The sequence below is a fragment of the Dysgonomonas gadei ATCC BAA-286 genome (assembly GCF_000213555.1).
Lineage (GTDB): Bacteria > Bacteroidota > Bacteroidia > Bacteroidales > Dysgonomonadaceae > Dysgonomonas > Dysgonomonas gadei.
This window is the reverse complement of record NZ_GL891982.1, coordinates 263253-320923: the sequence shown is the minus strand read 5'-3', so window position 1 is coordinate 320923 and position 57671 is coordinate 263253. Positions and strand designations below refer to the sequence as shown.

At 40.4% G+C, this 57671-nt stretch carries 41 protein-coding genes, 2 tRNA genes and 1 riboswitch (2 of these 44 cut by a window edge); of the genes, 26 read left to right on the top strand and 17 right to left on the bottom strand.

Features of this window, described 5'->3' with window-relative positions; genetic code table 11:
• On the bottom strand, positions 1-72 hold the beginning of the coding sequence (locus HMPREF9455_RS09710; RefSeq protein WP_006799503.1) for a lipopolysaccharide biosynthesis protein. 1449 nt of this gene lie to the left of the window's left edge; the window shows 72 of its 1521 coding nt (coding positions 1-72); it begins with the start codon at positions 70-72; its stop codon lies off the left edge, out of view.
• A 225-nt stretch (positions 73-297) separates the two neighbouring features.
• On the opposite strand from HMPREF9455_RS09710, the gene HMPREF9455_RS09705 reads away from it, so the two are divergent.
• Together HMPREF9455_RS09705 and hemW are read left to right on the top strand one after the other, a co-directional pair.
• A complete protein-coding gene (locus HMPREF9455_RS09705; RefSeq protein WP_006799502.1) occupies positions 298-2109 on the top strand; it encodes an AMP-dependent synthetase/ligase in 1812 nt (603 codons plus the stop codon).
• 55 nt (positions 2110-2164) lie between these two features.
• Positions 2165-3295, top strand: a complete 1131-nt coding sequence (gene hemW / locus HMPREF9455_RS09700; RefSeq protein WP_006799501.1) for a radical SAM family heme chaperone HemW — start codon at positions 2165-2167, stop codon at positions 3293-3295.
• An 80-nt stretch (positions 3296-3375) separates the two neighbouring features.
• On the opposite strand, the gene HMPREF9455_RS09695 is transcribed toward hemW, so the two are convergent.
• The 3 genes from HMPREF9455_RS09695 to HMPREF9455_RS09685 all read right to left on the bottom strand — a co-directional run bounded on the left by HMPREF9455_RS09695 (position 3376) and on the right by HMPREF9455_RS09685 (position 4501).
• Complete coding sequence (locus tag HMPREF9455_RS09695; RefSeq protein ID WP_006799500.1) at positions 3376-3951, bottom strand: 30S ribosomal protein S16; 576 nt, start codon at positions 3949-3951, stop codon at positions 3376-3378.
• Positions 3952-4134: 183 nt separating this feature from the next.
• Entirely contained in the window at positions 4135-4389 is a 255-nt protein-coding gene (gene rpsT / locus HMPREF9455_RS09690) for a 30S ribosomal protein S20 (RefSeq protein ID WP_006799499.1), read from the bottom strand.
• A 40-nt stretch (positions 4390-4429) separates the two neighbouring features.
• Positions 4430-4501, bottom strand: a tRNA-Glu gene (locus tag HMPREF9455_RS09685).
• A gap of 388 nt (positions 4502-4889) precedes the next feature.
• Here HMPREF9455_RS09685 and HMPREF9455_RS09680 point away from each other — a divergent pair.
• The gene (locus HMPREF9455_RS09680; protein WP_006799498.1) at positions 4890-6575 is read left to right on the top strand and encodes a M23 family metallopeptidase; all 1686 of its coding nucleotides are present in this window, start codon (positions 4890-4892) and stop codon (positions 6573-6575) included.
• Between the two features lie 37 nt (positions 6576-6612).
• On the opposite strand, the gene HMPREF9455_RS09675 is transcribed toward HMPREF9455_RS09680, so the two are convergent.
• Both HMPREF9455_RS09675 and HMPREF9455_RS09670 read right to left on the bottom strand, forming a co-directional pair.
• Positions 6613-8067 (bottom strand): bifunctional ADP-dependent NAD(P)H-hydrate dehydratase/NAD(P)H-hydrate epimerase, encoded by a 1455-nt coding sequence (locus HMPREF9455_RS09675; protein ID WP_006799497.1) that lies wholly within the window; start codon positions 8065-8067, stop codon positions 6613-6615.
• Positions 8068-8380: 313 nt separating this feature from the next.
• Positions 8381-9043 carry a B3/B4 domain-containing protein gene (locus tag HMPREF9455_RS09670; RefSeq protein ID WP_006799496.1) on the bottom strand — a complete coding sequence of 221 codons (663 nt, stop codon included), beginning with the start codon at positions 9041-9043 and terminating at the stop codon, positions 8381-8383.
• Between the two features lie 71 nt (positions 9044-9114).
• Positions 9115-9428, top strand: a riboswitch (cobalamin riboswitch).
• Positions 9429-9495: 67 nt separating this feature from the next.
• Between HMPREF9455_RS09670 and HMPREF9455_RS09665 the strand changes: the two genes are divergently transcribed.
• The 6 genes from HMPREF9455_RS09665 (at position 9496) to HMPREF9455_RS09640 (ending at position 15567) form a co-directional block, all read left to right on the top strand.
• Positions 9496-10974, top strand: coding sequence for a cobyric acid synthase (locus tag HMPREF9455_RS09665; protein ID WP_006799495.1), 1479 nt, complete (start codon positions 9496-9498; stop codon positions 10972-10974).
• Between the two features lie 100 nt (positions 10975-11074).
• Positions 11075-12082, top strand: coding sequence for an aminotransferase class I/II-fold pyridoxal phosphate-dependent enzyme (locus tag HMPREF9455_RS09660; protein ID WP_006799494.1), 1008 nt, complete (start codon positions 11075-11077; stop codon positions 12080-12082).
• A gap of 25 nt (positions 12083-12107) precedes the next feature.
• Positions 12108-13058 (top strand): adenosylcobinamide-phosphate synthase CbiB, encoded by a 951-nt coding sequence (gene cbiB, locus HMPREF9455_RS09655; RefSeq protein ID WP_006799493.1) that lies wholly within the window; start codon positions 12108-12110, stop codon positions 13056-13058.
• Between the two features lie 347 nt (positions 13059-13405).
• The gene (locus tag HMPREF9455_RS09650; protein ID WP_006799492.1) at positions 13406-13978 is read left to right on the top strand and encodes a cob(I)yrinic acid a,c-diamide adenosyltransferase; all 573 of its coding nucleotides are present in this window, start codon (positions 13406-13408) and stop codon (positions 13976-13978) included.
• Positions 13971-14483, top strand: coding sequence for a bifunctional adenosylcobinamide kinase/adenosylcobinamide-phosphate guanylyltransferase (locus HMPREF9455_RS09645; protein ID WP_006799491.1), 513 nt, complete (start codon positions 13971-13973; stop codon positions 14481-14483). Before HMPREF9455_RS09650 ends, HMPREF9455_RS09645 begins: the two co-directional genes overlap by 8 nt.
• A gap of 22 nt (positions 14484-14505) precedes the next feature.
• Positions 14506-15567, top strand: coding sequence for a winged helix DNA-binding domain-containing protein (locus HMPREF9455_RS09640; RefSeq protein ID WP_006799490.1), 1062 nt, complete (start codon positions 14506-14508; stop codon positions 15565-15567).
• Here HMPREF9455_RS09640 and HMPREF9455_RS09635 read toward each other — a convergent pair.
• From HMPREF9455_RS09635 to lepA, 7 genes are all read right to left on the bottom strand, one after another.
• Positions 15564-16523: a DUF3667 domain-containing protein gene (locus HMPREF9455_RS09635; protein WP_006799489.1), complete on the bottom strand. Its 960-nt coding sequence runs from the start codon at positions 16521-16523 to the stop codon at positions 15564-15566. The genes HMPREF9455_RS09640 and HMPREF9455_RS09635 overlap by 4 nt on opposite strands.
• Before the next feature lie 60 nt (positions 16524-16583).
• Positions 16584-17336 (bottom strand): hypothetical protein, encoded by a 753-nt coding sequence (locus tag HMPREF9455_RS09630; RefSeq protein WP_006799488.1) that lies wholly within the window; start codon positions 17334-17336, stop codon positions 16584-16586.
• A 63-nt stretch (positions 17337-17399) separates the two neighbouring features.
• Positions 17400-19292 carry a biosynthetic arginine decarboxylase gene (gene speA, locus HMPREF9455_RS09625; RefSeq protein ID WP_006799487.1) on the bottom strand — a complete coding sequence of 631 codons (1893 nt, stop codon included), beginning with the start codon at positions 19290-19292 and terminating at the stop codon, positions 17400-17402.
• A 21-nt stretch (positions 19293-19313) separates the two neighbouring features.
• Positions 19314-19778 (bottom strand): GyrI-like domain-containing protein, encoded by a 465-nt coding sequence (locus HMPREF9455_RS09620; protein ID WP_006799486.1) that lies wholly within the window; start codon positions 19776-19778, stop codon positions 19314-19316.
• The gene (locus HMPREF9455_RS09615) at positions 19775-20281 is read right to left on the bottom strand and encodes a flavin reductase (protein ID WP_006799485.1); all 507 of its coding nucleotides are present in this window, start codon (positions 20279-20281) and stop codon (positions 19775-19777) included. Before HMPREF9455_RS09615 ends, HMPREF9455_RS09620 begins: the two co-directional genes overlap by 4 nt.
• Entirely contained in the window at positions 20278-21051 is a 774-nt protein-coding gene (locus tag HMPREF9455_RS09610) for a carboxypeptidase-like regulatory domain-containing protein (RefSeq protein WP_006799484.1), read from the bottom strand. Before HMPREF9455_RS09610 ends, HMPREF9455_RS09615 begins: the two co-directional genes overlap by 4 nt.
• Positions 21052-21053: 2 nt before the next feature.
• Positions 21054-22841: a translation elongation factor 4 gene (gene lepA, locus HMPREF9455_RS09605; protein ID WP_006799483.1), complete on the bottom strand. Its 1788-nt coding sequence runs from the start codon at positions 22839-22841 to the stop codon at positions 21054-21056.
• 332 nt (positions 22842-23173) lie between these two features.
• On the opposite strand from lepA, the gene HMPREF9455_RS09600 reads away from it, so the two are divergent.
• Complete coding sequence (locus HMPREF9455_RS09600) at positions 23174-23716, top strand: AAA family ATPase (RefSeq protein WP_006799482.1); 543 nt, start codon at positions 23174-23176, stop codon at positions 23714-23716.
• 11 nt (positions 23717-23727) lie between these two features.
• Here HMPREF9455_RS09600 and HMPREF9455_RS09595 read toward each other — a convergent pair whose 3' ends face one another.
• On the bottom strand, positions 23728-24780 hold the full coding sequence (locus tag HMPREF9455_RS09595) for a tyrosine-protein phosphatase (protein ID WP_006799481.1): 1053 nt from the start codon (positions 24778-24780) through the stop codon (positions 23728-23730).
• 241 nt (positions 24781-25021) lie between these two features.
• Between HMPREF9455_RS09595 and HMPREF9455_RS09590 the strand changes: the two genes are divergently transcribed.
• Positions 25022-25852, top strand: a complete 831-nt coding sequence (locus HMPREF9455_RS09590) for a Spy/CpxP family protein refolding chaperone (protein ID WP_006799479.1) — start codon at positions 25022-25024, stop codon at positions 25850-25852.
• A 64-nt stretch (positions 25853-25916) separates the two neighbouring features.
• Here HMPREF9455_RS09590 and HMPREF9455_RS09585 read toward each other — a convergent pair whose 3' ends face one another.
• Positions 25917-29891, bottom strand: coding sequence for a hybrid sensor histidine kinase/response regulator transcription factor (locus tag HMPREF9455_RS09585; RefSeq protein WP_006799478.1), 3975 nt, complete (start codon positions 29889-29891; stop codon positions 25917-25919).
• Positions 29892-30370: 479 nt separating this feature from the next.
• Between HMPREF9455_RS09585 and HMPREF9455_RS09580 the strand changes: the two genes are divergently transcribed.
• From HMPREF9455_RS09580 to HMPREF9455_RS09515, 14 genes are all read left to right on the top strand, one after another.
• The gene (locus HMPREF9455_RS09580; RefSeq protein ID WP_006799476.1) at positions 30371-33520 is read left to right on the top strand and encodes a SusC/RagA family TonB-linked outer membrane protein; all 3150 of its coding nucleotides are present in this window, start codon (positions 30371-30373) and stop codon (positions 33518-33520) included.
• A 57-nt stretch (positions 33521-33577) separates the two neighbouring features.
• The gene (locus HMPREF9455_RS09575) at positions 33578-35179 is read left to right on the top strand and encodes a RagB/SusD family nutrient uptake outer membrane protein (RefSeq protein WP_006799475.1); all 1602 of its coding nucleotides are present in this window, start codon (positions 33578-33580) and stop codon (positions 35177-35179) included.
• A gap of 12 nt (positions 35180-35191) precedes the next feature.
• Positions 35192-37294, top strand: a complete 2103-nt coding sequence (locus HMPREF9455_RS09570) for an alpha-galactosidase (RefSeq protein WP_006799474.1) — start codon at positions 35192-35194, stop codon at positions 37292-37294.
• Positions 37295-37529: 235 nt separating this feature from the next.
• Positions 37530-39731 carry an alpha-galactosidase gene (locus tag HMPREF9455_RS09565; RefSeq protein ID WP_006799473.1) on the top strand — a complete coding sequence of 734 codons (2202 nt, stop codon included), beginning with the start codon at positions 37530-37532 and terminating at the stop codon, positions 39729-39731.
• A gap of 61 nt (positions 39732-39792) precedes the next feature.
• Positions 39793-42384 carry a beta-mannosidase gene (locus HMPREF9455_RS09560; protein WP_006799472.1) on the top strand — a complete coding sequence of 864 codons (2592 nt, stop codon included), beginning with the start codon at positions 39793-39795 and terminating at the stop codon, positions 42382-42384.
• A gap of 156 nt (positions 42385-42540) precedes the next feature.
• Positions 42541-44967 (top strand): glycoside hydrolase family 95 protein, encoded by a 2427-nt coding sequence (locus tag HMPREF9455_RS09555; protein WP_085930893.1) that lies wholly within the window; start codon positions 42541-42543, stop codon positions 44965-44967.
• Between the two features lie 340 nt (positions 44968-45307).
• On the top strand, positions 45308-48556 hold the full coding sequence (locus tag HMPREF9455_RS09550) for a S41 family peptidase (RefSeq protein ID WP_006799470.1): 3249 nt from the start codon (positions 45308-45310) through the stop codon (positions 48554-48556).
• Positions 48557-49276: 720 nt separating this feature from the next.
• Positions 49277-49990 (top strand): helix-turn-helix domain-containing protein, encoded by a 714-nt coding sequence (locus HMPREF9455_RS09545; protein ID WP_006799469.1) that lies wholly within the window; start codon positions 49277-49279, stop codon positions 49988-49990.
• A 330-nt stretch (positions 49991-50320) separates the two neighbouring features.
• Positions 50321-50776, top strand: a complete 456-nt coding sequence (locus tag HMPREF9455_RS09540) for a DUF4494 domain-containing protein (RefSeq protein WP_006799468.1) — start codon at positions 50321-50323, stop codon at positions 50774-50776.
• A gap of 10 nt (positions 50777-50786) precedes the next feature.
• The gene (locus tag HMPREF9455_RS09535) at positions 50787-51455 is read left to right on the top strand and encodes a YggS family pyridoxal phosphate-dependent enzyme (RefSeq protein WP_006799467.1); all 669 of its coding nucleotides are present in this window, start codon (positions 50787-50789) and stop codon (positions 51453-51455) included.
• A gap of 17 nt (positions 51456-51472) precedes the next feature.
• A complete protein-coding gene (locus HMPREF9455_RS09530; protein WP_006799466.1) occupies positions 51473-52414 on the top strand; it encodes a hydrogen peroxide-inducible genes activator in 942 nt (313 codons plus the stop codon).
• Between the two features lie 56 nt (positions 52415-52470).
• Positions 52471-52544: transfer RNA gene (locus HMPREF9455_RS09525), tRNA-Ala, on the top strand.
• Positions 52545-52669: 125 nt separating this feature from the next.
• Positions 52670-54118, top strand: coding sequence for a ligand-binding sensor domain-containing protein (locus HMPREF9455_RS09520; protein ID WP_006799465.1), 1449 nt, complete (start codon positions 52670-52672; stop codon positions 54116-54118).
• Between the two features lie 48 nt (positions 54119-54166).
• Positions 54167-54415 (top strand): hypothetical protein, encoded by a 249-nt coding sequence (locus tag HMPREF9455_RS09515; RefSeq protein ID WP_006799464.1) that lies wholly within the window; start codon positions 54167-54169, stop codon positions 54413-54415.
• A 45-nt stretch (positions 54416-54460) separates the two neighbouring features.
• Here the strand turns inward: HMPREF9455_RS09515 and HMPREF9455_RS09510 are convergent, their stop codons facing one another.
• Both HMPREF9455_RS09510 and rbr read right to left on the bottom strand, forming a co-directional pair.
• Positions 54461-55582 carry a lipid II:glycine glycyltransferase FemX gene (locus HMPREF9455_RS09510; RefSeq protein WP_006799463.1) on the bottom strand — a complete coding sequence of 374 codons (1122 nt, stop codon included), beginning with the start codon at positions 55580-55582 and terminating at the stop codon, positions 54461-54463.
• Positions 55583-55921: 339 nt separating this feature from the next.
• The gene (rbr, locus tag HMPREF9455_RS09505) at positions 55922-56500 is read right to left on the bottom strand and encodes a rubrerythrin (RefSeq protein WP_006799462.1); all 579 of its coding nucleotides are present in this window, start codon (positions 56498-56500) and stop codon (positions 55922-55924) included.
• A gap of 249 nt (positions 56501-56749) precedes the next feature.
• Between rbr and HMPREF9455_RS09500 the strand changes: the two genes are divergently transcribed.
• Positions 56750-57671 carry the 5' portion of a SulP family inorganic anion transporter gene (locus tag HMPREF9455_RS09500; protein WP_006799461.1) on the top strand. Its footprint extends 782 nt past the window's final position, so only the first 922 of its 1704 coding nucleotides appear in the window; it begins with the start codon at positions 56750-56752; its stop codon lies off the right edge, out of view.

Sequence of the window (57671 nt, the reverse complement as noted above, 5' to 3'; positions counted from 1 at the left end):
ACGGCCGAGAATACTACTCAATCCGTAGATTGCAGTATCTTTCGCCAAACTCTTCATTCCACTACCTGCCATAGAAAATTATTTGGCTACAAAAGTAGTAAAATAAGTTATGAGTTATAAGCTATAGGTTATAACTTTTTGCCATACTCCCGAAAACAAGAGGGCAAACCGTTTATACATCTTTGTTTGATTGGCTTGACAATGGGTGTTTGTGCAACTATAAAAATTGCAATTACATAATATATTTTCCATATTTAAGACTACCTTTGTAGCAATTACGAATCAAAAAGAATTTCCATGAACTATTATCATTTATCTATTTTGGTGCATCGCCAAGCCATCAGATATGGGAAAAGAACAGCCCTGAAGTATAGGAACCCTTACGAGAAAAAATGGAAGAGTATTTCATGGAAGAAGTTTTCGGATAACGTAATGAAGACGGCATGGGCTATGGCTGAAATAGGTGTAAATGAAGGTGATAAGGTCGCGGTTTATTCCCAGAATATGCCTCAGTATCTTTTTGCCGATTTTGCTTCGTATGCCAACAGGTGCGTATCAGTGCCTATATATGCGACCTCTTCTCCTACACAGGTAGAATATATAGTCAATGATGCGAATGTTGAATTATTGTTTGCCGGAGAGCAGTTTCAATATAATAATGCTTTTAAGGTACAGCAGAGCGGATCTTCGGTACTGAAAAGGATAATTGTATTCGATAACAAGGTAAAGTTCCATCCCGAAGATAAGACATCTATTTATTTCGATGACTTTATCGCTTCAGGAGAGAATTCCAATACGGAAGTTATTGTGCGTGTACGGATGAAATCGAGACAAGAAGACGATATCGCTTGCATAATATATACTTCTGGTACAACAGGCGAGCCTAAAGGTGTTGTGATACCTCACTCATGTTTCTTACAAGTATTCCGTATTCACGATATGCGGCTGACCATGACATCCAATAAAGATGTCTCAATGAATTTCCTCCCTTTGGCACATATCTTCGAGCGGGCATGGACGTGTTATGCACTTCATAAGGGTATGACTATTGCCATCAATCAGGATGCAAAAGAAATACAGAAATCTATACAGCAGGTTAAGCCAAGTATTATGTGTAGTGTTCCCCGCTTTTGGGAAAAGGTATACGCCGGGGTACATGAGAAGATTTCAGATTCGAAGGGAGTTATGAAGTGGTTGTATACTCATGCGATCAGAACAGGCAAGAGATATAACCTTGATTATAAGAATAATGGGATACGTTCGCCTTTTGGCTTGAGGATCAAATTCTTCTTATATAACAATACTGTATTCCGTATATTGAAGATGGTCGTTGGTATCCAGAATGGTAATATATTTCCATGTGCCGGAGCACCGCTGTCAGACTCTATAAATGAGTTCCTACAATCGGTAAATATACCTATAATAATAGGTTACGGATTAACAGAGACCAGCGCGACAGTCAGTTTCTATCCGGAAAAAGGATTTAGAATAGGTTCTATCGGTACCATTATGCCTGAGGTAGATGTAAGGATAGATCCTGCAAACAACGAGATACTGGTGAAAGGAAAAACCGTTATGCGCGAATACTATAAAAAACCGGAAGAAACGGCTAAAGTATTTACCGAAGATGGCTATTTCCGCACAGGTGATGCCGGACGACTGGAGGGCAATGTCCTGTTCCTGACCGAGCGTATAAAAGACCTTTTCAAAACGGCTAACGGAAAATATATTGCTCCTCAGGCGATAGAAACAAAAGTGTCTGAAGATAAGTTTATCGACATGATAGCTGTTATAGCGGATGAACGCAAGTTTGTGAGCGCCCTGATTGTACCGGACTATAAAGCATTGGAAGAATATGCAGAGGCTCATAATATTCAATATGATAAACTGGAAGAATTGCTCTCGAATGTAGATATCCTGCGTATGCTCGATGGCCGTATTGAATTACTACAGGCTAACTTTGCCCCTTACGAAAAGATTAAGAGATACTGGCTGTTGCCCGAACCATTCACAATGGAAGGCGGTGAACTCACCAATACATTGAAGGTTAAACGTAAGTTTGTGGCAGAAAAGTATAAAGATATCATCGACAAGATGTATAAAGAATGAATTCCGCTTTCTTATTGATGGCTGCTAACTGTTTACTGTTAACTGTTTACTGATTATGGCAGGCATTTATATACACGTTCCTTTCTGCAAGACAAGGTGCATTTATTGCGATTTTTACACCCGCACCGATATGTCTCCCAAGCATAACTATGTATCGGCTGTATGCAGGGAAATGGAATTGCGCAAACATTATATCTCAAATGAGATAGTGAAGACAATCTATTTCGGAGGAGGAACGCCTTCCCAATTATCATACGGGGACTTCCAAAGAATATTTGATACCATCCGGGCTAATTTTACGGTTGCCTCTGATGCTGAAATAACAATGGAGGCCAATCCGGACGACCTGGATACAAAATATTTGGAAACGCTCCGGAGATTACCTTTCAACCGCCTGAGTATTGGTATCCAGAGTTTCGATGACAATGAACTGAAATTCCTCAAGCGCAGGCATTCTGCCGAAAGGGCAATAGACGCGGTCAGCTTATGTAAGTCGTCAGGCTATAACAATATCAGCATCGATCTGATGTATGGCCTGCCAAATCAGACAATGGATATCTGGCAACGAAATCTGGAACAGGCTATAAATCTCAATGTGCAGCATATCTCATCTTATCACCTTATCTATGAACAGGGAACACGGCTGTACCGTTTGTTCAAATTGGGCGATGTAAAGCCTGTAGATGAAGATTTGAGCGTGCAGATGTTCTCTGCGATGATTGACAGCCTGAGCGCTGCCGGATTCCAACATTATGAGATATCGAACTTTGCCCGGAATGGTTTGTATTCGAAGCATAATAGTTCGTACTGGCTTGGCGAAAAGTATCTCGGATTAGGGCCTGCTGCACATTCTTTTGACGGGCACAACCGCGCATGGAACATTCCCTCTATCTCTAAGTATGTGGAAGCCATAGGGCAGGCGAATCCGGCTATTGAAACGGAATGTCTGGATAAGAATACAAGTTATAATGATTTTATACTGACGGGTATGCGCACCATGTGGGGAGTAGATCTAGTTGTAATGGAAAGCCGCTTTGGTACATCAATGAAAGATTATTGCATGAAGAATGTACAGAAGTATATCAATCAGGGATTTGTAACCAATAACGATAATGTATTGAAACTAACGCGTGAAGGCATCTTCATCTCGGATGGTATTATGAGCGACCTGATGTGGGTAGAATGATCTACTGTTATTACACCGAATAAAAAAGCTCCGGACTTCCGGAGCTTTTTTTGTATGCTGTGATATTATCTTTCAATATATTATTCAGCACTTTTTTCTTCAGCCGGAGCTTCTGTTTCTGCAACCGGAGTTTCAGTTTCTGCAACTTCTTCAGCCGGGGCAACTTCTGCTTCAGCTTGTGCCTGAGCAGCATTTTCTTCAGCTTTCTTTTGTGCTACAGCGTCTGCTTTAGCTTTGTTTGCAGCTTTTTCAGCATCTAAACGGGCTTTTGCATCGGCTTTAGCTTTTGTTTCGTTTTTGTTGATGATAGCCTGGGTGCCTTTTTCTTTATCTGCTTTCCATGCTTCGAATTTTTTCTCTGCATCAGCTTCAGTAAATGCACCTTTAGCAACACCACCAAGAAGGTGTTTCTTTAACAATACTCCTTCTTCAGAAAGGATGTTACGAGTAGTGTCGGTAGGTTGAGCACCAACTTGTAACCAGTACAAAGCCCTGTCGAAATTTATAGATATTGTAGCAGGATTTGTGTTCGGGTTATATGAACCAACCTTTTCAATAAATTTTCCATCACGTGGAGCTCTGCTATCTGCAATGACGATGTGATAAAAAGGATAACCTTTACGTCCTCGTCTTTGTAAACGGATCTTTGTAGCCATTTTTCTTTCTTTTGTTAATTTTTAATTAATACATAATTGTTATTAGCGGGTGCAAAGATAAGAATAAGTTTTTGGAATACAATGAAATATTCCCTGTTTATTCTGCCGGATATAAATTTAAAAAAGGCCAAACTCCGTAGAGCTTAGCCTCTGTTTTATATTGACAGTTCTTATATTAGTATCTTATGCTAATGATTTGACGTGAGCAGCTAATTTAGATTTCAGGTTACCCGCTTTGTTTTTGTGGATAACGTTCTTTTTAGCCAGTCTGTCAAGCATAGAACATACCGAAGGGTACAATTTTTGTGCTTCAGCCTTATCAGTCAGCGTACGGAACTTTCTAACTGCATTACGGGTTGTTCTTGCTGAATATCTGTTTCTCAAGCGTCTTACTTCGGCTTGTCTGATTCTCTTTTCTGCTGATTTATGATTTGCCATGTTGACTAATCCTTATTTTTTAATTTTTTATTTTATTTTGTAGCCCATAGGGGAGTCGAACCCCTCTTTCAAGAATGAAAATCTTGCGTCCTAACCGATAGACGAATGGGCCATCTTGCGGAGTTATTGTTCTGTTTTTACAGCTGCTTTCTCCTTCGATTGCGGATGCAAAGGTAATTCATTTTTGATTACTTGCAAATGTTTGATACTATTTTTTTGAAATTAATTTTAGTTATTTTATTATGATATTGATTTTCAATGCTGTTTATTTATCACGAAAATACAAATTCATTTGCACAAAAACGAAATTTATTTAAAATAAAATTGTCAAAGATCGATGAAAGGGTATAAAAGAGTAAAAAAACGAGAATAAGTTTAGAGATTTTACCTTTCCATATATAGATAAATGATAATTGGCTTTATGCAAAAAAAGGCTATTTTTGTATCTCATTCTTAGTAGCCGTTTAAAATCCGGCTCTATTTATTAATACAATTTACAAATGAAAAAGATTCTTTCGGTTTTACTCATTATATATACTTTTAACTTAAATGCTCAGAATACATACCGTTCACCCCTCGATATTCCGCTTGTCCTTAGCGCAAATTTCGGAGAGTTGCGTCCTAATCACTTTCATTCAGGTATTGACTTGAAAACTCAGGGTGTGATTAATAAGCCTGTATATTCTATTGCAGACGGATATGTATCGCGTGTATCTGTATCTCCTTCGGGCTACGGATTAGCAATTTATGTGGCTCATACCAACGGACAGACAAGCGTCTATGGTCATATAGAGAAATTTGCGCCGAAGATTGCCGGGTACGTAAAAGAGAAACAATATGAGCAGGAGTCTTACAGGGTAGATCTCTCATTGGATCAATCGGTATTTCCCGTTAAAAAAGGAGATCTGATTGCTTATAGCGGTAACACAGGTTCTTCCGGCGGACCTCATGTACATTTCGAAATAAGAGATACAGAAAGCCAGTTGGCTCTCGATGCACTTGAGTATTATAAGGGTCAGATAGAGGATAACGTTCCGCCTGTGGTAAAAGGCTATGCTGTGTATCCCATAGAGAATAAAGGTGTGGTTAATAATAGTTATGAACCCTTCCGTCGTATTGTTGGAGCAACACCAGGGAAGAAAGGCGCGAAAGTAATTCCCGATTCAATAAAGGTATGGGGCAAGATTGGTATAGGCGTTTATGCAAACGACCGTATGACAGGAACTAACAATATATACGGGGTAAAGATAGTACGCCTGTTCTGCGACGGTAAGGAGATATTCTCCTCGGATATATCATCTGTAGACTTCGGTAATACCCGAATGATAAACAGTATGATTGATTTCGACTATTGGTACCGTAAAAAGAGTTTCTATCAGAAGTCATTTATTGAACCGGGTAATAAACTGCCTATATATAAGACTGTCAATGACGGTTATATCGACATAAACGAGGAAAAGATGTATAAACTGAAATACGAACTCGAAGACCTCTATGGCAACAAGACGACTTATTCTTTTGATGTGTACGGCAAAAAGCAGGATATTCCCCGGCGGAAAGACTGTACACAACTAATGGCATGGGACAAGGATAACCATTATGAAGGTAATATGTTCTCTATTTCCATTGCCGGCGGGTCACTGTATAAAGATCTGTGCTTCAATCTGAAGAGAACCTTGTCGAAGAATTATATGTCTGCCATCTATGAGGTCAGCGATAGCTATGTCCCACTTGATAAATCCTGCGATATAACCATCAAGATGACCAAAGACAGTATGACCAACAAATCCCAATATGGTATCGTACGCATCACCGGCAGCCGTGAATACTGGATAGGTGGTAAGTACAACAATGGTGCTGTTACCGCCCGTATCAGGGAATTGGGTAATACCTATGCTGTCACTATCGATACCGAAGCTCCCACCATCACTCCTGTACTCCCTGCCAAATGGGTGGCTAAAGGAGAAATAAAGATAAGGCTTTCCGATAATAAAAGCGGTATAGTTTCTTATCGTGGAACTATCGACGGAGCGTTCGCACTGTTTGAGAATGATGTGAAATCTCCTGTATATACCTACAAATTCGATCCGAAACGTTTGACACGGGGGCAAACTCATAAATTGGTATTCACCGCTACCGATGCCTGCGGGAATGAAGGTAGTTATGAATACGAATTTAAATATTAAGGGTTAATTTCAAGATTTGGCTCCGCCGATTTTCAATTCATAAATACTTTATCAAATCACTGCTATTCATTCCCTCTATTCCATATTTCTTAGCCGCCTTATCTCCGGCCAGGCCATGCATATATACCCCCAGAATAGCTGCATGCATACTATTATAGCCCCGTGCCAGCAGGCCTGTAATATAACCGGTAAGGACATCGCCGCTACCGCCTTTTGCCATGCCGCTGTTACCTGTAGAGTTGAAATAACAGTTACCGTCCGGCAAACAGACCATGCTATGAGCCCCTTTTACAATGATGACGGATTTAAGATTGGCAGCAAGCCTTTTCACCTGTTCCATTTTTTCTTCTTCACTGTTCCATTCCCCGATCAGCCTTTTCAGTTCTCCGATATGCGGCGTAAGGATGGAGCCGGCTGGAATATTATGCCTCATCTTGTAGTGATCCGATATAATATTCAGTGCGTCGGCATCTATTACAACTGGTTTATAAACTGCAACCAATAGTTGCTTGAGTGCATCGGCTGTTTGTGGGGCTTGTCCCAATCCGCAACCAACCCCTATGGATGAATATTTGGAAGCATTCGTTGGCAAATCGGAAAAATAAGATTCATCATCCATACTTAGTATGGCGGATGGATATACCATATTTACTGCATACCGTTCTTCGGCAGGTATGTGTGTGGTTACCAATCCGCATCCTGAACGCAAAGCCCCGCCTGTCGCCAGTATTGCAGCTCCGGCCATCCCTTTCGACCCGCATATGAGCAAAGCATGTCCGTATGTTCCTTTGTGTGCGAATTTATCTCTTGTCAACTTTATTTCCCCGATGAAACCGGGTGTTATATAATGATAGGAAGTTTTCTCGTTAAATATGTATTGTGAACTGAGTCCAATCGGTAATATCTTGATTTCTCCGCAGTATTCTCCGGCTTCGGGTAATAACATCGCCAGTTTGGGAAATTCAAGAGTCAGGGTTATGTCAGCCTTTACGATCTTTTGATTCTTGTTCCCGTATTCACTTATCATGCCGGAGGGCAAGTCAATGGATATAACTCTGTTTGGCAAAGAATTTACTTTGTCGATGATGGATAATAAAGGTTCTTTTATTGCTCCTTTTACTCCCGTACCTAGCAGGGAGTCGATAATGACAGTATCCCCGCTTATATTCTCTAACCCACTGTTAGCGACGCCGGAGGGCAGACGATCCAGATTGTATCTGCACTCCTCGGTGAGTTGTTCTTTATCAAATGTCATAGACACAGAACAGTTATATCCTGCATGGTACAGGATACGCGCAACGGCCAGTCCGTCACCTCCGTTGTTACCTTTTCCAATAAGGAAGAGCAGGGGATAATCTTTCTCTACATTGTTGCATATCCATTGTGCGATGGAATTAGAAGCTCTTTCCATTAATTCTATCGAACTGATAGCTTCATTTTCGATAGTATACCGATCAGCTTCCTTTATTTGTGCGCCTGTTAGTATTTTCATATATCAAAGGTTTATATTATCGATTAACAATCAGCAGCTGATGATTTATTATTTAAAAATTACGACTTGTTAAAACTTGACAAACTTTACACTTTTTACAAAAATTCCTTATTCCTATCTTTTCCTTGTAGGGGCGAAAAATTTTTAACCCTTACCTGAACACAAAAGTTGACAAACTTGACACTTTTTTATACGTTTTCATCTGTAAGTTATATCCTTTATTATTAATTCCTCTTGTAAATGCCCATGGGGCACATTCAATTGTAACATTAATGTATAGATAAAGTTCTATGCGATCCCTTCAAAAAAAAGACTAAAAGAAAATAATTTCCCCGCCATCCGAATCTGCAAAATCTTTCAGCAAAGATTGCATATATTTCACGGTTTCGTCCAATCCCTCTTTTCCCCTATATCCGTTTATGATAGCCAGAAAATTAGTTGTACTTAGTTCTATCTTTGTCCGCTCATTGTCACTTGTCGGCGTTCCCACACCACCGGTAGCATCGCGATATACGGGGATTCCTTCAATATTCAGCATACCCCGCCCGATTCCTTCATAGGGCTCATCTGCCATCCCGACACCTAATGTCAGCGTGTTGCCTTTTATCTTATCGGCATCGAATCCTCCGATAGAATAACCTGTACGGATAGAGACCAGATTAATAAGGTCTACCAATGTATCTATCTGGTACAAGGGTAATTCCCTGACGATGCGGCGGCAAAGGGCTTCAGATGAGGGGCGATAACGGTTCGGGTCTTTTCCGAGCTTTTTATATGTCGCACGGGTAGCGGCGATAGCCGGATTCTTCTTTATATCTTCTATCTGGTGATTTGCCTTGTATTCAGCGACACACTTGTCTATCTGTTTCCATAAATCTTCATTATGAGGGGTATTCTTTACTTTGGCACAAATGGCTGCTCCGGCAAAAGCGGGGCAGGATTTCCTTATTTCCTCCGATACCTTTATTTCTATCATTCTAATAATATATCTCGATTAACAGAATTTCAAAGTTACAATTTTCGTATTGTATAACCTCAATAAAAAACTATCTTTGTAACTGTTTTGGTGATGTAAACAGACACTCGTCTTTTACATGAAAAGGGAATCCGGTCAGAATCCGGAACAGTACCCGCTACTGTGGTCTCTATTCAGTTAACAGTTAACGGTCATCAGTTAGCAATGTTGCTGAAAAGTCTTTGAGCAATACCAAATACCACTGTTTCACAGTAATCAGTGATACAGTAATCAGTAAACAGTCAAAAAAAACTGTTAACTGTTAACTGATAACTGTTTACTGAAAATGGGAAGGCCGTTCAAAGATAGAGCAAGTCAGGAAACCTGCCGGACAAAATATTCGGTTTTTATATCCCCGGGGTCAGGGATATATTAAAATACATAAGGATTAAAATATCAGAGGATCTAAAATAATGACGAAACGGCTCAATCCCATTATGTTTGCGGGAACAGGCAGCGATGTAGGTAAAAGTATTATTACATCGGCCTTTTGTCGCATATTTCTGCAAGACGGTTATCAGCCGGCTCCATTCAAGGCGCAGAATATGGCTCTCAATTCATATGCTACCCCCGAAGGGCTTGAGATAGGGCGTGCACAAGCCGTTCAGGCCGAGGCTGCGGGTGTTCCCTGCCATACCGATATGAACCCTTTGCTACTGAAGCCTACGACAGATAAGGTCTGTCAGGTTGTGTTAAATGGCAAACCGGTGGGAAATCAGCATGCTTATGAGTATTTCAGGGTGGAAGGGCGCGAAGAACTGCGGAAGGAAGTAAATGATGCATTCGACCGTCTGGCCCGGCGGTACAACCCTATTGTGATGGAAGGGGCAGGCAGTATCTCCGAAATCAATCTGCGGGCTGTGGACCTTGTGAATATGCCGATGGCGATACATGCCGGGGCTAATGTAATATTGGTAGCGGACATAGACAGGGGCGGAGTATTCGCTTCGGTGTATGGTTCTATAATGTTACTTACCGAGGAAGAGCGCAGGTATGTAAAAGGTATTCTTATCAATAAATTCCGGGGTGATATCAGGCTTTTCGAATCGGGAGTGAAAATGATCGAAGACCTGTGCGGCATCCCTGTTATCGGGGTAGTACCTTACTATAAAGATATATATATAGAGGAGGAAGATTCAGTGATGCTGCAAACCAAAAACTTGCAGGCAACACATGGCAAGGTGAATGTGGCTGTTGTCCTGCTACGTCATCTATCCAACTTTACCGATTTCAATGTGCTGGAACGTGATCCCCGCGTGCATCTGTATTATACCAATAATACGGATGAAATAGAAAAGGCGGATATTGTACTTATTCCCGGAAGCAAGAGCACGCTGCATGACCTGTACGAACTGCGTCGTAATGGTGTAGCGCAAAGTATTGTGAAAGCCCATAAGAACGGAGCTACAGTAGTAGGTATCTGCGGTGGTTATCAGATAATGGGGCAGGAGGTCTGTGACCCTCATCATGTGGAAAGCAATATTGAGCGTCTGCCCGGATTGGGCTTGCTACCTGTAACTACACAGATGGAAGGGGAAAAGGTGACCCGTCAGGTGAAGTTTTCTTTTCTCGGTTCCGACACCGTTTGCGAAGGATATGAGATACATATGGGGGCAACTATTCCCGTGGAAGATACCAGCCTTTCGCCATTAAATACATTGGAGGACAGCCGTACTGACGGCTATTTCCTGAATGAGAAATGTTTTGGCACATATATACATGGCATTCTTGATAACGGGGCTGTCATTGATTATCTGTTAGCTCCTTATATTGGAAAGCTGTCGGATACACCATTCGACTTCAAGGCGTTTAAAGAAGAACAATACAATAAGCTAGCCGACCATGTGCGCAGTCATGTGGATATGGAGTTGGTGTATAGGATAATTAGTTGATTAGCAAACTCGAAAATTAGCAAATTTGATGATGAAATTATTTTTTAACTCTATTTGCTAATCTGCTAATCTGCTAATTTACGAATTAACTAATTACGACATGATACTCGGACACGGCGATGATATATATACTCACGGAAAGAAGATTGTAAGCAATTTCAGTTCCAATATACGCAGCGGGCAGGATTTATCCGCCTTGCAGGAGCATCTGTGCGCTCATATCAGTGCTATACATTCTTATCCCGAACCTGACGCATCTTCTCTGGTTCATTTGTTGGCTGAGAAGTACAAGGTTAATACGGATAATATATGTGTGACCAATGGAGCCACGGAAGCCATTTATCTGATCGCTCAGGCGTTTAATAATGTCAAATCGGCAATAATATACCCTACTTTCAGTGAATATGGCGATGCCGCAACTATCAACAATCATACAATACACTGGTCTGCATCTTTCGGCAAAGTACCTCAGGATGCCCGTTTGGTATGGCTTTGCAATCCTAACAATCCGACGGGTACGGTAACGGATAAAAATATACTGAAAGCATATATTGAAAATCATCCGTCTCAATATATTGTCATCGACCAGTCATATGAGCATTTCACACTCAGGGACTTATTCAGTATTGAAGAGGCGGCGCAATATAAGAATGTGATATTATTGCATTCCATGACAAAGCATTTTGCCATACCCGGGTTGCGGTTAGGGTATATTACGGCACATGCTGAAACTTTGGCTCGGGTCGCAAAATACCGTATGCCGTGGTCTGTAAACGGATTAGCAATTGAAGCCGGGAAATTCTTGTTGAATCGCGGCTTGGAAACAATAAATATCAAAGAATATTTACGAGATACTATACAATTGCAAGAGTCTCTGAGAAAAATAGAAAAAATTGTCGTTCAATCTACTGATACACATTTCTTTTTGTGTAAATTTGAAGATGGGAAAGCATCTGAACTGAAAAAGTACCTTATAGACGGATATGGTATCCTAATTCGCGATGCTGCCAATTTTTATGGACTGGATGAGTCTTTCTTTCGTATTGCCACACAGTCATTTGAAGAGAACACGATACTAGTGAAGGGGGTATCAGAATTTCAGAGTTGAAAATAAACCTTGAAATTGGAGCTAAATGGATTTGAATTTACTATATATTCTACTACCCTTAGTTCTGGGATGGATTATCGATAAACTCATCGGTGATCCTGCTTGGTTGCCGCATACAGTGGTAGCAAAGGGTAAGATAATAGCATGGGGCGAAAAAATATTGAATAAAGGGAAGAGTAAGATGCTGAAAGGCGGTTTGTTTTCCATTGTCCTTATCCTTGCGTGTTATTTTCTTATCTATTTCATAACAGAAGGATTAAATGATATCCACCCTTGGGTTTCCATAGCATTTTCTACAATTATTGTATTTTATTGCCTTGCCGGAAAAACGCTGATAGATGAAGTTCAGAAAGTGTTTATTGCAGCAGATTCGTCAGTAGAAGAAGGCCGGATGCAAGTTGCACGTATTGTTGGACGTGACACATCTAGCTTATCGCCGCAGCAGATCCGTACGGCAGCATTGGAAACATTGGCCGAGAACCTGAGCGATGGTGTTATTGCTCCACTATTCTGGTATATGATACTCGGCGTTCCGGGTATGTTTGCCTATAAGATGATAAATACGCTGGATTCGATGATCGGTTATAAGAACGAGCGATATAAACAATTCGGTTGTTGGGCTGCGCGCATCGATGATGCCGCCAATTATATTCCCGCCCGTCTTACCTCTCTACTGATGATTATAGTTAGTGGTAGACTATCGTTGGTCCCCTTTATCGAAAAGTTTGGAGGACAGCATTCCAGCCCTAACTCGGGTTATCCCGAAGCTGCTCTGGCCGGGATTCTGGGTTGTCGTTTCGGTGGGCCAAACGTCTATTTTGGTGAACTGGTAGATAAGCCCTATATAGGATATAAAGAAAAAGAATTGACTACCGCCGATATGAAAAAAGCTGTACAGGTAAATATCTGGACTGAAATATTGATGGTGGCTTTGATTGTAGCGATTGAAACTATTTATTATATAAATTTTAAATAATTTAGTTGCAAGCTGCAAATTGACAGTGGACAATTGACAATGGAAAGTATAATCTTTTTAGGACTTTGCTTCACTAAGGCGTCAGCGGACGCGCATTAGTGACGCAGGCGGGCACCCAATCCGTTATAGACGGCGTAGAAAGGGATGGGGCGATAGCCCGTTTGTCCCTTTCAGCCGGCAAAATGGTTTTGGGTCGCCGAGGAATGAAGCGCTAGCTTTTTGCTTACTTTTGGGCAATGCCAAAAGTAAGGACAAGCCCGAGAGGGCGCGGCTGCAATTAACAAAAGAATTAGAGTTATTACAAAGAACAGTTATATAATAAGAAATAAAAATAAAATAATATACTTATGAAAATATATACCCGCGGGGGCGATAAAGGAAAAACCGGGATTTTTGGAGGACAGCGTGTCGATAAAGACGATGTACGCATCGAAGCCAACGGCACAATCGATGAACTCAACTCCGTAATAGGAGTTGTAAGAGCCAATCTTCCGGCAGACCATGAATGGCAGTCTCTTTTATTTAAAATTCAAACCGAAATGATGTCCGTCATGTCGCAAGTGGCAACCCCTTCAACTATCAGAGATACCAACACAAATACGTTGGATGAAGATTTGGATAAACTTTGCGAGGAATGGATGGACAGAATGACCGATGAGATGGGGCCCAGCGAAACTTTTATCCTGCCGGGCGGCACTATTGTTTCGGCACACTTGCAACTGGCAAGAGCTGTTGCCCGCCGGGCGGAACGCCGCTTATGGACATTGAACAAGCAGGATGAAGTTCCGGCATCGGTAATGCGATTTATCAACCGCCTGTCCGACCTTTTCTTTACTATGGCAAGATACGATATGTATAAGGCCGGAAATATAGAAGAACGCTGGAAAGACTTTTTGTACAAAAGAAAGAAAAATGGCTAAGCAGATAATACTTATTACAGGAGGGCAACGTTCGGGAAAAAGCAGTTATGCCCAGAAACTGGCATTGTCCCTTTCTACACACCCTGTCTATCTTGCTACTTCCCGTGTATGGGATGATGAACATCGTAAGCGTATAGAACGGCATAAGACCGAGCGGGGTTGTGAATGGACTAATATAGAAGAAGAAAAAGAATTGAGCCTGCATGATCTCTCAGGACGGGTTGTGCTGTTAGATTGTGTGACCTTATGGGCAACAAACTTTTTCTTCGATATGCAAGCAGATGTTCAATCTTCCTTACAGGCATTAAAAACAGAATTCGATAAACTGATAGGACAGGATGCCCGCTTCATCATTGTTACTAATGAGATAGGCATGGGTGAGATGTCGCAAAATGATGTGCAACGCAAATTTGCAGATTTGCAAGGATGGCTCAATCAGTATATTGCAGAAAGAGCCGACAAGGTTTATATGATGGTTTCAGGTATTCCATTGATGGTGAAATGAATAAAAAGATAATAGACAAACAATGAATATAGCGGACATCACAACTATGCGGCTTGCCAACCAGCAACTTGTTAAGACCAGATATAAAACACCACGCGAGATAGTATCATGGATGGGCGCCATGCAGGCTCAGGATTTCAATATGGCAAAATGGGGCATTGGAGTACGGCTGCCGGGAATAACCGATAAGCAGGTGGAAAAAGCTATAGACGCCGGTGAGCTGATCCGTACTCATATTTTGCGTCCGACATGGCATTTTGTGTCCCGTGACGATATACATTGGATGCTTCAATTGAGTTCTCCACGTGTAAAATTAGCCGTTCGCTCAAGTGATAGGGAATTGGAACTTTCCGACGATTTGCTGAAGAAGACAAGTGCTATTATCCGTAAAGCATTAGAAAAAGAAAGTAATCAGACCCGCCAGGAGCTTGGGGCAATATTGAAGAAGGCAGATATTGAATGTGATAGCCGCCGTTTAAGTCATATTATGTTTCATGCCGAATTAGACGGCTTGGTATGCAATGGTACGGTAAAAGATAAGAAGCAGACATATGCCCTGTTGGAGCAACGTGTGCCAAAGACATCGAACTATAACATGGACGAAACATTGTACCGTTTGGCATATAAGTATTTTCAGAGCCATGGTCCGGCTACAATACAGGATTTTATCTGGTGGTCGGGACTGACTGCTACCGAGGCAAGAAGCGCGGCAGCTTTGATAAAACCGGATTTTATATTCGAAACGGCAGGAGAACAAACATATATATATCATCAATCTTCATCAGGCTATAAGCAAAGAGATGATATCGTGCATTTTCTCCCTGCATTCGATGAATTACTGGTGAGCTATAAAGACCGGAAAGAGATTCTGTCTCTTGCTCACCACAAAAAAGTGATTACGAGCAATGGTATTTTCAAACCTGCTATTTCCTATAATGGAGAGATTATTGGCCTCTGGAAAAAAATCTTGGATAAGCAGAATATATCATCTGAATCTGAATTCTTTTCTCAGCCGGATAAAGCACTGGAGAGGCTGATAAAGAAGGCTTCAGGCGACTTTGATGCTTATTTGACAGGCTCTTAATGATGATAAACATAAACCATATAGATTCCCAGAATAGCATACAGGGTGGTTATCAATATAATCATAAAGCTGTTTATCAGAACCAGAATTCCTGATTTCAGATTGGAAATGATCCTGTTGTCATCATAGAAGCGGCGACATCCCCTGAAGAAATAAAAGGTGATATAGAAGACCATAAATGTCCATAGCAGACCCGTGGCCCATTCTGCCCCTATCCAGTCAAAAAGACAGGAGAAAATGTTACAAATAGTAATAGATAACAACACTACAGAAAAGAAGTGGAGGGTGAAGATGCCGCTATCGAAATAGATGCGTTTTCTTTTATTATGGAACAACCACAGCCAGAAGGCAAATATAGGCATATAGACAAATAAAACCTTTGGCATATTGTGGATTAAAAACTCGACAGCCTCTTTGTTTTTTTGTTTATCCTTGGAGCTCTCCACTATGGCAAGTCCCGTTTTATACATTATACCGTCAGGAGACAAAAACTGTTTTTCCTTAGGCAGAGCTTTGTATTTAGTATCTATTTTCTCTGCTGTAAGTTTACCTTGCGGATCGGTAGCGATAAGACTGTCCTTTAGATTCATTGCTTCAGCCACTTCGGCTTCCACCTCTATGTTTTTATTGCTTTTAGAAGCGTCCGGTAAAACAGAAGGAATAAAAAACGTGATGAAGCTGATGAATATATAAAGCGTAAACGGATTGACATAAGATTTTCGCTTGCCGTTCATATATTCTATCGAAAGTTTTCCCGGGGAGAGGAACAGATACTTAACTGTTCTCCAGAAGGAGCTGTCGTAATGAATAAAGTCGAATACAAAATGAGTAAACAGATGATGGAAAGATTGACGGCTCTCACTGTTTTCCTGCCCGCATTTAGGGCAATAATGAGTTTCTACAAACGCTCCGCAGTTTAAGCAGGTTTTCTTATGTCTGATTTTATGTTTACTCATATTCTATCAAAAAAATAACTAAGTAAATGAATGTCGGCAACAAAAGGTTGTAATCGTATCTTATTTCTCTGTCGTTATTTCTACCGAAAACTCAGTCGTAGGCTTAGTGAAAACAGAGCCGCTATATTCAATTATAGCAGTTTTTCCATCCTGGGAGAATACTGCATCCTGATTGCTTATCTTTTCTATTTTTTTAGGGAAATGATATTTTACCACCATTTTTCCTTTTTCTAAAAACATGCCGAACGGATTATTACCTTTCAACAGACTATCCACCCCATTTTCAGGCTCTATATCCTTATTTGGTTCTACGGTTCTAGTCATAACCGACCCGTCCCATGTAAGTGACGTTAGATTGTATAGTTTATCAATAGAAAGGTTCTGACTCAGGGATTGTGCTTCATCATCTTTCGATTTTATTTTGTCTTCCAGTTTCTTCATAGAAACAAAAGCCTTATTGAAAGCCTCTGCATCCTTGAAAGTTCCCGATAAGGAGATTCCAAGCTTCTTGTTTGCCACATCATTCTGCATTCTGATAGCCAAAGGAGCAATATTTATCATGTCTTCTTTCATATCGTCTGTGATATTCAATGTATCTTTGAGGATGTCGGACAGATAAATGACACTGTCTGTCGGTATTTTGTCAGCCATATTCATGTTCATATCCGATGTCATGGACAATATCTCGCTGGCGTCGATAGACATATCATATTTTACACTTCCGTCTTCCTGAAAATATATATTTTCGTATATAGCACAGCTATTAAAAAATACCGTGATGAGTAGTAAAAGAGTTGATAAATATCTTTTCATAGTTTCGGTTTAAAAAATAATCCCCCTCCATATACAGATGGAGAGGGAATATAATAAAATTGCTTATTCTAAATATGTGTATCCATAGAGGCCAGAGCGATAGTTGGAGAGGAATTCCTTCCCTTCTTCTACTGTTATGGAACCTTGCTTCACACAGCTGGTAACCCATGTTTCCACAGTGCGTACAAGTTTCTTGGCATTGTACTGAGCGTAGTCGAGTACTTCGGCTACCGTTTCACCGTCTATCATTTGTTCTATCTTATATCCTCCTTCATCTACTGATATATGTACGGCATTGGTATCGCCGAACAGATTATGAAGGTCACCCAGTATTTCCTGATATGCACCTACAAGGAACACTCCCAGATAGTACGGTTCATTTTTCTTCTTTGCATGTACAGGCAGATAAGAAGACTGGTTGCCATTAGAGATGAAATTATCGATCTTACCATCCGAGTCACAGGTTACATCCTGCAATGTGGCGGTACGGTCGGGTTTTTCATCCAGCCGGTGGATAGGTATAATAGGGAATACCTGGTCTATCGCCCATGAATCGGGTAGCGACTGGAACAAAGAGAAGTTACAAAAATACTTATCCGGTAACAGTTTCGATAATTGCTTCAACTCTTCCGGAGCATGCTTCGACCGGCCTGCGATATGGAATATTTCGCGGGCGATGGAGAAATATAAACGTTCTACCTGCGCCCTTGTTTTTAGCGTAAGTAATCCCAGACTGAACAAGTCCAGCGCTTCTTCTCGGATTTGCTGGGCATCGTGCCATGCTTCCAACATACGCGACTGGCTGAGGTCGTCCCATATTTGATAGAGTTCGCGAACCAGTTCGTGGTCATCGTCAGACAACTCTTCGTCTTCGTCCCATTCGGGTAAAGTAGCTGTTTCCAGCACTTCGAACACTAATATGGAATGATGTGCCGTAAGTGAACGCCCCGATTCGGTAATGATATTAGGGTGGGGGATATCATTCTTATTCGCAGCGTCTACCATTGTGGCGATAGAGTCATTCACATACTCCTGTATGGAATAGTTAACGCTGCTTTCGTTGTATGATGAGCGTGTGCCGTCATAGTCTACACCTAGTCCGCCACCGATATCCACAAATTCTACTTTGAAGCCCATCGTATGCAATTGCACATAGAATTGGGCGGCTTCTCGCAGAGCTGTCTTGATACGGCGGATTTTTGTAATCTGGCTACCAATGTGGAAATGGATCAGACGAAGGGATTCTTGCATATTATTCTTCTCAAGGTAGGCAAGGGCTTCAAGCAATTCACTCGAATTCAGTCCGAATTTGCTGCCGTCACCTCCCGATTCTTCCCATTTGCCGCTACCGGAACTGGCCAGCTTAATACGGATACCGATGTTTGGTCTTATTTTCAGTCGTTTGGCAACCTTGGCAATGAGTGGGAGTTCGTTCAGTTTCTCAACAACTATAAAGATACGCTTGCCCATCTTCTGCGCCAACAGAGCCAATTCGATATAGCTCTCGTCTTTATACCCGTTGCATATAATCAGCGAGTCAGAGTCGGTATTAATAGCGATAACGGCATGGAGTTCGGGCTTTGAGCCGGCTTCGAGACCGATATTGAATTTTTTACCATGGCTGATAAGTTCTTCGACCACAGGGCGCATTTGATTTACCTTGATAGGATATATGATATGGTTCTGCGCCTTGTATTCGTATTCTTCTGCCGCCAGTTTGAAACACGTCGATATCTTTTCAATCCTGTTATCCAGAATATCGGGAAAGCGAATCAGTACGGGAGCCGATACATCGCGAAGTTGCAGTTCGTCCATCAGTTCTTTTAAATCAACAGCCACTCCGTCTTTACGAGGAGTTACGACAACGTTACCTTTCTCGTTGACAGAAAAGTAATTAATTCCCCATCCCGGGATGTTATACAGCTCGGATGAGTCTTCGATGCGCCATTTTCTCATTCTTTCTTGTAAAGTGATAAATTATTTAATGGATAAAAATGTGGTGATTTTCGCATTGGCAGGATCTTTTGCTTCCTTACCATATACATCAAAATCAGCCAGGTATCGTCTGTTTATATCCGATTGCCAGATATGCGCCCAAGTTTTACCAACGGCATATGGCAATTCACCTTCGGATATATATTTATAATATTTGCTGGAAGGAATCTCTTTGATAGTCAGGCTCAGGTTGGTGGGGATACTTTCTGCATCCGCAACCTTATAGCCCAATACGGTGGTATATTCACCTGTATAGTCACTCTCGTAATCGGTGTAGATACAGTAAATATCATCCGATACCTTCGGCATCGACTCCAAATAGCCGTTTCTCAGGAATATTTCCCACAACTTGGCTATATCACCCTGTGACTTATAATCCTGATTGGTAGTCCTTACGGAGATGCCAACAACAGAGAATTTATCCAAGACTACTTCCTCTTGTTTCATTTTTCCAAAACTTTAGTTATTTCGGCAATATATAAATAATGGAAATCTTTTTCGGGATACCATCTGTCTATTATCTTTTCATCAAGGAAAGCCGCTTCTTCAATACGCTGTACGAAAAGCTTCTTTGCAAAGATTACCCTTTCTGCTTCTTCGAAGTAAGGTACATCATTGTCCATCGCAACGGATAATCCTGCTTTTGTTATCTTGTCCTCATCTCTTCCCGAAGCTTTTCCCAGATAAGCAAGAGCTTTCTTATAGCTGTCGTCGAAGAATGTCAGCGATAATGATTCTGAGCTTTCTACGAATTCCCTTGTAAAACGTTGAGGACGTATAACAATAAAAACCACTTCTTTGTTCCACATGATGCCGAAACTACCCCAGCTTGCGGTCATTGTATTTACCGTACCATCGGCTTTGGCAGCGGAGATTAGCATCCATTTGTCTTTTATTTCAAATGGGTTGGGGGAGAAGTTTTTTATATTTATTTCTTTGAATAGACTCATTGTTTATTTATTGGTTGCTTAAACTCAGGAAATTCATAAAAATACAGGCTTTCTCCTTTCTCTTTATATTCTTTATTTTCAGCCTCAATTCTAAATACTATATAAGGTTTAGCAGGCTTGTTTTTAGGCTTGTCAACTTGCACAATATAGCCTGTTATCGGCATGCCTCCTAGGAATTCCTCGATAGGCTGTATTGAATTTATCTTGAGCAATTCATTGTCAGCAAAAACTTTAATAGCCAAATTTTCCGGTTTTACAGAAATGTCAGCCACTTGTTCAGCTTTCTTTTTATCTAAATATATTTCTTGAGAATAAGATAAATATTTAGTTATGCTCATTGGGCGAAAATAAATGAAAAAACCGGGATAGCCGCCGAAGTTCTGAAATACTGTTGTACCATATACTTCCAGACGGTGGTAACGTGGGTTTATAACTAAATCCTTATTGGCTATAACGTTCCATGCCCAAAATTCTAAACGCATATCATCTTTAGGCACAGCATTCTCCCTTGGATATTCTTTTTTGCGCATAGCATACATTGCCATGTATTTACCTTTCTCTACATTCTCTAACTTATAATATCCATCCTCATCTGTATATGTTATATAAGCATTGCTAAAGTCAGGATATAAAAGTCTGACTACACTGCTGTCTTTTGGCATACCTTCAAAATCGGTCACTTGTCCCGATATTGTAATTGTTTCCTGTGCTTTGATATATACTTTAGTATACATCAGTAATATAATTGATATAAAGATGATTTTTTTCATTCTTAATCCAGTTTTAATACTGCAAGGAATGCCTTCTGAGGTACTTCCACATTACCCACTTGTTTCATGCGTTTCTTACCTTCTTTCTGTTTCTCCAGCAATTTACGTTTACGGGAAATATCACCACCATAGCATTTGGCAGTAACATCCTTACGAACCGCCTTTATTGTTTCACGGGCTATAATCTTAGCACCGATAGCCGCCTGTATGGCAATGTCGAATTGCTGGCGGGGGATCAGTTCTTTCAGCTTTTCGCACATGCGGCGTCCGAATGTTACGGCATTATCCACATGGGTAAGCGTAGATAAGGCATCCACCGATTCGCCGTTAAGCAGGATATCCAGCTTGGCAAGTTTCGCCTCGCGGTAGTCGTGCATATGATAGTCGAACGAGGCATAACCTTTCGATATGCTTTTCAGTTTATCATAGAAGTCGATTACAATTTCGCCCAGAGGTATATCGTAAGTGATTTCCACACGGTCGCCCGATATGTAATCCTGCTTCAGTAAGATACCACGCTTACCGAGACACAATGTCATGATAGGGCCTATATAGGTCGTGTTTGTAATCACGGACGCGCGTATATACGGCTCTTCTATATAGTCGATCAATGTCTGGTCGGGCAATCCGGCCGGATTATGCACTTCCTTCGTATTTCCTTTTTTATCGTGCACAATGTAGGATACATTCGGCACGGTGGTTATCACATCCATATTGAATTCCCTGTCGAGACGCTCCTGTATGATTTCCATATGCAGTAGCCCGAGGAATCCGCAACGGAAGCCAAAGCCAAGGGCAACCGATGATTCAGGCTGGAAAGTAAGGGAGGCATCATTCAACTGAAGTTTTTCGAGTGAGGCGCGCAAATCTTCAAAATCTTCACTTTCGATAGGATATACTCCGGCAAATACCATGGGCTTCACTTCTTCGAATCCGTCGATAGCCTCTTTACACGGGTTCTTTACATGGGTAATGGTGTCACCTACTTTTACCTCTTTCGATGTTTTAATACCGGATATGATATAGCCAACGTCTCCGCATGTCACTTCATTGCGGGGCGACATTTCGAGCTTTAGGACTCCGACTTCATCAGCGTCGTATTCCTTGCCGGTGGCGAAGAATTTAACCAGGTCTCCTTTACGGATTGTACCGTTTACCACTTTAAAATATGCGATGATACCACGGAAAGAGTTGAATACCGAGTCGAAGATCAGAGCCTGTAACGGCGCTTCCGGATCTCCTTTTGGTGCAGGAATACGCTCGATGATGGCATCGATTATATCATACACACCTTCTCCGGTTTTCCCACTGGCACGGATTATCTCTTCACGTTTTACTCCGAGCAATTCTATAATCTGGTCTTCCACCTCATCCGGCATTGCGCTGGGCAGGTCTATTTTATTCAGAATCGGTATAATCTCCAAATCATTTTCTATAGCCATGTAAAGGTTAGAAATAGTCTGAGCCTGTATACCCTGCGCGGCGTCTACAATAAGCAAAGCACCTTCGCAAGCCGCGATGGAGCGAGAAACTTCGTAGGAAAAGTCGACGTGTCCGGGAGTATCTATCAGGTTGAGGATATATTTTTCGCCTTTATATGTGTATTCCATCTGGATGGCATGGCTTTTGATCGTGATACCACGCTCACGCTCCAAATCCATATTGTCGAGTACCTGTGCCTGCATATCTTTACCTTCGACAGTGCGTGTGTATTCCAAAAGCCTGTCTGCAAGCGTACTCTTACCATGGTCGATATGTGCTATAATGCAAAAATTCCGTATTTTATTCATCTATATAATTTGATTCTTTTAATCTTCTTCAAACCGGGATAGAAACACTACCCCAAATTAGAGTGCAAATATACAAAAGAAATATCAACTTTTAATTATCGGACATTGCAAGCTTAGCGTAAACCGGTAATTTTTAAAAATTGTTTTATCGGTTTTGATTTTATTAAAGAAATATGTTCCTTTGTATGACTTACTTGTAAGATTCCCACCTGTTTTTATCCCTTCTTTTTTAAGGAAATTCAATTACCTGCCCGGATACGATCCTGTATGTTTAATCCTGATAACGAAGACTAGATTTATTCTTATGTTAATAAACTCAGATAGTATAAATTATGATAGTAAAAAATAACTTTTATATAATTACCGGAGGTCCCGGTGCTGGTAAGACAACTTTGTTGAACGAACTTCGGGAAAATGGTTATAACTGTGTTCCGGAAACCGCACGGAATATAATCAAAGAACAGGTCGAAGCCGGAGGTCGTGCTTTGCCTTGGGATGATACCAGAGCATATTCGGATTTGATGTTTTCCCGTTCGGTACAGGATTTTATCAATTTGAAAGATAGGAAGGATATTTATTTTTTTGACAGGGGTATCCCTGATACATACGGATACGAGGTATTGATGGGGTTTGATATTGGCGGTGTATTGAAAAATGCTGTTGAGCAATATCGTTACAATCCTCTTGTATTTATTCTGCCTCCGTGGAAAGGAATATATGAAACAGACAGCGAACGAAAGCAGGATTTCCAGACTGCTATTGATACATACAAAGTGATGGTTGATGTATATAAGAATTTAGGTTATATACCTGTTGAAGTACCTCTTCTGACTGTATCAGAAAGAGCAGCTTTTGTAATACGGGAATTAAAATAGATATTACTGTATCAGTATAAATACATTTCCCTCATTTTCTGTATGTCAACACCTAAAACCTTTGTCAGATAGTTTTCTACCGAACCATGGTCTTTTTTTATCTGATCCAGTCCTGCCTGAAGAAATTCAGGTTTTACCTCGAAAAGTGAAGATATAGCCGGATATTGTGATTTTAACCCGGCATATTTATTAGCCAGATATGTATTTGATAATAAATAATCTTTCAATATAATTTGTTCATCAACACCTAGTGCCGATAGAACTAATGCAGCACCCATTCCGGTACGGTCTTTTCCTGCCGAACAATGGAACATTAGCGGAATATCATCGCCGTTCTGCAATAATTTGAAGAATTCCTTGTATTGATGTATACAAGCCGAATCGGTAACTAAGAGAATATTCATGTCTTTCATCATCCGGTTGGCTTGTTCTGCATTAATTTTGCTTATATCTCGCTTTACTGCTGTCATCAGGTCTCCCGGACTGATGGAATAAGGATAATTGTTCTTTACCGAAGAAGGATTCTTATCGGGGGCCTGTTCCATTTCTTCACCCGAACGGAAATCCACAATGGAAATTAACGGTATGGCAGCAAGATAATCCAGATCGGAGTCGGTCAGCTTGTGTAAATCATCGGAACGGAATATTTTACCCCATTTTACAAATTTGCCATCAGTGGTTTTGTATCCGCCTAAATCTCGGAAGTTATAACCTCCCGTCATTGGCAAATGCCTGTCGGATACAATTGCACTTCCTTTTTCTGTAATTATTTCAAAATAAGAACGTGCCGAATCTGTAATATTTAACGGGAATGTGCCACTGTCTATGCCTTGTGCTACAGGCTGGGAAAAGTCGATTCCATCAACAGACCTGCCTGCGTAAAGCACCCATTTACCTTGTGTATATATCTGTATAGTTGCAGCTTTGGTTGTTTTGTCCCTGATGATGGATACATCTTTCGAAATGTCTTCCCCGGTATATCCGGCTTGGTTCTGCGTCGCTTTCTTGTCGCATGATGTGGCAATGAGTGAAGCTAAAATCATAGGTATAATAAGTTTTTTCATTTGTGCGTGTAATTTATCAGATAACAAAGGTACTCCGGTTTGTTGTAGTAAGCAAAACAAAGAATTCGTTTTCGGCCTTTATATGATTGAAAATACCTTTATTTAACATTTTGTATGATATTGATTATATGTGAATTGTATATAGGTTACAGAATGTGATGAAAAGTTAAATAATAAATATGGATTAAACCCCGGTCTCCAAATCATATCTAACCACTATAAAACATTTAAAATAAAGATTATGAAAAGATTATTTTTATCATTGGCTATAATAGCATCTATTTCCCTTACAGCATCAGTTAGTGCACAGGGAGGAAAAAGGGATGGAAAGCGTGGTACAGATTTTCAGAAAGAATTGAATCTGACTGCTGAACAGAAAGAAAAAGTAGAGTCTACCAATAAGGACTTTAAATCTAAAATGGCCGAACTAAGAGCTAAGTCTGATTTGTCGAAAGAGGATCGGCAGGCAAAAGTAAAGGAATTAAGAACGCAGCATCAAACAGCGGTAAATAATATACTGACTCCCGACCAACAAACTAAAATGAAAGAACTCATGGCTCAGAGGGGAAACAGAGACATGAAAAAAGGAGGTAAGGAGTTGAGCATGCGTGGAAAAAAAGATGGACGCAGTAAAGACATGAGAGCGGAAAGAAGAGGAGACCGTATGAAGGATTTAAATCTGACAGAGGATCAGAAACAAAAGATCAAATCATTGAATGAAGACTTTAGGACAAAATCACGAGAGTTGGCAAAAGCGCATCGTGAGGAACTGAATAAAGTATATACTCCTGAACAACAAAACAAACTGAAGGAATTCAGAAAAGATTTTAATAAAGACCGTCGTTTCGCGTTTAATGGAAGGAGAGAAATGGCTAAACTTGATGAAGCAAGCAAGACCAAATTGAAATCATTGCGTGAAAACTTTGAGAAGGAGAAGAAAGCTGTGGAATTGAGCCGTATTGCTCCTGATGCTCAAAAACAAAAAATTGCTGATTTACGTCAGAATTTCCGAAGAGAAAAACAAGAGATAATCAAAGAAGCGCGTAAAACTCAAAATAGCCAACCTACATAACACATTTATATATTTTCAAGAAGGCTGTCAAATATTTTGACAGCCTTCTTTTTTTTGGGGTATTCTACTGCCTGCTTTGTTTTTCAAACTCCTTGGGTGTCATACCATATTGAATCTGAAATAATTTGATAAAATAGGATGGAGAGTTTATTCCTACAAGATAACAAATTTCATTTATCCTGTATTTCCCTTCCTGTATCAGTTGAGCTGCTTTTTGCAGGCGGACCAACCGTATAAAATCGGTAGGAGTAGTATCTATGGTTGCTTTGATTTTCCGGTGGAGGCTGGAGCGGCTCATATGAATGCGGTCGGCCAGACCTTCAACATTGAAGTCTGCATCAGTTATATTGTCATTAATGACTTCTATCACTCTGTTCAGGAATTGTTCGTCGGCCTTGTTCATATTTGATTGTTGAATAGGTAAGAATGGTTTTTTCAGGAATAGCTCTATTTCCCGTTTCCTGTTGTTCATCAGCGAAGTCAGCAATGTTTGCAGGTATTGAAATGAAAAAGGTTTCTCTACATATGCGTCGGCGCCTATCTCAAGACCTTTGATTTTGCTTTGCAGGTCGTTTTTAGCCGTAAGCAGAATGACAATTATATGGCTGTATTCTATATCGGATTTTATAGATTCGCATAATTCGAATCCGTCCATTTCCGGCATCATTACATCGCTGATTACAATATCTATACTTTTTACCTTTAATATTTTTTGAGCTTCTATTCCATTTTTTGCCCGCTCCACAATGTATAGCTCGTCTAGTTTGTCAGCTATGAAATTGAGCATATCCGTATTGTCTTCAACTACTAAGACCGATTCTACATTCCTTTTCTTTGTCGAGGTTGTGTCGTGCTCTATAATATATTCTGATTGGGGTTCCGGTGGTAATTTATCTTCTATTCTGGACTCCTGATGCAAAGGGATTTTTAATATAAATGTATTCATTCCCGATTGCGAACTGTATAATAAATACCCGTCATGAAGTTCTGCTAAAGAGCGGGCAAGGGAGAGACCTATCCCAGAGCCGGAGGTTTCACGGAAAATAGTCTTTAATTGAAAGAACGGTTCAAATATTTTTTCTTTTAACTCTTCAGGTATTAAAGGCCCGTCATTTGATATCTGAAAAGTAAAGTATGTTTTGTCTCCGGAGAGAGAAATATCTATTGATGAATCTGAATACTTGAAGGCATTCGACAATAAATTGGTTAATATTTTAGTCAATCCTTCTCTGTCTACCGATGCAAAAATAGGATTATTGTCTGATGGCTGTATATTGATTGATTTTTTTGCAGAGGTAAATTGTTCGTCGAAGCGAGAAAGTATTTCGTTTAACAACAGGGTTATATCTGTATTTCTGAAACTTAGCAGGAACTTGTTGCTATCCACTTTTCTGAAATCCAGTAATTGATTGATGAGGTTAAGCAATTGCTTGGTGTTTTGTTCTATTATTGTAAGGTTCCGTTTGACAGAATCATTCGGAATGTCCATTTCTATTATAGATTCCAAAGGGCCATTGATGAGAGTAACAGGTGTGCGTATCTCATGGGCTATATCAGTGAAAAAATCGACTTTGGCTTCATAAAGTTCCCTTTCTTTTTCTATTTCAAACAGCTTCTGCTTTTCGTTATTCCTTTTCTGATATTTCTTCAGAGAAAATCTCATAGAAAAATATAAAGAGGTTATGAATAGTATGAAATATACGAGATAGGCAATATTCGATGCCCACCACGGTGGTAGTATCACAATCTCCAGTGAAGCACCTTTTTCATTCCATAAGCCATCATTGTTTGTACCTTTAACTTTGAATATATATTTACCCGGAGGAAGTTTGGCGTAAGATGCGCTGTGATTATTTTTTGTATATATCCATTCTGTATCTATATTCTCCATTTTGTAAGCGTACATATTGGCTTGGGGTGCGGTATAACTGAGAGATACAAAGTCGAGGATGATATTGGCCTGATTGTATGGTAATTCTATCTTATCGGTATATAGAATACTTTTTTTAAGGGGCGAGCCTTCCATATTAGAATCAACTTCCTTATTGAATACTGAGAGTTTGGTAATATATACAGGAGGAACAAAATTGTTTGCTTTAAATTCTTCAGGCTTGAAGGCAATCATACCTTCCATACACCCAAAGAAGAGTTTACCTGAATTACTTATCAGTCCCGACTTATAGTTGAACTGGTTGGATAATAATCCCTCGTTCTGTGTAAAGATTTTTATATCCTTTGTTTCAGGATTAAAGCATACCAGCCCCGAATTAGTCCCAAACCAGAGATTATAATGTTTGTCTTCCAGTATCTTATATGCGACATCGTCGGGTAATCCTTCCTTTATTGAGTATGACGTAAATTTTTTGTCTTTCTTGTTGTAAACACAGATGCCACCCCGGTCGGTAGAAAACCAGATTTGGCCTAAATGGTCTTCGGTTATGCTGCTTACAGAATTGGAACTTAATTTGTTTTCTCCCTCAGCTTTGTGATGTATGACAGTATCTTGTTTAGGGTCATATTGGAAAACCCCATTACCCATTGTAGCTATCCATATATAGCCATCCGAATCCTCCATAATGTCGTATGTATAGCTTAGACCGAACTCCGTCATATGCCTGAATTTCATACTGCCTTTGTCGGCAATAAATATGCCCCAGGCATTACCCAGCCATATTCTTCCATTCCGGTCTTCACATAGTGCGTATATACTTTCTTCATTCAGCCCCATGTCTAGGTGCGAGTAATGTTGCATATTATCTGATGGACGATGGATTATATCGAGTCCGTTTTTAAAGAAACCAACCCAGATTTTTGATTCCTGAACCAATATAGCCAGGGTCTTATTGTAAGAAAGATTATTTACCGGCCTGAATTTTTGTGTCTCCGGATTAAATACGGAGACGCCAGCATCTTCAGTGCCAATCCATATAGTTCCGTTCTTATCTTCTTTTATTTCCCGTATCCGTTTCGAGTTGAGAGAGCCGTATTCGCTGGTAGGGAAATATTTTTCGAATTTATTATTCCTGTTCGGAAGATAATTCACACCGCCAAAGTTAGTTCCTACCCATATTCCTCCCTCCTTGTCCTTATATATCTTTTCTACTATATTGTCGGAAAGAGAATGGCTGTTGAGAGGGTCTTCTTTCACATGGTCTACAGTATGCAGTTTTTCGTTTATAATGTATAGACCGGCTTGTGTGCCTACCCATATTTCCCCATCGTTGATAATGGTCACATGCCTGATTATTTTGTAGTTCAGGTCGGGCACATTCATATCTCTCAGTATATTCCGGCGTTTATCTAGCTTTAACAATCTCTCTTCGTGTATACCAATAATAATATCATCATTATCATGGCAAATCGTATATATATTTTTTCCTGCAAGGGTTATATTATTCACTACATTGCCCAGATATTGGGTAAAAGTATCATCAGAATCATTATATAGAAATACCCCGGACCCGTTCGAGCCGATCCATACTCTTCCGTTTTTTTCTATGGCAATACATTGTGGGTTGCTTATGCTGGGCTTAAGGTCCTTAACGACTGTATACAAATATAATTTTCCGGAGGTAAGTTCATATCTGAATACACCCTGATTGGGTACTACGATCCAGATATTATTATTCTGGTCCTGTTGTATATCGGCGACCCATTCATCAATGCCTGTACCCTGTGATGTGTTTAAGTCAAAAGAGCTGAACCTTTCTGTTACAGGATCGAATATGAAGATTCCCTTGTCTGTTCCCAGCCATAACTTTCTGTCCTGGCTTTCAAATATTGCACTGACGTTGTTGTTCCCTTTTTTTGTCACATTATCATAACAGTTGTATACTTTAAGAGAAACTCCATCGTAACGGTTGAGCCGGTTGCGTGTACCAAACCACATAAATCCGTGACTATCCTGATAAATGGATTTGACATTGTTTTGGGACAGGCCCATATTACCGTCGATTATAGAAAAATAATAATCGCTGGCGGATATATCTATAGTGAAGGACAGAAATATAAATATTGTGGTTAAGTATAAATTTTTCATGGAACAATATTATGTGAAAGAAAGTATTTAATGTAACACCACTTAACCATAATCGGCTATTGTTGCAGATGCAAAAATGAAAGATAGGTCTGCGACCTGAATAACGGATATCGTATTTGTAGCAAATATACGTATTCTAAAAATTACAACCGTCGCAATAAATATAACAAATGTCCGATTCTGGACAAAAAATACTTTTTACGACATATCTTTTATTTTTTGACATGACAGGAATTCCTGCAATAGAAGGTTAAATTTACATTTGCATCGGAGTGGATATTAAGGATACCGGTAAAACATATTAAATAATCCATGAGCTACCATTTGTGTTATTTTATTATAAACATTTAAATAAAAAATGCTATGAAAGAAAAGAATCCATAATGAAGATGGATAGTTTTTTGAAAAACCTGATCACGACGTCTATTATATTTCAAACAATTAAAACCATAAATCTTTTTATCTAAAATAAATAACTTATGAACAAGCGTATAAATCTCAAATCCGAGCTGAAAACAGTACTTACACTTCTGCTGTTTTTTATGTCGGGAGCCATTGCTTTTGCTCAGAGTATAAATGTTACAGGAGTTGTAACAGACGGGCTGACAAAAGAACCTCTAACAGGTGTTTCGGTTGTTGTTAAAGGCACTACTACAGGAACATTTACGGATATTGAAGGCAGATATTCTATATCAGCCGCAAAAAATGCAGTATTAGTATTTTCTTTCTTAGGTTTTGAATCTAAAGAAGTCCCTGTAACAGGGGAAATAATAAACATCTCATTGGAATCTCAGGATTTCCAGATAGATGAAGTAGTGGTAGTCGGCGCCGTTATGAAAAAAAGTGACTTGACCGGGGCTGTTTCGGGGGTGAGCGGTAAAGTATTACAGGAAAGACCGGTGACTAATATCAATCAGGCACTTCAAGGCCGTGTAGCCGGTGTTCTTATTAACTCTGCGGCGAAACCGGGAGATGATTCTTCCATAAAAATCAGAGGTATCAACACTATTGATGGAAAAACGGATCCTATTTATGTCGTTGACGGTTTAGTTATGGATAATTATGGTGGCGGATTTAACTCGGTCAACCTGAACGACGTAGCTTCTATTGAAGTATTGAAAGATGCTTCGGCGACAGCTTTATATGGCTCCCGTGCCGCTAATGGTGTTATTTTGGTTACAACAAAAAAGGGGAGTAAAGGAGAAGGCAGAGTGAATTATGACGGATGGGTTGGGGTTCGTTCATATGCGAAAAGACCTGCGACAATGAACTCAAAACAGCTATTCGAGCTTCGCAGAGATGCGGCTAGTAATAGTTTTATGGCAAGACATCCGAATGCGACACAGGCCGAAATTGATGCCAACATGCAGAATCGTATTATGACTGCCTATAATCCAAGAGGCGGGGGAGGATATGTATTCGGGCAGTATGAACTGGATGCCTATAACAATCCCAATTTTAAGGATTATGACTGGTTGGACGAGGTCACCCGTGATGCGGTGGAACACAATCATGTTTTGAGTTTTACAGGCGGAAGCGATAAAGGAACTTATTATTTAAGCTTTGGTTTTTCTGATCAGCAAGGTATGGTAAAGAAGATGGGAAGTAAAAACTATACGGGACGTGTCAATATTGATTTTAACGTTAAACCTTGGTTGAAAGTAGGGACAAATACTTCGTATATCCGTACAGAGTCGCAAATACACGCCAACGACGATGTTTTTGATAAAGCAAGAGGCGCTAATCCGATGTTGCCGGTTGATTACGATCTGCTTACACTAAACTATGGAGGATATGATGATGAGAATTACTTCAATCCACTGGGAACATTGCGTATAGACAACGACAGGGTAAGAAACCGTATCATCAGCTCCAATTTCTTGAATATCAATCCGGTTAAAGGACTGAATATAAGGACGACTTTCGCAATTAATAATTTTGAAGAATCCACTTTCAGATATCAACCGAACGATATCCAACAAGCTATTCGTTACTCTAATAAGGGAGAAGCAGAACACAAAAGAGATAATGTTACAACCTGGCAATGGGACAATACTATTTCGTACGACAATACTTTCGGAGTTCACCGGATTAATGCGTTAATAGGGACCAGTACATCTAAAAATTCACGTAACTATACCAATGTTACAGGACGTGGATTCGATTCCAACCTTTTCGGATATCATAACATAGGAGCCTCGGAACGCCTTAACGACAGACTTATCAGTTCTGATTTTTATACCTCATCCTTGATGTCATATTTTGTGCGAGGCAATTATACATACGCCGATAAATATTACCTGACTGTTACTGCCCGTTATGATGGTTCTTCTAAATTTTCACAAGGTAACAGATGGGGTTTATTTCCATCTTTCTCAGGGGCATGGAACGTTACTCAGGAAGACTTTATGAAAAATATGACGTTTTTCGACCAATTGAAAGTACGTGTCGGGTATGGTATTGTAGGTAACCAGGAAATTGACAATTATTCCTATATGACCCTGTATAAGCCCAATATAGTAAACGATCCTAAAAACGGTTACTCTACAGTTTACGTTCCTGATTCTAAACAAGGGACACTGGATATCAACTGGGAATCGCAACATCAATTCAATGTCGGATTGGATATGGCATTCCTCAACAATAGAATCAAGATTTCGGCAGACTATTTCGATATTACCAATAGTGATCTGTTGATGACCAGAAATCTGGCTGAAACTTCAGGTTTTAAAACGGCTGTTGTGAATATCGGCGAAATCAGGAACCGGGGCATTGAGTTTACGGTAGACGTTAATGCGTTGAGAACAAAAGATCTGGAATGGAATATATCGGCAAACTTCTCTAGAGACAAAAACAAAGTTACCAAGCTGTATGGAGATGTTGATCACGTCTTTAAATATGATGATTGGCAGAGTCTGAAAAAAGACGGTAACCTGTTTTTGGGAGAATCGCGTAACACTATTTACACATGGAAAACCGGAGGAATTGCTCAAGCCGGCGATATGGATCGCCTAAACCAAATAGACTGGCAGGGTAAAAATGTAGGACCCGGCGATTTGTATCCGCTGGATGTTTCTGGTCCGAACGGTACACCCGACGGAAAAATAGACGATAATGACCGGGTGATAGTCGGTTCCTCCGACCCTAAGTTTTATGGAGGATTCTCTACAGATTTCACTTATAAGGGTATTTCTTTGAACGCGGTATTTAATTATTCCTACGGGGCTAAAAAGTTGAGTTCTTTGTACGAAACACTTATTGGTAGCAATGGCAGGAGTCTGGCTTCCGTCGATCTGCAGGATCGTTGGGCACCTGAAAACACAGATGCCAAATTCCCACGTCCTATGTATCAGGATGGAAACGATGGAGCGTCGGCGTTTAATCCGTTTTCTGCCAGCCAAATGGATTTCTCTGTACAAAACGCTTCTTATCTGCGTTTATCAACACTGACTTTGTCGTATACTTTTCCGAGAAATATAGTCAATAGTCTGAAACTGGACAATCTGAGAGTGTACAGCACTGCTTCTAATGTATTCTGTCTGACTCAATACAAAGGTTATGATCCTGAAATGGGAGACTGGTATCCGCCGACAAGAATGTTTGTCTTTGGATTGAATGTATCATTCTAACTATTTATTAATGAGGGAAACCGATTGTAAAATGAATTAGAAATAAACCAAATTATTATGAAAAAAATAAATATAGTGTTGCTTGCTGTTGCCAGTTTGTTCGGTAGCTATTCATGCAGCGATTTTTTAGACGAAAGACCTCAGGGTGCGCTGACGCCTGATCAGGTTTATAAGGATTTAGGAATCTTGGAGCGTACGGTTGACGGTTTATACAAATCGTTTCGTGATTCGAAGGTACAACGACAGGGCTTTACCTTTTACCTGATAGGTACAGACGAAGCCCAACAAGGTATTAAAGAAGTGTTGACATATGCGAGTCAGCCTGGGCTCGATTACTATAATGGTCAGTTAAACAGCGAGTCTGATAGAATTTCAAATATGTGGCAGAGTAAATGGCCTATCATAAATACGGCATCGTTGAGCGTTTGCGGACTTAGTGTTTTGGAACAATCGGAGACGGATGAGGCAAAACTGAAAAGGATCAAGATACTGAAAGCCAATGCCAGTTTCATGCGTGCCATGTCTATGTTTGAACTGGCGATGTATTGGGGAGAGGTTCCGGTTATTGAAATTACAGATTTGAACCAGACGGAAATCGATAGATCGAGAAGACCATTGACTGAAGTGTGGAAACAAATTTTTGAGGACTTTAAATACGCATCCGAAAATCTGGACGAAGGCAAACAGACCGGGGATCGTGCCACCAGAGGGGCGGCTGTAGCCATGTTGGGCAAAGTATGTATGTATGCGCCTCAGGAGAGCGGTTATCGTGATTTTCAGGAAGCCATCGGTTATTTTGAGCAAATAAATGACGGACGCTATTCTTTAGAGCCTAGTTATGCGACATTATTTGACGAATGGGGTACGTTGGAGTTTAATTCTGCCGAGTCGGTATTTGAGATCAACTACGAACCTAATGACAACGGAAGAAGCGGATGGCAGTGGGACTTTGGTTCTAAAACCCTGGGACAAGCCGGTTATAGCGAAGAATGCTACCTTGGAGGATGGGATGTGATTATGCCGACAGTATATGCATACAGTATGAAAGACGATGGTGGAGTTTGGGAAGACGGAGACTTGCGCAAAAACGTCAATCTGCGTTATGAATGGATTTACGATGGTAAGACCTACACCGTTCCCACAGATGCAGCCGATGAATTGGATCCCCACGTTAAAAAATGGGAAGATAGACGCATTGATAAATTTGCGCCTGCTTATCCGAATGTCTCTAACAGAAGTTATTACAGGGTGGGTAAGAATTATCCGATGATTCGTTTTGCGGACGTTCTTCTTTGTTATGCCGAATGCCTGAATGAAACAGGAAAAACTGCCGACGCAATCAACGTTGTGAATAATCAGGTGCGTAAACGTGCCTGGGGAGGAACACTTCCGGCTGATAAAGAGTGGAAAGGCCTTTCTCAGGAACAATTCAAAGAAGAGATGATGAACGAACGTATGAGAGAACTTTGTTTTGAAGGGTGGAGACGAATGGACCTTATCAGAACCGGCAGTTTTGTGAAGCTGATCAAAGAACGCAATCGATGGGCTAAAGAATCCAATACGATTCAGGAATATCACATGCGCTATCCCATTCCGAATACCGAAATCAATAACAGTACGGATATTACGGAAGAAGATCAGAACCCGGGATATAATTAAAATAAAAACGAAATGGCTAAAACAACAGGTTTTATAGCTTTTATTTGTATAAGTTGCATATGCCTTCTGGCATGTGCATCTTGTACAAGTGAAAACAAAATAGGAAATAAAGAGTGGTCTGTCATTTATAATGAAGGTACCAAAACATTAGATTACAATCACAATGGAAAAAATATATTGTCCGGTGTATTTGTAAAAGCAAAAGTAGGAGATGACTTTATAGAAAGCACTGCTTATCCGGAAGTAAGTATTGCTAAAGAATCTGTTTCCGATATATTCGGCAATGGACAAAAATTTACTGTCAGTTATACTGGCTTATCCGGTAAACCTGATATCAAACAGGTATATTATTTCTATTCTGATAAGGAATACTTTCTTACAGAAGTATATCTGGAATCTTCAACAGATATTTCCAGTAATTATATAGCTCCGGTGTACACTATGGCACGAAATACTTTTTTACCACATGATGACAGTAACCGAGCATTGCGTGTCCCATTCGATAATGATGCTTTTGTACACTACCTTTCATCTCCCCTGACAGGAGAGGATATATCTTTCGAAGTAACGTCCATATTCAATGGAAAGGATCGGAACGGATTGGTTATCGGCTCGGTGGAACACGATACATGGAAGACTGGCATTCGTTACAAAGGGGAAGACAATCAATATATTACCGAACTGGAATGTTATGGCGGCGTAGCTCATGAATTAACAAGGGATATCAGTGACAAACCGGACAGGCCATCAAAAGAACACGGTAGTATAAAAGGAAAAAGCCTGAAATCGCCTAAAATATTCTTTGGCTTTTTCTCCGATTGGCGCCGAGGATTGGAGACGTTTGGTGAAGCGAATGCTTTGGTGGCTCCTCCCCGTAAATGGAATGGCGGAACACCTTTTGGCTGGAACAGCTGGGCTGCAATGGCAGAAAAAGTAAACTATGAGGGGGCAATAGATGTTTCCGATTTCTTCAAAAATGAATTACAGCCAAATAGTTTCGAAAACGACAATACTGTTTATATCGGACTGGATTCTTTCTGGGATAACTTTTCAGAAGATCAACTTCGTACTTTTGTAGAGCATTGTAAAGCTAACGGGCAGAAAGCCGGGATCTATTGGTGCCCGTTTTCTGACTGGCACGGAAATGCAGAAGCTACAGTTGAGGGCACTGACGGCAAATGGAAATACAAGGATATTTACTTATATGCTAACGGCAAACCCCGTAAAGTGGAGTCATTGGCCGTAGACCCGACTCATCCGGCAACAAAGCAAAGAATGGATTATTACATCAACAAATTTAAGAAACTGGGATATACTTATGTGAAACTCGACTTTATCAATAACGGCACGCTCGAAGCCGATTCTTTCTACAATCCTGCTGTAACAACAGGTGTACAGGCATATAACGAAGGTATGAAATACCTGTCGGACCTGTGTGGTGAAGATATGTTTATGGCCTTGTCCATCGCCCCTACATTTCCATCTCAGTATGGGACATCGAAGCGTATCAGTTGTGATGCATGGGGAGCGATGACAGAAGGTGAATGGGGCACTACAGGTTATATGCTCAATAGCCTTTCATTCGGATGGTGGCTCGACCGCGTTTATCCGTTCAACGATTCGGACCATATCCTGTTATATAAACCTCAGGAGGCGGCAGATTATAAAGAAGGAGCCAACAGAGGACGTATTACTTCGGCTGTTATTACCGGTATCTATATGCTGGGTGATAATTTCAGTCTGAAAGGAAGTTTCCCCGGAGATAAGGAAGCCCGCGATAAAGCCATGAAAGTGGCTACAAACAAAGATATCAACGATATAGCCCGTATAGGCAAGTCTTTTTATCCGGTAGAGGGCTATACCGCCGCTGAGCCGGATAAAGCGGAATTGATGTATATGCTAGACACAAAAGAATATATTTATGTGGCTATCTTCAATTTTGACAAAAATACGGTTAAAGAAGGAAATCTGGATCTGACCCGTGTGGGACTGAAGAATGCCGATAAATCAGAAGTGAAAGAACTGTGGACATCCACTCAGCTTTCTATTAACAATAATAATCTGCAATACTCTGTTCCGTCACAGGATGTAAGAGTATATAGAATAGATAAATAATCCGCATAAATAGAGAATGATGAGAGTTTGGTTATCATGATCTAGTGTGGCAGATATACATATATACCTCGTATACAAATGAATGAGTGAGCGGCAAATAATTCTCGTTTGTTTAGAGGTGTATATGTATTCTCCACAAAATCGAAGGCAAAAGGAATAAAGATTAATAATAAAAAGAATATCTACTTTGTATAAAAATACAAAGTAGATACGTCTTCTAAAACATCTAATTTAAATGAGAACATCTGTATTAAGTATTTTTCTGCTATTTCTGACGACATTAAACGTATTCAGTCAGGAAAAGAAAGTTATACAAGTGGAAACGGACAATCTGGCGATGATATTCACCGCTTCTCCCAACGAAAAAGTAATCTTTCAGTATTGGGGTAACAAATTGAATGGGGTTTCCTCATTCACAGACAAAAAAATAAAGGGACAGCCCGACACAAACGATGATTTTGCCTCACAAATGTATCCTGCATACGGGGGGCGTTATTATCTCAATCCTGCATTAAAACTAACACACGATGATGGAGTCCTTACTACCGAACTGATTTATGTGGGTACTCAGACAAAAACTCTGGATAGTAACAGGACAGAAACAGTTATAAGTCTGAAAGACAAATTGTATCCTGTCTATGTAGATGTCCGTTTTATTGCTTATAAGAAAGAGAATATTATTGCACAGTCGGTTACGATATCCCATAAAGAAAAAAGCGGGATAAAAGTAGAAAATCTGGCATCATCATATATCCCGATTCATGCCGAATCATATTATCTCACCCATTTTAACGGGACATGGGCTGCCGAAATGCAGATGGAAGAGGAAGAACTTACTCATGGGTTAAAAGTGATAGAAACAAAGAAAGGGGTAAGAGCTACCCAGTCGGAGAATCCATCGTTTCTTCTTTCATTAAACGGGCCTGCGAATGAGGACTCGGGTGAAGTATACGGCGGCTCGTTAGCATGGTCGGGCAATTATAAATTATCGTTTGAACTCGATGAAACAGGCAAGCTGGGTATTGTAGCGGGGATGAACCCTTTCGCTTCTACTTTCTATCTGAAACCGGAACAAAAACTAGAAACACCCGAAATGATTCTGACCTATAGCGCCAGCGGTGTGGGACAGCTATCGAGAAATTATCATGACTGGGCACGTAGATACGCTCTTGTTCATGGAGATAAATTGCGTCCTGTTATTCTCAATAGCTGGGAAGGCGCTTATTTTACATTCGATGAAAAGACTATAACAGATATGATAGACGATGCCGCTAAGTTCGGAGTGGAAATGTTTGTACTTGACGATGGATGGTTTGGTAATAAATATCCGCGTAATGGTGACAATGCAGGTCTCGGCGACTGGCAGGTGAACAAGAAAAAACTACCTAGAGGTATTAACTATCTGGCAGACTATGCAGTAAGTAAGGGTGTGAAATTTGGTATCTGGATTGAACCGGAGATGGTTAACCCAGACAGTGAACTGGCAAAAAATCATCCGGAGTGGATTGTCAAAAGCGGTAAACGCGATATTCTTCCCATGCGTAACCAATGGCTATTGGATTTAAGTAACCCTGAGGTGCAGGATTTTGTTTTTAAAACATTTGACGATGTGGTCTCCATGTCTAAAAACATAAGTTATATCAAATGGGATGCGAACAGACATGTAGATAATGTTGGGTCCGACTATCTGCCGAAAGACGAACAAACTCATTTCTGGTATGAATATGTGAAGGGATTGTATAAAGTATATGATAGAATCAGGGCAAAATATCCCGATATAGAAATACAGTTATGCTCTTCCGGTGGCGGACGTGTGGAATTCGGTGCATTGAAGTATCATACCGAGTTTTGGGCGAGCGATAACACAAATGCTTTGGATCGTATTTTTATCCAATATGGGACAAATCTGTTCTTCCCGGCTATCGCTACAGGATCGCATGTGTCTACCAGCCCTAATCATCAGACTGGTATGATAACTCCGCTAAAGTTCCGCTTCGATGTGGCTATGTCGGGCCGTTTGGGAATGGAACTGCAGCCCAAAGACATTGGGGACGAATACGAATTTGCCGTCAATGCAATAAAAGACTATAAAACAATCAGGCCGATTGTACAATTCGGCGACCTGTGCAGGCTGGTATCTCCGTATGGAAAGCATGGATGGGCATCGCATATGTATGTGTCGAAAGATAAGAAGCAATCTGTCTTTTTTGCTTACAGCCTTAAGTATCATGGGCGTACGACATATCTTGAAACCAAGCTGAAAGGTCTCGATCCGGGTAAGAATTATAGAATAACAGAATTGAATGTTAAACCGGGTAATAGCTCTTTCTCTGGAAACGGGCAGGTATTTTCCGGTGATTATCTGATGAAAGCAGGTATCAATCTGAATATAGGAAATCCGTTCGATAGTACTGTCTTGCTTATTTCTCAGGAATAAGGATCTGCATAAGTTAATCCTGTTATCCTGACTCAACATAATTTATAGAAAATTAATTCAAATGAAATTATTAAGAAATTATTCTCTCAAATTGACCTTATTGGCATTGATCATATTATTTTGTGACCCGGTATCGGCTATACCCATAAAGAAAGAACTCAACTCGGGTTGGAAATTCAGACAGTGGCGGTTAAACAACTGGTATCCGGCAACAGTGCCAGGTGTAATCCATACCGACCTGATTGCGAACGGGATAATTGAAGATCCGTTTTACAGATTGAACGAAAGAAGTGTACAATGGGTAGACAAGGAAGACTGGATGTATGAAACTCACTTCGACCTGGATGATGACACATTCAGTAGAGAAAATATCCGCCTGCACTTTATGGGGCTGGATACGTATGTACATGTTTATCTGAATGGAGAAAGTATTCTTGAGGGTGATAATATGTTCCGTGAATGGAAAGTAGACATTAAAGACAAGGTGAAGCGGAAGGATAATAAGCTGGAAGTCCTTTTCCGCTCACCGATCAAAGAAGATATTCCCAAATGGGACGCTTTGCCTTTTCAGTATCCGACCGGACCCGATCAGTCCCAACAGGGTGGAATCTTCAATAAAACAGTCAGTACATTTGCACGCAAGGCAGGATACCATTATGGCTGGGACTGGGGACCTCGTTTGGTAACGTCGGGTATCTGGCGTCCTGTGTATCTCGAGGCTTGGAATGATGTGAAGATAGAAGATGTATTTATAGAACAGAAAGAAGTCAGTTCGAAAACAGCCCGCATTACGGCCCACGCTGAACTTCTTTCCGATAAGGACTTAGCAGATGTCAAAGTAATAATAAAGGATAAAAATAACAATACGGTTTATGGGACAAAGGATTTGGAACTGAAAAAAGGAATAAATACCGTTTCTGTCGATTTTACAATCGATAATCCCCGCTTGTGGTGGAGTAACGGACTGGGAGAACCCAATTTATACGAGTTTACGACAATAATAGACCTGAAGTCGGCAACCGTTGATACCAAAAATATACGGACAGGGATACGTTCTATTAAAGTCGTGAATGAAACGGATAAAGACGGAGCTTCATTTTATTTTGTATTGAATGGTGTTCCTGTGTTTGCCAAAGGTGCGAATTATATTCCCTCCGATAACTTCCTTCCCCGTGTTACCCGCGAAAAGTACAGGAAAACAATACAGGATGCCGTAGATGTAAATATGAATATGCTCCGGGTATGGGGTGGGGGTACTTACGAAGAAGACTATTTCTATGACCTGTGCGACGAAAACGGCATAATGGTATGGCAGGATTTTATGTTCGCGTGCAGTATGTATCCTTCGGAAGGCGCGTATCTCGAAAATGTGAAATATGAAGCGATAGATAACATTAAGCGTTTACGGAATCATCCTTCCATTTCTGTTTGGTGCGGTAATAATGAGGCTTATGACGGTTGGTTCGGATGGGGACGCCGCGAAGATTATACAAAACAAAATCCCGAATATGCCCGTATTATGTGGAAACAATATGCCGATCTGTTTCACAAATTACTACCCGATATGGTAGCGCAATATGCTCCTGAGTCTTTTTACTGGCCTTCTTCTCCCTACGGCTTGCCGGGACAAGGCTGTGACGATAAGCACGGCGACAGGCATTACTGGGGTGTATGGCATGGGAAACATCCTATTGCCCAGTATAACACAGAGAAAAGCCGGTTCTTCAGCGAATATGGATTTCAGTCATTTCCCGAATTTGAGTCGGTAAAGATATACGCACCTAAAAAAGAAGATTGGGCAATTACATCAGAGGTGATGATGGAGCATCAGCGGGCAGGTACTTATGCCAATAATCTGATAGAAGAATACCTGTTGAACGAATATCAGAAGCCAAAAGATTTTGAATCATTTCTTTATATGAATCAGGTGTTGCAAGGCGATGCTATAAAGATAGCGATGGAAGCGCACCGTAGAAATATGCCTTATTGTATGGGTACTCTTTTTTGGCAACACAACGATTGCTGGCCTGTGGCTTCATGGTCGAGCCGGGATTACTATGGGCGTTGGAAGGCGCAGCATTACTTTGCCCGTGAAGCGTATAAAGATGTGCTGGTTTCCCCCATTGCTAAAGATAATAAACTGGATATCTATATTGTATCGGACAGGCTTACCGAATCGAAGGGAACCCTAAATTTAAAGATCATAAAACTGGATGGCCATATTATTGACAGCAGAAAATTAAATATAACAATACCCAAAAATACAAGTAAAAATGTATTTACCGCTTCTGTAAATGATTTATTGAAAGGAACGGCAAAAAATGATGTGGTAATTCATGCGGAACTGACGGATAATAAGGGAAATATTTATAAAAATAACTACTTCCTGCTGCAACAGAAGAACATAAATTTTCCTCAGGCAAACATATCTAAAACGGTAAAACCTGTTAATGAAGGCTATGAGGTATCCTTGTCGTCCGATAATTTTGCCCGTGCGGTATTTATGTCTGTTGAAGGAATAGATAATTTCTTTGAGAATAACTATTTTGATATCCTTCCGGGGCAAGTAACAGTAGTAAAAGTAAAAACATCTTTGTCCCGGCCCGAATTTGAAAAACAGTTGAAGGTTGTATCGTTAAGAGATGGTTTCTAGGTACTGTTAGGAACTTTTACGCAATTTACTTTATCTATATGGATAAAACCTGTACCTTCAGCTTTGATGTATTGGATAAGCAGTAAGCAATAAGTGAAAATTATATAAAGAACAAGTTGTTTGCTGCTTACCGATTTGCTAATTGAATTTAAAATCATGAAAAAGACTTATACTATATTATTAATATCAATACTAATCGTTCTAGTAGCGAACGGTCAATCAGTATTTTCGCAAAATGCCCGGTCATACATACTTTGGTATGAGAATCCGGCCGATGAATGGATGAAATCTCTGCCTCTGGGTAACGGGCGTATAGGAGCAATGGTATTTGGAGGTATAGAAAAAGAAGTTATCGCTCTTAATGAGGTGACGATGTGGTCGGGGCAACCTGATAAATTTCAGGAGCGCCCATTGGGTAAAACAATGCTGAATGACATCAGGCAATTATTCTTTGAAGGGAAATATGCCAAGGGTAACCGTGTTGTTTCCGAGTTTATGTCGGGTACGCCTCATTCTTTTGGGTCACATGTCCCGGCAGGGGATCTTAAGCTGGATTTTAAATATCCCGCTGGCGCAGTATCAGGCTATAAGCGCGAGTTGAATCTGGAAAACGCCATTAATACAGTTTCATTCAAGGTTGGTAATATACTATATACAAGGGAATATTTTTGCAGCAATCCCGACAATGCGTTCATCGTTCGCCTGACAGCCAATAAGGCTAAATCGTTGACTCTGGATGTATCGTTAGATATGCTGCGTGAATCAGTTATCAAAGCTGTGGATAACAGCCTTGAGTTTTCAGGGAAAGTCTCTTTTCCGAAGCAGGGCCCCGGTGGTGTTGACTTTATGGGGAAAGTAGGAGTGACAGCCAAAGATGGAAACGTTTCCGCATCGAATAATAAAATTAGTATAGCGGACGCCACATCTGTTACTATTATCCTCGATCTACGGACCGATTATAATAATAAACATTATAAGGAAGATTGTTTTGCAACAGTGAATAAAGCATTATCACAGGATTATAATCGTTTAAAAAATAAACATGTAAGTGATTATTCAAATCTTTTTAAAAGAGTAGACTTATTTTTAGGCAAAAGCGAAGCCGATAAACTGCCTACCGACAAGCGATGGGAGCGGGTGAAAGCCGGAAAAGAAGATGTAGGTCTCGATGCATTGTTCTTCCAGTATGCAAGATATCTGCTGATTGCCGCATCACGGGAAGATTCTCCGCTACCTGCCAACCTGCAAGGGATATGGAACGACAATCTGGCTTGTAATATGGGTTGGACCAATGATTATCATCTGGATATCAATACACAGCAAAATTACTGGCTGTCTAATATCGGTAACTTGCATGAATGCAATACACCCCTGTTCGATTATATCAAAGACCTTTCCGTTTATGGGCAAAAAACAGCAAAAAATGTATACGGAGCAAGAGGATGGGTTGCAAATACTGTAGCTAATGTATGGGGATATACTGCTTCGGGACAGGGAGTCAATTGGGGGCTGTTTCCTCTTGCCGGTACATGGATAGCATCTCATTTGTGGACGCATTATATCTATACAATGGATGAGAACTATTTAAGAAACAAGGCTTATCCCATATTGAAAAGCAATGCGGAATTCTTACTCGACTATATGGTACAAGACCCCAAAAACGGTTATCTGATGACCGGACCGAGTACCTCACCCGAAAACTCATTCAGATACAAAGGCAATGAACTATCGGTTTCTTTAATGCCTGCCTGCGACCGGCAGCTTGCTTATGAGGCTTTTGCATCTTGTATCCAAGCATCGAAAATATTGAATGTAGATGACAAGTTCAGGGATAGCCTGAGCATCGCATTAAAGAAACTACCACCTATTATAATAGGTAAAAATGGTGCTATACAGGAATGGTTCGAAGATTTTGAAGAAGCGCAACCTAATCACCGTCATACAACACATCTGCTGGCTCTGTATCCTTTTGCCCAGATCAGCCCGGTAAAGACTCCCGGTCTGGCCAATGCCGCCCGTAAAACAATCGAATATCGCCTTGCTGCGCCAAACTGGGAAGATGTGGAGTGGAGCCGTGCCAATATGATTTGCCTCTATGCCCGTTTATTCGATGCGAAGAAAGCTTATGAGAGTGTTGTACAACTTCAGCGTGAATTTACCCGGGAGAATCTCTTGACTATTTCACCGGAAGGCATTGCCGGGGCGCCATACGACATTTTTATTTTCGATGGCAATGAAGCCGGAGGGGCGGGAATAGCCGAGATGCTTATTCAAAGCCATGAAGGATATATTGAATTGCTTCCGGCTTTACCTCAGCAATGGAATACGGGTTATTTCAAAGGTCTATGCATAAGAGGCGGTGGCGAAGTAGATTTGAAATGGAAAGATGGGCAGGTTCAGGATATAGTGATTAAGGCTGCCACGGATAATAAATTTACGTTCAAACTGGTAAATACTAAGGGTAATATCTCTTTTCCGAAAGGAGCAAAAGATGTAGGCTTGCAAATGAGTACCGAAAACGACTATACTTATGTAACCATTTCCTTAAAGAAAGGGCAGCGTTTTGAAATGAATTACAGATAAGATACATTTTTTTTAATAGCGTTAATTATATAAGTGTAAAAAAGTAGAGTGTAGATTTCGTATAGAGAAATATAATCCGCCTGGGTATATCATTGTACCCATAAAAAGTGTCTTTCATTAAGGCACTTTTTATTTTTTTATTCTATCCTGAATAAATTTTTGTAACATTTTCACTTTTCTTTCGTCATATAGCTAGTATCTAGCTATATTTGATACGTTAAAATATAGAATATTCAGGTTTATTGTTCTTATTATTTTGTTTCAATACTATGATCTCTATTGGGTTTAATTAGTTGATACAGAATTAAATGATTATTATTGCTTATTTAATTAAAATATTATGAGAAAACTTTTATTCACTGCTTTTTTCCTCTTTTTCATAGTCGGATTGAAAGCGCAGGAGCCCCCTTTGTGGCTGCGATATTGCACTATATCGCCCGATGGTAATCAGATTGCGTTTTGTTATAAGGGAGATATTTATAAAGTATCCGCTTCCGGAGGTCGTGCCATGCAGATCACGACTCATCCTGGATACGATACCCGTCCTGTATGGTCGCCCGATAGTAAAAGTATTGCCTTTTCCTCCGACAGGGAGGGTAGCCTTGATGTATATCTTGTGTCGGCCGAAGGAGGTGCACCTCAACGCCTGACTACACACTCTGCGGGTGAATATCCGGTCGCTTTCCGCGATAATGAACGATTGCTTTATTCGGCCAGTATCATACAGGATGTGAAAGACGGAGAGTTTCCTTCGGGGCTATTTGCTCAGATTTATGAGATTAACACATCGGGAGGGCGTCCGTCTCTATTCTCATCGCTGACAATGGAAGACCTGTCTATCGATCCCAGCGGGACGAAGATTCTTTACCATGACAGGAAAGGGTATGAAGACCCGTGGCGTAAGCACCACCAATCGTCTATAACACGCGATTTATGGTTGTGTGATTTGAGTGGTGAAAGAACATATAAAAAACTGACGACTTTCAGAGGGGAAGACCGTAATCCGGTTTGGGCTGCGGACGGACAAAACTTTTATTACCTGAGTGAGCAAAGTGGCTCGTTTAATATTTATAAAAGTGGTTTGAACGTATCTACACCTGTAAAACTTACGAATCTGGAAAAACATCCGGTACGCTTTCTTTCATCAAGTAAACAGGGAAAGCTTTGTTTCTCGTATGACGGTGAAATATATACGATGAATGAGGGGCAGCAGCCTCAAAAGGTGAACATTCAGATTGCTACGGACAATCAGGAAAATAAATTGAAATATATCAACTTCTCTACGGGAGCAAGAGAAATGGCCGTTTCTCCGAGTGGAAAGGAAGTTGCCTTTGTGATACGCGGCGACGTGTTTGTTGCTTCAGTGGAATACGGTACTACAAGACGGATAACTAATACGCCGGAACAGGAACGCAATGTATCTTTCAGTCCGGACGGACGTTCAGTATTGTATGCTGCCGAGCGGAACGGATTGTGGAATGTATATCAGTCTACACTTACACACAAAGAAGACGAATCTTTCGTTTATGCGAAGGATTTTAAAGAAGAACAACTGACAAATTCCACGCTTGCTTCTTTTCAGCCATTATATTCGCCTGATGGAAAAGAAATAGCATATCTCGAAAATCGTACGACTTTGCGTGTGCTAAATCTGGCAAGTAAAGAGATACGGACGATACTGGATGGTAAATTCAATTATTCGTATGCCGATGGAGACCAGTGGTTCAGGTGGGCACCGGATAGTAAATGGCTTTTGACCCAATATATAGGTATTGGAGGCTGGAATAGTACGGATGCCGCTTTGGTAAAAGCGGACGGCAGTGGGGAACTCACCAACCTGACAGAGAGCGGATATAGTGATGCTAACCCACGCTTTGTGCAGGACGGAAAAGCAATGATTTGGTTCTCGGACAGGGCCGGGTACCGCAGTCATGGCAGTTGGGGTGCATACATGGATGCATATATCATGTTCTTCGACGGGGAAGCATACGACAAGTTCAGGATGAGCAAAGAAGAACTTGCTTTGCAAGAAGAGCTGGAAAAGAAAGATAAGAAAAAAGAAGAGGGTAAAGATAAGGATAAGAAAGACGGCAAGGGGAAGAAGGATAAAAAAGACGACAAGAAAGATAAAGAAGTGAAACCTCTGAAATTCAATCTGGATAACAGACGGGACTGGATTATCCGCCTCACTCCTAATTCTTCGTCATTGGCAGATGCCATGCTCAATAAAAAGGGTGATAAACTTTATTACCTGACCAGTTTCGAGAAAGGTTATGATTTGTGGGTGTATGACTTGAAAGATAAGTCGTCTAAGATATTGGTAAAAGAAGCAGGAGCGGGCGAACTGAATACAGACAGCATCGGGAAGAATATCCTGTTGCTGGGAGGCGGCCAACTGAAGAAAATAGATATGGAAAACGGAACCGTGACTCCTATCAAGATCAACGCGCAGTTTGAATATCAGCCCGAAGAGGAACGCAGCTATATCTTCAACCATGCCTGGAAGCAGGTCAAAGACAAGTTTTATGTAACAGACCTTCATGGTGTGGATTGGGATGGATATAAAACTGCTTATGAACGTTTCCTTCCTCATATCAATAACAATAATGATTTTGCCGAAATGTTGTCGGAAATGCTGGGTGAACTGAACGGCTCGCATACCGGGGCACGAAGTTACGGGCAGGGTTCTCCGATGCCTACAGCTTCTCTGGGAGCGTTCTTCGATGAAGCCTATCTTGGAGATGGTATCAAGATTAAGGAAATCATTAATCAGGGACCGTTAACCAATGCGAATACGAAAATAGGAGAGGGGACTGTTATATTGAAGATAGACGGCAAGCCGATAGTGAAGGGACAGGATTATTATCCTTTGCTGGTAGGAAAAGCCGGGAAAAAAGTGCTACTCACATTTAAAACATCCGAATCGGGTAGTGAGATAGAAGAATGGGTAAAACCCGTTTCTTACGGTGAACAAAATAACCTGCTTTATAAGCGTTGGGTAGAGCAACGTCGCCAGATGGTAGATAAACTATCGAACGGAAGAATAGGTTATGTACATGTGCGTGGCATGAATAGCGACAGTTTCAGGGAAGTATATTCCGAATTACTGGGCCGTTGCCGCAACAAAGATGCTGTAGTGATAGATACGCGCCACAATGGTGGAGGCTGGTTGCACGACGATCTGGTTACCCTCCTCAGTGGGAAAGAATATCAGCGTTTCGAGCCTCGCGGGCAATATATAGGCAGTGACCCGTATAATAAATGGACCAAACCGTCGGCCGTATTGATGTGTGAAGATAATTATTCGAATGCGCATGGATTCCCGTGGCTATATAAAGAACTGAAAGTAGGTAAGTTGATAGGAACGCCTGTTCCGGGAACGATGACCGCAGTATGGTGGGAATCACAGATCGATCCGGGTATTGTTTTCGGTATTCCGCAGGTAGCAGTGAAAGATATGCGCGGGCAGTATCTGGAAAATCAGGAATTGCAGCCGGATATTGAAATATATAATGATCCTGCTTCGACATTACAAGGCAAGGACAGCCAATTGGAAAAAGCAGTGGAAGTCCTGTTGCAAGGAAAATAAAGAATAATTACTATACATTGTAATTACAGAGTCGCAAGTGAGAATTTGTGACTCTGTTTTTTTGTATCTGCTTATTGGTGCTAATTTGCTGTTAAAGCGATTATTGTAGTGTAAAATTGTTCGATTTTTTCTAACGCACCATCCGGCTTGTTTTTCTTAACTTTTTCTTGATAAAAAGTTACAAAAATCAAGGCTGCATCCCCCGGCGACCCAAAACCGCAGCTCCGGTGGGGCAAAATAATACGGAATCATCTATAGCCGGATTATCAGGCCAGTATAGCAGCTACCGTATTTTGCCCTACACCTCCGCTTTGCGGATTGGGTGCCCCGCCTGAGGGACGAGGCCGGGATCGCGATGCGTCGACAGGACAGAGGCTCTTCATGCTTTAGCCCCACGTGCGTCAGCCGACTCGTAACTCGTAACTGCTCACAGGGCGTAGTAACTTGTAACTAAAAATCGAACGTTTTATACAGCAATAATAATATCCCCCCGCTGGCGCAGACGTCTCGTCTGTGTGTTGCGTAGCAAACATTTTTGCCCTGTCAGCAAGACACGGACTGGAAGTCCGCGCCAGCGGGTGTAGCGTCTCTCGCTACGTCGGGTTAGACGCAAGTCTCCGGACTTGCAGCGATAACCGGGACGTCCGCACGAGCCTCAAATTTATCAAAAAAACTTTATCTATATAAGAAACTAATTATTAACATTAATATTTAAGCCTTATGAAGTATAACAACAAAACCGCCGAACGCATTGTAGAGATGATTGAACAAGACCTTTACGGAGTATCTGAAATATGTAAAATCTTACGCATCAGCCGCCAGACTTTCTACGACTGGAAAAAGAATAAACCGGAATTTAAGGAAGAAGTGGAAGAAGCGTTTATCCGCAGGGAAGAAGTGCTGATAGCAAATGCCCGTATCGGACTGAAACAATTATTAGAAGGGTATGTACAGAAAAAAGAAAAAGTCACATACGTCCCTGACAAGAACAATCCGGTGGAGGATGTGGAGAAGTGCCGTGTAGTGGAAAAGAAATTCTGCCCGCCAAGCATCCGCGCGATAAAGTACGTACTCGACCGTGAGGAAAGGAGGAAAGAGCAACAACGGTTGGAAAGCAGGGAAAAGCGTCCCTTAGTCATAGAGGTACAGGACGAGGAAACCAGACGGCAACTGATGATATTAAAGGAGAACGGTTTCCGCTCTGGCGGTGCGCTCGATCCGGAGATCGTGGCGGCCGTGGACAGGAAACTGGGAGAAGAACGAACCAACGGTCACAGGAGCGAAGCGTATGTAAAAGTGAAAAATGAGCAAGAGCAGGCAGAGCAAGTGCAAGCACAGCCAGCTGTCACGCAACCATCTGCCGCTCCGGTAGAAAAGCCTAAGCCGAATCCTTATCCGTTTCTGCCGCCGGGATATACATCGAGAACGGATTGAGTTGAAAGATGAAAAGCCGCGAATCGAAAATATGGAAATAGTGTAAAAGTTGTCAAGTTTGTCAGGTTTTAACAGGCAGTAAGTTCCAAAGAAATAAGTATTGAGTTACTTAGGCTATAACTACGGCTAACGGCTAAAATCCAATTATAACATATGGTAAATTAAACAGCCAGCCAATGGGGATTATACCCGTATGTAGAAAGGATACAAATTATAACAATATTTAAATCAATTGGATAGAGAACTTTTATCATATGATAGATTTTATAAATTAAATTTGTTAAATTTGCAACGATAAATTATAGATTTTAATAATAACAATACATTTATATGCACAATTGGTTTGAATGCAAGGTAAGCTACGAAAAAATGCTGGAAAACGGCATGCAGAAAAAAGTCACAGAACCTTATCTTGTAGATGCTCTATCATTTACAGAAGCAGAAGCACGTATCATAGAAGAAATAAAACCTTATATAACAGGTGAATTCACCATCACGGATATTAAACGCGCTAAATTGTCCGAACTGTTTTTTAACGACAATGGCGACCGCTTCTTCAAAGCTAAAGTGATGTTTATCTCTTTGGATGAAAAGAGTGGCACGGAGAAGAAAACGGCGGTAAACATGCTGGCTCAGGCTTCAGACCTGAAGGAGGCGCTGAAAGTTGTGGAGAAAGGTATGGAAGGTACTTTGGCCGATTATGCCATAGCCTCCCTGAGTGAAACAATGATAATGGATGTATTCCCTTATTCGGAAGATCAGAAGAAAAAAATAGTTCTTGTATAAAATATACTGAATGGGCATATCCGAAAATATACATAGTATAAAAGATCGTTTACCGGAAAATGTAAAACTGGTAGCAGTATCTAAGTTCCACCCGGTGGATGCTATCAGGGTGGCGTATAATGCCGGTCAGCATATTTTTGGAGAAAGCCGGATGCAGGAGATCAGCCAGAAGCATCCCTTGCTGCCTCAGGATATAGAATGGCATTTCATAGGACATCTGCAAACGAATAAAGTAAAGTCGATTATACCTTATACGCATACGATACACAGTGTCGATAGCTGGAGACTGCTGTCTGAAATAGAGAAGTCCGCAGCCCGTATAGGGAAACGGATTTGTTGTTTGCTGGAGATCCATATAGCACAAGAAGATGCCAAGTTTGGATTTTCTTTTGATGAATGCCGTAGTTTTTTATCGGGAAACCAATGGAGAGAGTGTAAATTTGCTTATATTGGAGGAGTAATGGGCATGGCTTCCAATATCGAAGAAGAATCACAAATCAGAAAAGAGTTTAAAAGTCTGAAACTATTTTTCGATGAAATAAAAAATGACTATTTTGCAGAGGATGATTGCTTCTCTGAAATATCAATGGGTATGTCGGGAGATTATACCATAGCAGTCGAAGAAGGGTCTACAATGATAAGGGTAGGCTCATCTATTTTTGGAGAACGCGAATATTAACACAAAATATAAAGAAAATGAATATACAGCAACTGGAATATATTATAGCAGTGGATAACCATCGCCACTTTGCTAAAGCCGCTGAGTCGTCATTCGTTACTCAACCTACGCTGAGTATGATGATTCAGAAGTTGGAAGATGAGTTGGGCGTAAAAATATTCGATCGTAGCCAGCTGCCTGTTCAGCCTACGGTAATAGGCACTCAAATCATCAATCAGGCCAGGGTAATTGTTTCACAAGTGAAACAGATCAAAGAGATTATCCAGGAAGAAAAAGGTGTGGTGCAAGGTGTATTCAAACTGGGTATTATCCCTACCATTGCTCCTTATCTGCTGCCTAAACTGATGCAGGTGCACGATCAGAATGGTTACGACATTGTGTTGGTAATAGAAGAAACCACTACCGCTCAGATAATTGAAAAGCTGCTCAATGGGGCTTTGGATGGTGCTATACTGGCCACTCCGCTTAAAAACGAAAAGATAACTGAGCATCCTATCTATTATGAACGGTTTTATGCTTATGTTTCGCCTCGTGAAACATCGTTGTATGCCAAGAAAGAACTGGAGGAGGAAGATTTGAATATCAACCGCCTGTGGCTACTCGAAGAAGTACATTGTTTCCGTGGGCAAATATTGCGTATATGCAATATGCGTAAGCGCAAGAGTTCTCATTCGCTCTTCTCATACGAAGCAGGAAGCATCAGTACCCTGATCAATATCGTAGACAATAACAGCGGGTTGACCATAATCCCTGAAATGGCGATAGAAGAACTGAATGAAAAGCAGAGACGCAATGTACGTCCTCTGAAAGGGGTATCGCCTGTGCGTGAGGTGAGTCTTGTTACCCGTAAGGAATTCTTACGCGAACGGGTACTCGACATTATTGTATCCGAGATAAAACAGTCTGTGCCTCAGCCGTTATTAAACCTTGAATTGAAAAAGTTTGTGGTGGATATCTAAGATTTTCTGTAAAAGTATAATTGGATAACAAAAAATATTATCTTTGTATCCGATTCGGGGAATTAGCTCATCTGGCTAGAGCGCAACGCTGGCAGTGTTGAGGTGATCGGTTCGAGTCCGATATTCTCCACAGAAGATTAAATCCCTGCATACAATGTGGGGATTTTTATATTTGGCCTATAAACGACAAGTCCGGAACCATAATCTATACTTATTTTAGTAGACACCACAAGCCTTAAGTTAAAAAATACTATAATGAAAAAAATCATTTCCATATTTCTATTCCTTTCTCTGGTTATAGGAGTAATGCACGCTCAAAATATCTTTCCTGAGAAATTTGATAATTGCAAAATCGAAGCTTTTGGATTAGAAAGTAAGATAACTTCAGCCCGTATTTCGAATGAGGACTTGTTAACGTCTCTGTTGAAAGGACATTCTCTATTTAAGATTGAAGGTATATTGATGATGCAAATATATGTTGACAAGGACGGAACGGCGTGTCTGATAAGTGCAGACAATAAAACTAATATTCCAACTAAGGAGTTTAATCTAAGTAAAGTCATTGAAACAACCAAGTGGACGGGCAATATGAGACCTGTATGTGCGATAGTTCACATAACTTTCAAAAATGGTAAAGCAGAAGTACGACGTTTAGGTATGGATAATAATCTGGGAGTACATGAAATAACGGATAAACGAAATCCATTATATGATTTACCTCAAAATACAAAAAACAAGAACACCTCAAACAATCCTCAAGTTATGAAGGTTGAGAAAACCAATTCAACCTGGAAATTATATACCTTCGATAATTCAATGCTTCCTTACAATCTTTGCCGGAGTGCCGAAACTGATAGTAAAGGAAATGTGTGGATTGGTACAGACAGAGGAATCGTAAAAATTGATGGGGAAAAATGGACAGTATTCGATGCTGATAATAGTGGCCTCGAAAGTAATCAGAACGGACATACAGTCACATGGGATTTAGCAGTTGATAATGGCGATAGAATCTGGACGGAAACAATGTCTAAAATTAAAGTATATGATGGGCAGAATTGGAGTATTATTGACAGTACAAATTCACCCATTAAAAGGTCTGGTAAAATAAAAGTACAGGATAATACGGTCTGGATAACAGGATTCAATGGATTTTACGAGTTTACTGATGGAAAATGGAACGAATATACTGTAAGTAACTCCGGATTGGTAAGTAATACAACACGTGGTGTATACCGGGATAAATCCGGTAATATATGGGTTGCAACAGATAAAGGAATATCATTCTTTGATGGTAAAAACTGGAAAACATATACGAGTAAGAATTCAAAGATGCCTGCAGACGGAGGGAGAATGGTAACCGGTGACAAACAGGGAAATATATGGATAGGTGTAAGTACAGGTAAACATGATAATATAGGAGGTGTAGTCAAAATTACTCCTGATAATAAATGGATTGTTTACACGATGAAGAACTCAAAATTACCGAATCCTACAGTCTCTGATATAAAATTTGAAGGGGAGAATGATCAAATAGCCTGGATTTGCACGGGCAAATATTTAGTACGTCTTGAAAAAAATGATTGGGAGATATATGATAGCTCTAATTCATTTATTCCTGATAATTATGTCAGCACTATAGCCTTTGACCGTGAAGGTAATAAATGGATTGCAACATATAATGGTGTGATATGGATGAATCGGTGAATTAATAGTTGATAAACGAAAGGTATATACCTGAAAAATTGTATTGAAATGATAAAAAAAATATTTGGTGTCATTTTCCTGATCTTCGCATTTATTATTAGTATTACAGAGATAATTAGACTGCCGGAAGTTATTGGGAATATTATTGGTCCGATAAAAATATTCTCAGGAGAAGTAAATGATTATGAAACAGGGGTAACCCTCGGGCATTTCATAGGGCAAATGTTCATTATAGTGCTAGTTTGTATTTTGATTTTATTTGGAACTAAGTGGATTAAGAGGAAAAACATTGAATAGCTATTGAGTAATTAATATAAAGAGTATATTCTGTAAGATTAATTACTATGATAGATAGTACCCTTGCGCATTCATTTCACTTATCTGTAAATATTTATAGTTTTCCTCGTCCAATAAATAATCCCAACATCCTAAATGATGAAACAATTCTCCGCCAAATCCGGTTTTAAACTGGTAAAGACCATACATCGGATGTGATTTGTCCGGTCCGGGAGATACCCCAAACATGTCATATTCCGTGCAACCGTTTGCTTTAGCTATCTTTACAGCTTCCCACTGCAAGGCATAAGCAGGCATATAGTTCCTCTTTTGTGATGACGAGGCGCCATAGAGGTATGTACCCCGGTGACCTGACATTACCAGGAATATTGCGGCAAGAGGCTCTCCTTCGTGCTCTGCTATCAGTAACTCTACATGGGCAGGAGACGAGGTATCATCCGCACGAGCGGTAAGAACTGAAACAAAGTATTCGATATCATTTATAAAAAGTCCGTTGCGCAGCGCTGTTTCTTTATACAATTCGTACCAGACGGATATTTTATCCATGCCGGCTTGAAGGACACGCACACCTTTCTTTTCTGCTAACCGTATATTATAACGGGTTTTCGGCTTCATTTGCGTCAGTATTTCTTCTTCTGAAAGGGATAAATTCAGAAAAACTGTAGTAGATGGTAAGATATCGGAATTGCTCTTTCGTAGGTTCCACTCTATTGTATTGTAATTTAAATTGAATTCCTGAAATTTCTTATCAGGAGGGCCTGCCCACAGGCCTGATTCATCAAAATAACTCTCATCACACCAGTGCGACTGCCAATTGAGATCGTAACGTATAGCGATACAGCTTTTCGGCAAATATGAACGCATAATTTCCGATAATTCTTCCAAAAAACGGCCCTGATATTCTTCAGAGGGTTCTATTTCCGGCCCGTATGGTACATATGCTATACTATATTGCGGATCGAGGGGCTTTTGTAATAACAGTAAATCTGCATTGGTATATGAATGACCTCCCACATTGGTATATATATCACGGTTTTTCACCTTGAAATCAAAGGCTTTAGTTTCTAATCCCTGATGAGTTTTCACTTCCGACCAAAAGGCAGTTTGCTGTACGATGGGCGTGTTATTAATATCCCGTGTAGCTTTTTCTAATATATCGATAGTCATAATTTTACAAAATAGCCGCAAAGATAGCCAATATAAAGAGGATAAACAATCTAAGCATTGGCATCTTTAGAAGATAATCCGGGAAAAATGCAAGATTTGAATATAACACTTCTTGGTCTTAAAGAATATATCAATAAAATCCCTGCACTTTGGAGCCTCATATGGATGCATTCCTTGATTTATACAGGACTGCTCCACTCAAGAAAAGTAAGAATCCGTTGTATGCTATTTATAATTACATCAAGTTTCTGAAAAGCTGAATAATAACGTCTAACTTCCCCAATAAAGAGAAAAGCCGCAGAATATATCTGAGGCTTTTCGTTTATCATTAATTCTTACTTAGAAATTCCATTTCAATGGTTCGAAGTGAGCTTGTGGATGCAGGCAGGCCGGACAAGTTTTTGGAGCCATTTTGCTCTTGATAACGAATCCGCAATTACGGCATTGCCAGTCGATAGCTTCTTCGCGGGTAAATACACCATTGCTTTCCACGCGGGCAAGAAGAGCTTTATAGCGGTCTTCATGTATGTTTTCTACTTTACCTATCATGCGATACATTACGGCTATTTCTTTGAAGCCTTCCTTTTCTGCTATTTCAGCAAAAGCAGGATAGTCTATAGCCCATTCTTCATGTTCTCCGGCAGCAGCTTCTATAAGGTTTTCGGCAGTTGTCCCTATCTTACCGGCAGGGTACATTGCAGTGATTTCCACCATGCCGCCTTCAAGAAACTTAAACATACGTTTTGCATGTTCTTTTTCCTGATCAGCAGTTTCCAGGAAGATAGCTGCAATTTGTTCAAAACCTTCTTTTTTCGCCTGGCTGGCAAACATTGTGTAACGCATTCTTGCTTGAGATTCTCCCGCGAATGATTTTAGCAGGCACTTTTCGGTTTCAGTACCTTTGATACTTTTTTCCATAACTTTTTGATAGTTTAAATTGATAGTTTTTACAAAATTAATAATTATTATCAATCAAAAGAAATGAAACCAAATCATTTTGTAACTTTGTCACCTTAAAAATGTGTAATCAATAACCTGTTTTGAACAAGTAAATTAGACCAATTCTAAACTAGTTGCAGCTATATTTTAATAACCGGTTATTTATTAGTATCTTGTATGTTTGCGAACTGATTACTAATGTGAGTTAATAGTGTTTTTTGTTTTGATATGAAAAAAGATCTTCTCAAAGATTTCACGCCCCAGTTATTTATTTCACTGAAGACGTACGATAAAGGAAAATTCATAAATGACCTCATGGCAGGTCTTATTGTTGGTATTGTAGCCCTGCCTCTGGCTCTGGCATTCGGTATTGCATCCGGTGTAACCCCCGAACAAGGTATAATCACGGCTATCATCGCCGGGTTTATCATATCCTTTCTGGGAGGTAGCCGTGTACAGATAGGAGGGCCTACGGGTGCTTTTATCGTTATTGTCTATGGCGTAGTGCAAACGCATGGTATAAAGGGATTACTCATAGCTACTATCATCGCGGGAGTAATTCTGGTTTTGTTGGGTATTTTCAAATTGGGGAAGATTATCAAGTTCATCCCGTATCCTATAATAGTCGGTTTTACCAGTGGTATTGCCGTCACTATTTTTACTACACAGATTGCCGACATTTTCGGACTTAACTTTGGTGGAGAAAAAGTTCCCGGAGATTTTATCGGAAAATGGATTATATACATTAAGCATTTCGAGACCATCAACTGGTGGAACACAGCCGTAAGTATAGGCAGCATCCTGATTATTGTACTTACGCCACGCATTGTAAAGAAGGTACCGGGTTCACTTGTAGCCATTATCCTCGTTACAGCCATCGTTTATTTTATGAAAACATATTTTGGCATAAACGCTATAGATACTATTGGCGACCGTTTCAGAATAAATGCGGAACTGCCTGATGCTGTAATGCCTGATATCAATATGGCTGCCATAACCGACTTGCTTCCTGTGGCGATCACCATCGCCCTGCTCGGCGCTATTGAATCGTTATTGTCGGCTACAGTGGCCGACGGGGTAATAGGAGGAGAAAAACATAATTCCAATACCGAGCTTATTGCACAAGGTGTAGCAAATATCATTACTCCTC

What these genes read in the sequence shown, in the direction of transcription:
- HMPREF9455_RS09705 (WP_006799502.1), top strand. Translation starts at nt 298, where the DNA reads ATGAACTATTATCATTTATCTATTTTGGTGCATCGCCAAGCCATCAGA.
- hemW (WP_006799501.1), top strand. Translation starts at nt 2,165, where the DNA reads ATGGCAGGCATTTATATACACGTTCCTTTCTGCAAGACAAGGTGCATT.
- HMPREF9455_RS09695 (WP_006799500.1), bottom strand. Translation starts at nt 3,951, where the DNA reads ATGGCTACAAAGATCCGTTTACAAAGACGAGGACGTAAAGGTTATCCT.
- rpsT (WP_006799499.1), bottom strand. Translation starts at nt 4,389, where the DNA reads ATGGCAAATCATAAATCAGCAGAAAAGAGAATCAGACAAGCCGAAGTA.
- HMPREF9455_RS09680 (WP_006799498.1), top strand. Translation starts at nt 4,890, where the DNA reads ATGAAAAAGATTCTTTCGGTTTTACTCATTATATATACTTTTAACTTA.
- HMPREF9455_RS09675 (WP_006799497.1), bottom strand. Translation starts at nt 8,067, where the DNA reads ATGAAAATACTAACAGGCGCACAAATAAAGGAAGCTGATCGGTATACT.
- HMPREF9455_RS09670 (WP_006799496.1), bottom strand. Translation starts at nt 9,043, where the DNA reads ATGATAGAAATAAAGGTATCGGAGGAAATAAGGAAATCCTGCCCCGCT.
- HMPREF9455_RS09665 (WP_006799495.1), top strand. Translation starts at nt 9,496, where the DNA reads ATGACGAAACGGCTCAATCCCATTATGTTTGCGGGAACAGGCAGCGAT.
- HMPREF9455_RS09660 (WP_006799494.1), top strand. Translation starts at nt 11,075, where the DNA reads ATGATACTCGGACACGGCGATGATATATATACTCACGGAAAGAAGATT.
- cbiB (WP_006799493.1), top strand. Translation starts at nt 12,108, where the DNA reads ATGGATTTGAATTTACTATATATTCTACTACCCTTAGTTCTGGGATGG.
- HMPREF9455_RS09650 (WP_006799492.1), top strand. Translation starts at nt 13,406, where the DNA reads ATGAAAATATATACCCGCGGGGGCGATAAAGGAAAAACCGGGATTTTT.
- HMPREF9455_RS09645 (WP_006799491.1), top strand. Translation starts at nt 13,971, where the DNA reads ATGGCTAAGCAGATAATACTTATTACAGGAGGGCAACGTTCGGGAAAA.
- HMPREF9455_RS09640 (WP_006799490.1), top strand. Translation starts at nt 14,506, where the DNA reads ATGAATATAGCGGACATCACAACTATGCGGCTTGCCAACCAGCAACTT.
- HMPREF9455_RS09635 (WP_006799489.1), bottom strand. Translation starts at nt 16,523, where the DNA reads ATGAGTAAACATAAAATCAGACATAAGAAAACCTGCTTAAACTGCGGA.
- HMPREF9455_RS09630 (WP_006799488.1), bottom strand. Translation starts at nt 17,336, where the DNA reads ATGAAAAGATATTTATCAACTCTTTTACTACTCATCACGGTATTTTTT.
- speA (WP_006799487.1), bottom strand. Translation starts at nt 19,292, where the DNA reads ATGAGAAAATGGCGCATCGAAGACTCATCCGAGCTGTATAACATCCCG.
- HMPREF9455_RS09620 (WP_006799486.1), bottom strand. Translation starts at nt 19,778, where the DNA reads ATGAAACAAGAGGAAGTAGTCTTGGATAAATTCTCTGTTGTTGGCATC.
- HMPREF9455_RS09615 (WP_006799485.1), bottom strand. Translation starts at nt 20,281, where the DNA reads ATGAGTCTATTCAAAGAAATAAATATAAAAAACTTCTCCCCCAACCCA.
- HMPREF9455_RS09610 (WP_006799484.1), bottom strand. Translation starts at nt 21,051, where the DNA reads ATGAAAAAAATCATCTTTATATCAATTATATTACTGATGTATACTAAA.
- lepA (WP_006799483.1), bottom strand. Translation starts at nt 22,841, where the DNA reads ATGAATAAAATACGGAATTTTTGCATTATAGCACATATCGACCATGGT.
- HMPREF9455_RS09600 (WP_006799482.1), top strand. Translation starts at nt 23,174, where the DNA reads ATGATAGTAAAAAATAACTTTTATATAATTACCGGAGGTCCCGGTGCT.
- HMPREF9455_RS09595 (WP_006799481.1), bottom strand. Translation starts at nt 24,780, where the DNA reads ATGAAAAAACTTATTATACCTATGATTTTAGCTTCACTCATTGCCACA.
- HMPREF9455_RS09590 (WP_006799479.1), top strand. Translation starts at nt 25,022, where the DNA reads ATGAAAAGATTATTTTTATCATTGGCTATAATAGCATCTATTTCCCTT.
- HMPREF9455_RS09585 (WP_006799478.1), bottom strand. Translation starts at nt 29,891, where the DNA reads ATGAAAAATTTATACTTAACCACAATATTTATATTTCTGTCCTTCACT.
- HMPREF9455_RS09580 (WP_006799476.1), top strand. Translation starts at nt 30,371, where the DNA reads ATGAACAAGCGTATAAATCTCAAATCCGAGCTGAAAACAGTACTTACA.
- HMPREF9455_RS09575 (WP_006799475.1), top strand. Translation starts at nt 33,578, where the DNA reads ATGAAAAAAATAAATATAGTGTTGCTTGCTGTTGCCAGTTTGTTCGGT.
- HMPREF9455_RS09570 (WP_006799474.1), top strand. Translation starts at nt 35,192, where the DNA reads ATGGCTAAAACAACAGGTTTTATAGCTTTTATTTGTATAAGTTGCATA.
- HMPREF9455_RS09565 (WP_006799473.1), top strand. Translation starts at nt 37,530, where the DNA reads ATGAGAACATCTGTATTAAGTATTTTTCTGCTATTTCTGACGACATTA.
- HMPREF9455_RS09560 (WP_006799472.1), top strand. Translation starts at nt 39,793, where the DNA reads ATGAAATTATTAAGAAATTATTCTCTCAAATTGACCTTATTGGCATTG.
- HMPREF9455_RS09555 (WP_085930893.1), top strand. Translation starts at nt 42,541, where the DNA reads ATGAAAAAGACTTATACTATATTATTAATATCAATACTAATCGTTCTA.
- HMPREF9455_RS09550 (WP_006799470.1), top strand. Translation starts at nt 45,308, where the DNA reads ATGAGAAAACTTTTATTCACTGCTTTTTTCCTCTTTTTCATAGTCGGA.
- HMPREF9455_RS09545 (WP_006799469.1), top strand. Translation starts at nt 49,277, where the DNA reads ATGAAGTATAACAACAAAACCGCCGAACGCATTGTAGAGATGATTGAA.
- HMPREF9455_RS09540 (WP_006799468.1), top strand. Translation starts at nt 50,321, where the DNA reads ATGCACAATTGGTTTGAATGCAAGGTAAGCTACGAAAAAATGCTGGAA.
- HMPREF9455_RS09535 (WP_006799467.1), top strand. Translation starts at nt 50,787, where the DNA reads ATGGGCATATCCGAAAATATACATAGTATAAAAGATCGTTTACCGGAA.
- HMPREF9455_RS09530 (WP_006799466.1), top strand. Translation starts at nt 51,473, where the DNA reads ATGAATATACAGCAACTGGAATATATTATAGCAGTGGATAACCATCGC.
- HMPREF9455_RS09520 (WP_006799465.1), top strand. Translation starts at nt 52,670, where the DNA reads ATGAAAAAAATCATTTCCATATTTCTATTCCTTTCTCTGGTTATAGGA.
- HMPREF9455_RS09515 (WP_006799464.1), top strand. Translation starts at nt 54,167, where the DNA reads ATGATAAAAAAAATATTTGGTGTCATTTTCCTGATCTTCGCATTTATT.
- HMPREF9455_RS09510 (WP_006799463.1), bottom strand. Translation starts at nt 55,582, where the DNA reads ATGACTATCGATATATTAGAAAAAGCTACACGGGATATTAATAACACG.
- rbr (WP_006799462.1), bottom strand. Translation starts at nt 56,500, where the DNA reads ATGGAAAAAAGTATCAAAGGTACTGAAACCGAAAAGTGCCTGCTAAAA.